Origin of the sequence: Flavimobilis rhizosphaerae (assembly GCF_014852685.1) — a bacterium.
GTDB lineage: Bacteria > Actinomycetota > Actinomycetes > Actinomycetales > Cellulomonadaceae > Flavimobilis > Flavimobilis rhizosphaerae.
The window spans coordinates 569,376-627,046 of record NZ_JACZDF010000002.1 but is presented as its reverse complement, the minus strand read 5'-3'; the positions used below and the strand labels follow the sequence as shown (position 1 = coordinate 627,046).

The following is a 57,671-nucleotide window of genomic DNA, read 5'->3' as shown; positions in this document are numbered from 1 at the left end:
GGCCCGTCCGGACGTCGAGGTCGAAGCGTGCGCGGAGGCTCTCGGGGGTCTGGAGGAGGAGCGCAGAGCGCTCCTCGATGACGCCACCGATGTGGTAGGGCAGACCGCAGTTCGCGAACGAGACGTGCTCGCCCTTCTCGAGGACGACGATCTCGCGCTGCTCGTCGAGACGACGCAGACGCGTCGCTGCGGACATACCCCCGGCGACGCCGCCGACGATGACGGTGCGGGGACGGCGGTTCTCAGTCACTGCGGTCGCCTCGCCTCAGCGTCCGAAGAGGCGCGAGAAGAAGTTGCCCCCACCCTCGGCAGGTGCGGCGTTGCGGTCGCACGTGCACCACTGGCCGGCGGGGACCGAGGCCTTGACGCTGTCGACGTGCTGGCCGCAGCCGGCCCACGTGGTCTTTCCGCAGGACGTGCAGGCGACGGGACGGCACATGTGAGTTCTCCTCAGAGGTCAGGGTGGATACCCCCACGGGCATCCGATGGCTTCACGATACACACCCCGGGGGGTATCTGCAAAACACCCCTGGGGGTATACTCGCCACATGCAGCTTCCCGAGGAGACCACCCAGTCCGCCGTCCGCCGCCTCAAGCGCGCCCAGGGGCAGCTCGGCGGGATCATCCGCATGCTCGAGGAGGGACGCGACTGCGAGGACATCATGGTGCAGGTCGCAGCGGTCGCCAAGGCCGTCGACCGCGCAGGCTTCTCGATCATCGCCGGCGGCATGCGCGAGTGCCTCGTCGCCGACGACGGCACCGAAAGCACTGCGCGGCTCGAGAAGCTCTTCCTCTCCCTCGCCTGAGCCCGAGAGCCCCGGCCCCACGCGGCCCACGACGCCCGGAGCGCACGACGGCACGCTCCGGGCGTTCGCCCACCAGGGGGACCCTCAGCCGCACCCCTGCCCGATAATGTGATATCACTTTGATAGCGATTCACCTCGAGAGAAGGGCACGACCATGAACGACACCGACGAGTCCGTCGGCGGCACCCCGAGCACCGTCCCCGTGGGCCACGACGGCGTCCGCGTCGACGTCGACGAGCGCACCGTCGCCATGACGAACGGGTGGGCAGCACTCGGCGGCGCGACGCTCCTCCTCGTCCTTGCCGTCGCGTCGTTCGTCGCGATCGAGCTCGTCGACGCCACTGGGCTCAAGGCCCTCTTCGCTGTGCTCGGCGCACTCCTCACCCTCCTCTCGATCCTCGTCTACAGCGCGCTCGCGATCGTCAACCCCGGCCAGACGAAGGTCGTGCAGTTCTTCGGTCGCTACATCGGCACCGTCCGCCGCACAGGCCTCGTCTTCACGCCGCTCCTCTCGACCCGCAAGACCGTCTCGGTGCGCGTGCGCAACTTCGAGACGAGCGAGCTCAAGGTCAACGACGCCGACGGCAACCCCGTGAACATCGGCGCGATCGTCGTCTGGCAGGTCGCTGACACCGCCCGCGCGACGTTCGCCGTCGAGGACTTCGTCGACTTCGTCGAGGTGCAGGCCGAGGCCGCGCTCCGTCACGTCGCGACGACGCACCCCTACGACAACGCCGATGCGGGCGAGGCCACGCTCCGCGGCTCGACCGACCAGGTGTCGGCCGAGCTCGCGCACGAGGTTGCCGAGCGCGTCGCCCTCGCCGGCGTCGAGATCGTCGAGGCCCGCATCTCCCACCTCGCCTACGCGCCCGAGATCGCCCAGGCCATGCTGCAACGCCAGCAGGCCGGCGCGATCATCGCGGCCCGCGAGAAGATCGTCGAGGGTGCGGTGAGCATGGTCGAGACGGCCCTCGAGCGCCTCGAGCGCGACGCGATCGTCACGCTCGACGACGAGCGCCGTGCCGCGATGGTCTCCAACCTCCTCGTCGTCCTGTGCGGCGACTCCCGCGCGACACCCATCGTCAACACCGGCACGCTCCACTGACGACGCCCATGCCGAACAGCCCGACGTCGCCGCAGGACCCGGACGCCACGAGCGCTCCGGGCCCTGCGGCGACGGCGAGCCCGGGAACGTCGGGCGCAGGAACGTCGCCCCCGGATGCATCGGGGGCAAGAACGTCGTCCCCGGATGCATCGGGGGCAAGAGCGTCGGGCCCGGGCGCGTCGGGCGCCGAAGCGCCGGGGACGCGCTCGAGAGACGCGGACACCGCCGCCGCGCCCGGCGCCCCGGCACGCAAGCCGCGCGCGGTCCGCAAGCAGGTGCTCCTGCGGCTCGATCCTGCGGTGCACGACGCCGTCGCACGCTGGGCCGACGACGAGCTGCGATCGGTCAACGCGCAGATCGAGGTCATCCTCCGCGAGGCGCTCAAGCGCGCGGGCCGCGCGCCCCGCGACGCGGCGCCGCTCCCCCGCCGAGGCCGCCCCCCGGCCATGTGACCCGCCAGCTCGAGAGCCTGACGACGGTGACCGACGCCCACCCGTGCCAACGTCCACGTGTTCCGACGCCCACGTGTTCCGATAGCCGATCGGTGCGCCACCGCTGTCAGGATCGACTATCGAGGCGCACCGTCTCGCTGCTGCCTTCGTCCGATAGCCCATCCGCACACGTCCCGCGTCCGGATCGGCTATCGAGCGCCGGCGTCGTCTCGCGCGCTCGGGGCCGATAGCCGATAGCCGATAGCCGATAGCCGATCCTTGCGCTTCCTGCGCACCGATCGGCTATCGAGCCACAACGCCGACGGCCCTGGAGCACGACGAAGGGCCTCCCGCCGGCGGCGGGAGGCCCTTCGTCAACAGGGGTGGAGGTGCGGGGAATCGAACCCCGGTCCGGTGACGCGTATCCAGATCTTCTCCGGGCGCAGTCTGCTAGTGGATTTTCTCGGCCCCAGCCCTCGAGCAGACGCTCAGCTGACAGGCCCAGTCGCCTAAGAGTCCCCGCGTCGTCGGCGACGAACGACGCGAGCAGTGGCTTCCTGGATGACGCCAGGACCCGGGACGGAAGCTAGCCCGGACTGACGGACTTCGAGGCTCGCTCAGGCGGCGAGGGCGAAGTCGGTGCGCTTGGAATCGGCACCTATTGGTTTGCAGACATCGTTAACGAGATAAGTCTGCATCCTCGGCCCGCTTCTTCTCGAAGCACGACCACCGTCGAAACCGATCACCCCCTGTGCAGTTGTCAAGCAACGCCCGTGAGCGCCACCCCGAGGGGTGTGCCTGACGAACGTCTCCACTCTAGTCGATGAACGCTCCGCCGCCCCACCGTATTTCCGGCCGCACTCACCAGCCGCCGGCGTCGCACTCACCAGCCACCGGCGCTGCCCCCGCCCGTCCCCGAGCCCGACGACGATGAGCCGCTCCTGCCTGAGCCGCCCGACGACCCGTGAGTCCTGCTGCTTCCGGATCTGCTCGACGACGACGTGCTCCGCCGTCCTGGGTTCTCGAGGTCCCGACGCAGGCGCACCAGGTGCCGCGGCAGCTGGTCGTAGAACTGCTCCGGCTGCTCCCACCCGGCGGCCCAGCCGGGCGCGACGACGTCGCCGCCCTCCGCTGCCAGCGCGTGCGCGGCGCGGACGGCCACCTTTTCGTCGCCGAGCGCGACGAGGACCGCCACGTGCGCCGCGAGGTCCGCACCACCCGACCGCGGGTCGACGCGCATCGCTCGCACCTCGCGCCGGTAGCGCGCGATCTCGCGGCGAGCGGCGGCGCCCTGCGCGGTCACGCCGACCGTGAACCGCGACACGAGCCTGACGATCCCCCCGAGGATCCACAGGCCCACGCACCACCACACGGCACCCACGAGCACGTCCGTGCCGCGGAGCACCTGGATGACGACGACGAGCGCACCGCCCCACCACGCGACACGTTGCATCCGCCGGCCCGCCGCCCACCACCGGGCGCGGCGGCGTCCCGGAGGCTGGGTGAACCAGCCGCGCGCCGTGACGTCGGCGTCGAGCTGTGCCCGCAGCCGGTTCGACCGCGCCGCGAGCTCGTCGACCGTCCACGCCATCTCGAGCGACTGCCCGACGGCCGGGCACGCCTCGACGAGGACCGCGCGGGCGAAGTCCGACAGCGCCCCGTCAGGTCCCCGCAGGGTCCGCACCATGAGCGGCGTGCCGCGCGACTCCCCCGTCGTCTCGATGCGGACGTACCCGAGCCGCGCGAGGTCGAGGACGGCCGCGAGCAGGTCACGAGGGTCGGCTCGCCCGTCGACGAGCACGCCGATCTCGGCGGCAGGCCACGGGAGCGGGCCGACGCTGCCGTCGGTGCCGCGCCGCGCGTCGGGCCCCGCCCCAGCGACGCCCGCGCGCGCGGCACCCGACGCACCCCGGTCCTGGCCCCTGCGCACGAGCAGCAGCACGACGACGAGCGCCGTGCCGCCGAGCGCCGTCGTCGTGACCCGGCTGACGAGGGCGTCCGTCTCGAACGCCGAGAGTGCGCGGGCCCCGAACGACAGCTCCTCGCCGGGCTCGAGCCCGAAAAGGGGCCGCAGCGCCGCGCCGGACGCGGTCGTGGGCTCGAGCCGCGGTGCCGGGTCACCGAGCGTTCCCGCCCTCGTCACGGCGACGACGGTCATCGCGCCGCCGACGGGAAGCCGGTCGGCCGTGAACGTCGCCACCTTGCCCTTCGCACTCTCAGACGAGCACCCACCACGTCGCCCCGCCGTGCCGGCGTGGCACACGACGTCGGTGACGGGCCCGGGCGCCCGCACCGTGACGGCAAGGTTCTCGGTCGGGACGGTGACGTCGGTGAGGACGTTCCAGTAGAGCTGGTCCCCGTCCTTCGTCGAGCTCGCTCCGTTGACGAGCCCGCGGGCGGTGTACGTGAGGGTGTAGTCGTGCGTGCCGCGGACGATGACGTCCGGGTCGCCGATCCGCAGCTCGAGCGAGTGCGACGTCGTGCGCACGTCGAGGTCGTCGGGTGCCGTCGGGCTCGACACCTCGATGTCGTCGTACGTGTACGTGCGGTCGTGCTCGGCGTCCCAGCCGTGCCTCGTGACGAGCGTGAGCAGCGGCCCGTGGCCGCCGCCCGCGAGGTCAAACGTGAGGTCGACGGTGACACGGGCCGTGCCCGCGTCGTCGAGCACGACGTCGACGCCGTACCGGGTGATGCGCCACGACGAGCTCGCCTGAGCCGGGAGCGCACCCGCGACGACGATCCCGAAGGCGATGACGAGCGCGCCGAGAAGGCGCGCAGAACGATTGAACTGTCCCCTGAGTCCCTGCACGGTCGACACCGTAGCGTGCAGAGCCACCCGCCGCACACGGGCGAGCCGGTGGCGTCAGGTGAGTTCGCGGCGCCGCATCGCGCGGTGCGCCTCGAGGTTGTCCTGCCGCTCACGGAGCGTCTGACGCTTGTCGTACTCCTTCTTGCCGCGCGCGAGCGCGATCTCGACCTTGGCGCGGCCGTCGAGGAAGTAGATCTGCAATGGGACGATCGTCGTGCCCTTGGCGTCGGCGTCGTTCGCGAGCCGCACGATCTCCTTCTTGTGGAGCAGCAGCTTGCGCTTGCGGCGCGGCGCGTGGTTAGTCCACGTGCCCTGGGCGTACTCGGAGATGTGCGCGCGCTCGAGCCACGCCTCGCCCCGGTCGATGAGCACGAACGCGTCGACGAGCGAAGCGCGTCCCGCGCGCAGTGCCTTGACCTCGGTGCCCGTGAGGACGATGCCGGCCTCGTAGACGTCCTCGATCGTGTAGTCGTGCCGCGCCTTCTTGTTGCTCGCGACGAGCTGCCGCGTCGGCACGCGGCCCGCGGCGGGACGCTTCTGCTTGGAGCCGTCGGGGATCTGGAACACCTTGCCCTTGGCCATCACCCCTCCTCTCCGTCTGCGCGCGCCCGCGGCGCGCGGCTGCCCCTCGGGTGGTGGGGACCCCCTCACGATACCGGTGGGCAGCGCCCCGGGACGACCGCTTTACCGGGCGTCCACCCTGACTCCTCCGGGGTGGCTGCAGCGGTGCGGCTCAGAGCATCGACATGGGGTCGACGGTCTGCCCGTCGACGTACACCTCGAAGTGGAGGTGGCAGGCCGTGCTCGTGCCGGTGTTCCCCGAGTAGCCGACGATCTGTCCCTTGGAGACTCGCTCGCCGCTCGACACCGCGAAGCGTGAGAAGTGGTTGTAGCTCGACATGAGGTTCCTGCCGCCGACCTCGCCGTGGTTGATGAGCACCTGGTTGCCGAAGCCGCCGCGGTACTGCGCCCACACGACCTTGCCCGCGGCCGCGGCGTAGATCGGCGTGCCGCAGTAAGCACGGAAGTCGGTGCCGGCATGGAGGCGCACGTAGCCGAGGACGGGGTGGAGCCGGTAGCCGTAGCTCGACGTGATGTGCGGGACCTTCGTCGGGTACGCGAAGAAGCCCTTGCCCGCAGGAGGCTTCGGGTCCGACGTCGGCGGTGAGGGCGTGCTCGGCTTGCCGTCGGCCTTGTCCTTCTCGGCCTTCTTCCTCGCCTCCTCCTCGGCCTTCTTCCGCGCGGCCGCCTTCTCCTTGCGGATCCGGTCCTTCTCCTTCTTCGTGAGGCCGATGATGTCCTGGATGTCGTTCGCGAGGGCGCTGGACGCCTGCTCGGCCTTGTCCTTCGCGTCGAGCTGCGCCTGCTTGCGCTTCTCGATGACCGCGAGGTCAGCCTTCTCCTTCGAGAGAAGGTCCGCGACGGCGGCGCGCTTGCTCGACGCGGTTGCGCGCGCCTTCTCGGCGACGACGACAGCCGCGTCTGCTTCCGTCTTGAGGTCGGCAACCGTCTCCCGCACGGCCTCGAGCCGCACCTGGGAGTTGCGTGCCGTCGCCTCGGACTCCTGAAGGTCGGTGAGGGTGTTCGTCTGGACGCGGAGCGCCGTCTGCGACAGCGAGAACCTGTTGACGAAGTCGGTCGCCGACTCGGCGCCGACGACGAGGCTCATCGAGTCGGGAGCGCCCTCGCCGCGGTAGGCGCGACGAGCCAGCTCGGCGATCGACGACTTCGTCGACCTGTTGAGCTCGACCTGCTCCTCGATCTTCGTGACGAGCGCGGCCTCCTCGCTCTGCGCGTCGGCGAGCCGGTCCGCGAGCTTCTTGGCGGCGGTCTCCGCGGACGTCAGCTCGGCCTCGGCGACGTCGAGCGCTGCCTGGGCGACGTCGAGGTCGGCCCGCACCTTCGTGAGCCGCACGTACGCGTCGGCCATCTCCTGATCGGTGTCCTCGAGGTCGTGCTCGAGCGACTCGATCGTGTCGTCCGCCGCGGCCTTGCGCTTCTCCGCGGCAGCCTGCCGCTTCGCGAGGTCGTCGAGCGTGTCGGCGCCCGCGGGCGGAGCGACGAGCCCGACGAGCACGACGGACAGGAGGACGGCGAGGAGACGGCGCAGCATGGTCATACCTTCATGTACCGGCGAAGGGTGACGACGGACGCGACGAGCGCGAGGACGACCGCGATCGCGAGCAGGAGCGGGGCGATGAGGAGGACGTCGGACTGCCCGACGAGCGGCACCCAGTCGACCTGCCCGGCGAGCCAGTCGGTGACAAGGTACTTGACGCCGAGCCACAAACCACCGCCCGCGAGGAGCGCGCCGATGCCTGCCGCGATCGCCCCCTCGAGCATGAACGGCAGCTGGATGAAGAGGTTCGACGCACCGACGAGCCGCATGATGCCGGTCTCGCGCGAGCGGGACAGCGCCGAGAGCCGGATCGTCACGGTGATGAGGAGCGTCGCGGCGACGAGCATGAGCGCCGCAAGCCCCACCGTCATGACCGACGCCCGGTTGAGGACGAGGAAGAGGGAGTCGAAGATCTTCCGCTGGTCCTCGACCGACTCGACGCCCGGACGACCGGAGAGGACGTCGGCGACGATCTCGTAGCGCTCCGGGTCCTTGAGCTTGATCCGGAACGACGCCTGCATGTCATCGACCGTGATGGCCTGCGCCCAGTCCTGTCCCTCGAAGTACTCCTGGAAGGAGCGGAACGCCTCTTCCTTCGTCTCGAAGTAGGGCTTCTGGATCTCAGGCGCAAGCTCGGGCGAGTCAAGGAGCGCCCAGATCGCGTCGATCTGCTCGGGCGTCGCCTCGCCGTCGGCGCACTGGACGTTCGGGGATCCGGCCGGGCACAGGAAGACTGAGACCTCGACCTTGCCGTACCAGTCGTCCTTGAGCTTGCCGACCTGGATCTGCAAGAGACCCGCGGCGCCGACGAAGGTGAGCGAGATGAACGTCACGAGGATGACGGCGACCGTCATGGACAGGTTGCGGCGCAGGCCGATGCCGATCTCGGACAGGATGAACTGAAGTCTCATGTCAGCCCCCTCAGCGCTGCGAGCCGTAGACGCCACGGCGCTGGTCGCGCACGAGCTCGCCGGTGGCGAGCTCGAGGACGCGCTTGCGCATCTGGTCGACGATCTCGTCGTCGTGCGTCGCCATGACGACGGTCGTGCCGGTGCGGTTGATGCGGTCGAGCAGTCGCATGATCCCCAGGGAGGTCGTCGGGTCGAGGTTGCCCGTGGGCTCGTCGCACAGGAGGATCGGCGGCCGGTTGACGAACGCGCGCGCGATCGCGACGCGCTGCTGCTCACCACCCGAGAGCTCGTGCGGGCGCCGCTTCTCCTTGCCCTCGAGGCCGACCATCTCGAGGACGTCGGGCACGACGGTCATGATGTGGTGCTTGGGCTTGCCGATGACCTGGAGCGCGAACGCGACGTTCTCGAAGACCGTCTTGTTGGGCAGGAGCCGGAAGTCCTGGAAGACAGCACCGATCTGGCGGCGCAGCGCGGGCACCTTCCAGCTCGAGAGGGTCGAAAGGTCCTTGCCGGCGACGGTGACGGTTCCGGACGTCGGGCGCTCCTCACGCAGGACGAGCCGAAGGAACGTCGACTTGCCGGAGCCGGAGGCGCCGACGACGAACACGAACTCGCCACGCTCGATCTCGAGGGACACGGAGTCGAGCGCGGGCCGCGCGCCGCGCGCGTAGACCTTGCTGACGTTGTCGAGGCTGATCACGGGTGCTGCACGTTCCGTTCGGTCGGGTCGGGCGGTCGGCCGCGAGCGGGCACGACGGGATCGTGCGGCAGCGAGGCCTTCTCGAGACTAGGCACGCGCCGGCGTCGATCCGCGCGGGACACGCCGCGCGTGGCGTCCAGGGACCTCACAGGCTCACGGAACGCGGACGGCCGCGGCCCAGCGGGGCGCGGCCGTCACGGCAGGCGGTGCGGGCTGCGTCAGCCCTGCTCGGCCTCGAGCTGGAGGTTGCGGCGCCAGCGGATGCCGGCCGCCATGAAGTCGTCGATGTCGCCGTCGAAGACAGCGGCGGTGTTGCCGACCTCGTGGTTGGTGCGGAGGTCCTTGACCATCTGGTACGGCTGGAGGACGTAGGAGCGCATCTGGTCGCCCCAGGACGCCTTGATGTCTCCCGCGAGCTCCTTCTTCTTCGCCTTCTCCTCGGCCTGACGCTCGAGGAGCAGACGGGACTGCAGGACGCGGAGGGCCGCGGCGCGGTTCTGGATCTGCGACTTCTCGTTCTGCATCGACACGACGATGCCGGTCGGGATGTGCGTCATGCGGACGGCGGAGTCCGTCGTGTTGACGGACTGGCCGCCGGGGCCCGAGGAGCGGAAGACGTCGACCTTGATCTCGGACTCGGGGATCTCGATGGAGTCGGTCTGCTCGATGAGCGGGACGACCTCGACGGCCGCGAACGACGTCTGGCGGCGGCCCTGGTTGTCGAAGGGCGAGATGCGCACGAGGCGGTGCGTGCCGGCCTCGACCGAGAGGTGGCCGAACGCGTAGGGCGCCTTGACCTCGAAGGTCGCGGACTTGAGGCCCGCCTCCTCGGCGTAGGACGTGTCGAGGACCGCGGTCGCGTAGCCGTGGCGCTCGGCCCAGCGCAGGTACATGCGCATGAGCATCTCGGCGAAGTCCGCGGCGTCGACGCCACCGGCGCCCGCACGGATCGTGATGACGGCCTCACGCTCGTCGTACTCGCCCGCGAGGAGCGTCCGGATCTCGAGCTGGTCGATGTCCTTGCGGATCGCCGCGAGCTCGGCCTCGGCCTCCTCGAGCGTCTCCGCGTCGTCGCCCTCGACAGCCATCTCGACGAGGACCTCGAGGTCGTCGATGCGCGAGCCCATGCCGGCGACGCGGTCGAGCTCGGACTGCGCCTGCGAGAGCGCCTGCGTGACCTTCTGCGCGGCCTCCGGGTCGTCCCAGAGGTCCGGCGCGGCCGCCTGCTCCGTGAGGCTCGCGATCTTCGCGCGCAGCGCGGTCGGGTCGCTCACGGCCGCGATGGTCGCGAGAGTCGTCCTCAGCGCGGTGATCTCTGCAGGGAAGTCGATGATGGCCACGATCCCCAAGAGTACGCGACCCGCGCGCGGCCGCCGCGCAGATCCGCGGTCGCCCGCCCACCGGTCGTCGTCGTCCGCTGCAGCGCCCAGGGCGACGACGTGGCGACGGAGGCTGCCACCGGGACGGCAGGGACGTGCCCGGCGTCACCACCCGGTGGTGCCGGGAATGCCCACGACGGGACGAGCATTGGGAGAGGAGGACGCGGCGCAGTGCCGTGACGACGACGGAGGGACGCGACGTGCACTACGGACACCGGCTCGAGACCGGGGTGTTCGTCACCCCGGTGGCGCGCCCGGCCCAGAACCCCGTCACGATCGCGAAGCTCGCCGAGGAGCTCGGCTACGACCTCGCGACCTTCCAGGACCACCCGTACCAGCCTGCGTTCCTCGACACGTGGACCCTCCTGTCGTGGGTCGCCGCGCAGACGGACCGCATCCGCGTCATGGGCAACGTCCTCAACGTCCCGCTGCGCCAGCCCGCGGTCCTCGCACGCTCGGTCGCGAGCCTCGACCTGCTCTCGGGCGGCCGCGTCGACCTCGGTCTCGGCGCGGGCGCGTTCTGGGACGCGATGGTCGCGATGGGCGCCGAGCGCCTCACTCCTGGCCAGGGCGTCACGGCGCTCGGCGAGGCCATCGAGATCATCCGGGGCGTCTGGGACGAGCACGAGAAGAGCCCCCTGCGCGTGGCCGGCGAGTTCCACCACGTCGACGGCGCCAAGCGCGGTCCGTCGCCGTCGCGCGAGATCCCCATCATCGTCGGCGCCCTCAAGCCGCGCATGCTGCGGCTCGTCGGCACGCAGGCCGACGGCTGGCTGCCGTCGCTGGCGTACCTCGCGCAGATGGACGGGGGCACGGGGGTGCGCGCGTTCGTCGAGGGCAACGCGACGATCGACGCGGCCGCCGAGGCCGCGGGCCGCGACCCGCGCGAGGTGCGCCGCATGCTCAACATCAACGGCCGTTTCTCCCCCGTCCGCACCGGATTCCTCCAGGGTCCGGCCGAGACCTGGGTCGAGGACCTGCTACCTCTTGTCGTCGAGCACGGCCTCGGCACGGTGATCCTCGGCACGGACGAGCCGGCCGTCATGACGCAGTTCGCGCAGGAAGTCGTGCCCGCGCTCCGCGAGCGCGTCGACGCCGCGGTCGAGGGCGGTTCGCGCGGCGTGCGCGTGCGTTCCCGTAAGGCGCTCGAGCTCCGTGCGCCCGAGGTCGACTACGACGGTGTTCCCGCGTCGCTCGCCGAGACGGCCGTCGAGCCGGGCGACCGCGACTACCACCGTGCGCGCGGCGGCTACATGCGCGGGGGCTCGCCGGGCATCGTCCTGCGCCCGGGCTCGACGTCCGAGGTCGTCGAGGCCCTCGCGTTCGCGCGCCGTCAGCCGCACCTGCCGCTCGGCGTCCGCTCGGGCGGCCACGGGATCTCTGGCCGTTCGACGAACGCGGGTGGCATCGTCCTCGACCTCGGCAAGATGCGGAAGGTCGAGGTCGTCGACGACGCTGCCCGTCTCGTGCGGGTGCAGCCGGGCGCCCGCTGGATGGACGTCGCACGCGAGATCGGGCCGCGCGGCTGGGCGATCAGCTCGGGCGACTTCGGCGGCGTGGGTGTCGGCGGTCTCGCGACCGCGGGCGGCATCGGCTTCCTCGGCCGTGAGCACGGCCTGACGATCGATCACGTGCGCGAGGTCGAAATGGTGCTCGCCGACGGCTCCGTCGTCGTCGCGAACGACGAGCAGAACACCGAGCTCTTCTGGGGCGTGCGCGGCGCGGGCGCGAACCTCGGTGTCGTCACGTCGTTCGTTCTCGAGGCGCGCGAGGTCGGCGAGCTCGGCTGGGGCACACTCACGCAGGACGCGGAAGACACCGCGGACTTCCTCGCCCGTTGGGGCGCGTACGTCCAGGACGCGCCGCGCGACACGACGAGTTTCCTCCTCATGGGGCGGCCCCGCGCGGGCCAGCCGAAGGTCGTACAGACGATGACGGTGGTCGACTCGTCCGACCCGGACACAATCGTCGAGCGGCTCCAGCCGATCGCGGCGATCTCGCCGCTCTACGGCCAGGACGTGCGCCTTACGACGTACACGCAGGTCATCGCGAACGCTCCCGAGGAGGGCCACGTCTCCGACGGCGAGCCGCACTCGCGCTCGGGCCTCCTCGAGCGGATGACGCCCGCGTTCGCGGCGGCGGCCGCCGAGATGCTCGCATCCGGCGAGGTCTACTTCTTCCAGATCCGCGCGACCGGCGGCGCGGCCGCCGACGTCGCGCCGGACGCGACCGCGTACGCGCACCGCTCCGCGTCGTTCGCCGTGAGCGCGATGGGCGTCGACGGCACGCGCCTCGAGCGCGTGTGGGCGCCGTTGCGCAAGCACTTCGTGGGCCTGTACTCGAGCTTTGAGACCGACGAGTCGCCCGCCCGCGTGCGCGAGGCATTCCCGCCCACGACCCTTGCGCGCCTCAAGGCGCTCAAGGCCGAGGTCGACCCCGACGACGTGTTCAACGCGAACTTCGACGTGACGAAGGCATGACCGCCCATCCAGATCTCTCCGAGGAGTAAATTGTGAGCACGTTCACGACGACGACGACCCTCGCCAACGGCGTGGAGATCCCCACGCTCGGCCTCGGCACATGGCAGGTCCCGGACGGCCCAGAGACGTACGACGCGGTCGCCGAGGCGCTGCGCGTCGGCTACCGGCACATCGACACGGCGCGCGCCTACGGCAACGAGGCGTCGGTCGCCCGCGCGATCGCCGACTCCGGCATCCCGAGCGAGGAGATCTTCGTGACGACGAAGATCCCGGCGCAGCTCAAGACGTACGACGAAGCCGTCGAGTCGATCCGCCTCTCGCTCGACAAGCTCGGCCGCATCGACCTCATGCTCATCCACGCACCCTGGCCGTGGGACGCGATCGGCTCCAACCACACGGAGGGCAACGCCGAGGTGTGGCGGGCCATGGAGGAGGCGTACGCGCACGGCGAGGTCCGTGCGATCGGCGTGTCGAACTTCGAGGTCGAGCACCTCACGGCCCTCCTCGGCACCGCGAAGGTCACTCCGCACGCCAACCAGATCCGGTTCTTCCCGGGGCACGCACAGGCGGGCGTCTCGTCATTCTGCGCCGACCGCGGGATCGTCATCGAGGCGTACTCGCCGCTCGCTACCGGCGCGCTGCTCGACAGCCGGGAGCTCGCGGCCGTCGCCGAGCGCTACGGCCGCACGGTCGCGCAGCTCTCGATCCGGTACGTCCTGCAGAAGGGCGCGGTCGCGCTCCCCAAGACGACGACGCCCTCGCGCATGGTCGAGAATGCCGACGTCGACTTCGAGATCTCCGCGACGGACATGGCGTACCTCGACGGGCTCGCGGACCCGACGGTCTGAGACTCCGGCACACCCGAGCGGCCCGTCACGCCCATGCGTGGCGGGCCACTCGTGCGTGGGCCGTCGGCGTGACGATCGTCTCGTGCACCTCGCTCGATCGCGGTCAGGTCGGCCCGGCAGGGGCGTCTAGGCTCGGGGTGTGGCGACTTTCTCTTCCGTGACGCAGCAGCACATCCTCCAAGCGATCGCCGAGTACGACGATCGCGGGGCTGAGAACTTCCTCGGTGTCTACGGGTTCATGCCTTCCCGGGGCTACACGCTCGTCCATGACGGTCGGACGTACGACTCGAAGGCGATCCTCGGCGTGGCGCACCGCTACGCGACGGGACGCGCCGCGACGTCCGACGAGTTCCACGGCGGGGCATCTGGCGCCGCTGCGATCCTCCGCAAGCGCGGGTTCGAGGTGACCGAGCCGGAGGGTGCTCAGCGCTCGGCGGTCGCTTCCCGGAAGGCTGCAGCACCCCGCAAGGCGGCGGCGCCGCGCAAGCCTGTCGTTCCCGAGCGCGAGGCGCCTGTCTGTCCGACGTGCTTCATGACGCTTCCGGCGACCGGAGTGTGCGACAGCTGCGCGTAGCAGGCCCTCGCCGATCCGACCTACGCCTCGACGGCGTTCGTCGACCCGGCCGGAACCGTCAGCGTCCCACTACCCTCCGACGATTCCGCGCGGATGGCTGCTGGGAGCAGCCATCCGCGCGGATTCTTGTCCGTATGGGTCCCGGCATCGACTGGTCGCCGCGGCGCGTCAACGTCGCGCGCCGATCGTCAGCACGGCCTCGTCGCCGTCGCGCCGGACGGTGACGTCCCTGAGGTCGTGGGCGCGCGGCAGGCCCGCGGTCGTCGCAGATGAGTGCTCGCCGACGACGAGCACGCGCGCACCCGCGGTGAGTCCCGCGACAATGCCGGCGTCGGCGTCCTCGAGGACGAGGCACTGCTCGATCGGCACGCCGAGCAGCTCGGCACCGCGCAGGTACGGCTCGGGGTGCGGCTTGCCGTGCGTGACGTCGTCCGACGTCACGGTGACGACAGGGACCTCGACGCCGCTCACGCCCATGCGCGCGTGCGCGAGGTCGCGCGGCGCGCTCGTCACGAGAGCGACCGGGACGCCGAGCTCGGCGAGGCGCGCCATGAACGCCGCGGCGCCGGGAACCTCGACGACGCCGTCGTGGCGGTCCGCCTCGCCCGCGAGGAGCTCGTCTGCGAGCCGGTCACGTTCCGCGGCCGGCAGGTGCGGCAGGAAGTGGTCGACGGTCGCGTGCGTGAGCCGGCCGTGGCAGTACGCGAGCACGTCGTCGATGTCGAGGTCGTGCTCGTCGCTGAACTCCGTCCATGCCCGGACGACAGCTGCGGTCGAGTCGATGAGGGTGCCGTCCATGTCGCACAGGACGGCGGTGGCGCGCAGAACTGTCTCGGTCATGGCCCGAGCCTACGGGCGCTCGCACGTGATGCCGTCGCCGTCACCGTCGCGGTAGTAGTAGTACTCGGGGTCGCGGTCCGCGTAGTAGGGGCCGGCGCCGTGGCGGATCGCTTCCTTGCATGTGCCGTAGTCGGGGTCGAGGTCGTCCTCGCCCGTGGGCTTCTTCGTGGGCTCCGGGGCGTCGTCGGGCCTGTCCCCGAGGACGACGACGCGGACGACAGAGTCGTCCGTCGGCAGCGGCTCGTCCGGGCACGCGCCGAGGATGCGCTCCATCGTCGTCTTCTCAGCGGCCGTCACCCACAGCCCGTATGCGTGCTTGACGGCGATCTGGCGTGCGACGTACTGGCAGCGGAACGGCTTGTTGGGCGGGAGCCACGTCGCCGCGTCACCGTCACTCTTCTGCTGGTTGAGGGGCCCGTCGACGGCGAGGAGGTTGAGCGGGTCGTTGCCGAAGCTCGCGAGCGTGTCCGCGCTCCAGCGCTGTGCGCCCTTCTGCCACGCGTCGGACAGCGCGACGACGTGGTCGATCTGCACGTCGTTCGACGTGGCCGAACCGCGCGTGAAGTCGATGCGCAGCGCGGAGTACGGGTCGGCGAGCACGCCGGACTCGACGACGCAGCCGTGCGTGCCGGCCTTGAGCACGACGTCGCTGAGGTCGCGTCGCAGGATGTCGTTGCGCACGTCGCAGCCGTTGCGGTCGAGGTCGACGGCACGGTACCTGAAGGCGTCACGGTCGTAGCCCGTCCTTGGGGCGCGGCCCTTAACCTTGAGCTCGGCCAGCGCGGCGAGCGCGGTGGCCTCGCCGGTGCTCGTCGTCGCGGCGTCGGGGTCGCCCGGCTGGCCATTGTCGTCGTCCGTCGCCCCGCCCGGGGTGCCTGAGCCGCCCGGGACGTCCGTGCTGTCGGTGGGGTCGTCGCTCGCGGTTCCGGTCGGCGTCGGCGCCTCCGGCTCGTGGTTCTCGCCGCCCGTCCTGACGCCGCTCGTGCTCGTCGGTGCGTCCGCGTCGGTCGGCACGCTCCCCTGCGACGTGGCCGCGGCGCCCGGCGCCGTGGTTACTGGCGCGGTGGTTGCCGGTGCCGTGGTGCCGTCGTCCGGTTGGTCGACGGAGGCGCACCCTGCGAGCAGCACGAAGACCGCAGACACTGCCACGGCCCACGCTGCGCGCGCTCGACGTCGTCCCTGTTCCCCGCTCCCCATGCTCGGAGACTACCCGCGCGGGCGGGTGCCCCCGAGGATCGGAGGTCCTGCACGTCGTCGCGGCGTCTCCCCGGCGAGCTCAGCCGCCGGTCGTCTGCCGCGCCCGACCCGTGCCGACGACGACGATGCCGTCGTCACCGAGCACGTCCGCGAACGTCCTGACGAGCCAGGGCCGGACGGTGCGACGCAGCGTCACCGTGACGCTCGTCCCGTCGGTCGTCACCGCGACGATCTCGACCGGGTCGTCGGTGAAGCCCGACCCTGCAAGGTGCGCAGCGACCGAGGCCCGCACACCGCGCTCGGTGAGCGCGTGCGCTCCCGAGTTCTCCGGGTCCGTCGCCCTGTAGACGTCGTCGGCGCTGAGGTCCGCCGCCGCGAACGCTGCGGCGTTGTCCGCCGTCGACACGAGGCGCTTGCGCTCAAGCAGGAGCCCCGACACGGCGGCGAGCGTCACCGCGATCGCGATCGCGACGACGGCGACACCGATGACGAGCACGAGCACCTGCCCGTCGTCCCCGCGCACACGCTCACGGACCGATGTCATGGCACCTCCCGCAACGTCTCGACAGCGCCACGGTGCGCGGCTGACACGGTCACCGAGACTCCGGGAAGGCCGAGAACATCGGTCCCCGGCAGGACGACATCGGCGACGACGAGGACGCCGACCTCGGTTCCCGGGGTGAGACAGGGTTTCACCGAGCACGAGACCTCGACCGACGCATCACCGGGTGAGATCCCATGGTCGCCGAGCGCGAGGGCGGCGACGGCGTCCGCGCGGCGCACCGCCTCCGCGTCGTCCTCCGCGATGACATACGCCCGCACGACGTCACGAGCCGCACCCTCGGTCGCGAACGCCGCGGCCTGGACCTGCGAGATCGCCACGACGAGATAGATGACCGGCACGAGCAGCAGGACGACCGCGGCGACGAGCTCGACCGCCGCGCCACCGGTGTCGTCCCGCAGCTGAGCGACGAACGGCGTCTCCGCGCGCTTCGTCACGACGGCTCCACAAGCGCGTGCCCCGTGACGCTCAGCCGGCTCGGCGGGCCGAACAGCGCGATGACGGGCAGCGGTGCGTCGACCCGCACCTCGACGAGCGTCGCGCCGTCGCGGACGACGGTGCGTGCCGCGACGTCCCGCGCATACGCCGTCGAGAGGCTCTCGGCGAGCAGGTCGCGCGCACGCTCACGCGCGTCGTCGAGCGTCATGCCCGAGCGCGCGCCGAGCCGCGCCCCCTCCGAGGCTGCGTCGATCGCCACGGTGCGCACGTGCAGGGCGAGCGCCAGCTGGACGACGGAGAGCAGGAGGAGGACGACGAACGCTCCGGCGATGACGAACTCTGCGACCGCGGAGCCCTCGTCGGACGACGCCTCCCGGACGAGTCGCGGACGCATGCGGTCAGGGGCGCCGGACACTCGTCACGGCCTCGCGGAACACCTGCGGCAGCACGAGCTCCGCGGCGGCCCACACGGCGAGGACGACACCAGCGCTCATGACGGTGACGAGGACCCAACCGGGGACGTCACCTCGGTCGGAGCCGCTCTCCGTCGCGGCGAGCAGCCGCGCGTGCACGCGGGTCGCCACGGAGACGCGTCGGGGGCGTCGGCGCGCCGAGGCCAGCGACTGGCTCGGGGCGGTGCTCGCGGCTGCGGACGGGGTGACGTTGCGGGGATCGAACGTGGCGGTCATGCGGGTTCCTCCGGGGACGGTGGTCGGGACGTGCGTCGAGGGGTGAGTCGGGCAGGGATGACGGGGTCGGGTGGTGGGTGCTCAGAGGCCGCTCACGAGCACGACGGCGGTCGGGTAGAGGGCGAAGAAGATCGTGATCGGCAGGACGAGGAAGACGACGGGCACGAGCATCGCGACCTCCTTGCGTCCGCCGATCTCCATGAGCCGACGGTGCCCGTCCTCCCGGACGTCCTGCGCCTGGGCGCGGAGGACCTCGGCGACGGGTGTGCCTCGCTCGACGGCGACGGCGATGCCCTCCGCGAAGCGGCCGAGCGCCGGGACCCCGGTGCGGTCGGCGAGCCGGTCGAGGGCGTCGGAGAGGTTGGCGCCCGCGTGGATGTCGGCGAGAGCGTGCCGCATCTCGCCGACGAGCTCGCCGTCGGCGATCCGGGCGACGCGCTGGAGCGCGGCGTGCGGACTCTCCCCCGCGGCGACGGCGAGGGCGAGGACCTCGGCGATCGTCGGAAACTCGAGGAGCATCGCCTCCTCACGCTGCTTGATCGCGGTGCCGAGCCGGACGTCGGGCAGGATCGCGCCGCTCAGGCCGAGGAGGAGGACGAGCACGATCGCGACCGGCACGGGAAACGCTCCCGCCGCTCCCGCCGGCACGGCGACGACGAGCCCGAGAGCGAGCCCCACGCACAGCCCGACCACCTGGCTCGCACGGACCTGCTCGACGCTCCGGGCGTCCCCCGCGCGCCGCAACCGACGAGCGAGCTCGTCGCTCCCACCGAGGATGCGGACCGTGGCGTGCGTCGCGCGGCGCAGCGGCGCGCCGAGCATCCCGCCGAGGAAGCCCCTGAACTGGGGCAGCGCGCCCTCGTCGGTACCCGTGCCGAGGTCAGGACGTGGGACGTACGGCGAGAGCCGCTGCTCGAAGGTGACGCGCCGCGCACGCACGTGGGCGTGGAGCAGTACGAGGCCAAGACCGAGGGCGAGCCCGGCCCACACGCCGAGGGAGTCGGCGCCCGTCATCGGAGCACCCTCCTGTCGGCGGGGAGCCGCCCGACCCTCACCATCACCCGGTACGCGACGAGACACATGAGGCCCCCGACCGCGAGGACGAGGGCACCTGCGGGGGTGCCGTACGCCGCAGCGGTCCCAGGGCGGGTCGCGAGAAGTGCGAGCGTCACCCAGGGTGCAGCAACCGCGAGCCGTGCGCCGGCGACGGTCCAGCTCTGCCGGGCCTCGAGCTCGCCGCGCGTCCGGTTGTCCTCACGGAGGAAACTCGCGAGGGTTCGCAGGAGCCGCCCGAGGTCGGTCCCGCCGACCTGCCGGGTGATCCGGAGAGACTCGACGAGCCGGTCGGCGACCGGGTCCGCGAGCCGTGCCTTGAGATCGTCGAGACTCTCGTCGAACCGTCCGGACGCACGATGGTCGGCCGCGAAGCGCGCGAACTGGCCCCTGAGCTCGGCGGGCCCACGGTGTGCGAGCTGCGCGAGCGCCTCCGGCAGCGAAAGGCCGGCACGCACTCCCGAGACGAGGTGGTCGACGACCTCGGGCCAGACCTCACGCATCGCCTTGGCTCGCGAGGCGGCCCGGGCCCGCACGACGGTCGTCGGCGCGCCCGCGGCGATGAGGCCGAAGCACACGCCGAGCGGCACGGCACCGGTTGCGGCGCTCGCCCCGACGAGGACGAGCACGCCGAGGACACCGGACAGTACGACGAGCCCCGCCGGGCTCGTCCCTGGAAGACCCGCGCCTGCGAGATCGTCCGCGAGCCGGCCGAGCGCACGCGGGCGCTTCCGCAGGCCGGCCGACTCCCAGCTCGCGGTCCAGACGAGCAGGAGCCCGCAGCCCAGGAGGAGCCCGACGACGACGTCCACGTCAGTCACCCGCCCGGAGGAGTGCCGCGACGTCGATGCCGACGCGCGCGAACGGCTCGGTGCTCACGGGGTGCCCCGCGCCGCGGACGAGCGCGTCGCGCTCCGTGCGGTAGATCTCGGCGAGCTCGACGACGCCGTTCTCGACGCGCCCGGTGACGAGGGCGATCTCGCGGACGCGCCGTGCCCCGCGCGCGTCCCGCGCGAGGTGGACGACGACGTCGAGCGACGTCGCGACGGACGGCACGACGAAGTTTGACGTGACGTTTTCTCCGGCGAGCAGCGGGAGCGTGCACATCTTCGCGACCGCCTCGCGCGCCGAGCCGGCGTGGAGGGTGCACATGCCGGGGATGCCGGACGAGAGGGCGACGAGCAGGTCGAACGCCTCGGCCTCGCGCACCTCGCCGACGACGATCCGGTCGGGTCGCATGCGCAGCGCTTCCTTGACGAGCCGTCGCAGCGGGATCTCCCCCGTCCCCTCGAGGCTCGGCTGGCGGCACTGCATGCCGACGACGTCGCGGCCGGGAAGCCGCAGCTCGAAGACCTCCTCGCAGACGATGACGCGCTCGTCGGCGGGGATCGATCCGCCGAGGGCGTTGACGAGCGTCGTCTTGCCGGCGTGGGTCGCTCCCGCGACGAGGACGTTGAGGCCCGCGCGGACGCACGCGTCGAGGAAGCGTGCGGCGGGGGCGGTGAGCGTGCCGAGCGCGACGAGATCGTCGAGGCTGCGGGCGCGGGCGACGAACTTGCGGATGTTGAGGGACCACTCGCGTGTGACGTCGGGGATGACGACGTGGAGCCGCTCGCCGCCGGGGAGCGAAGCATCGACGAAGGGGCTCGAGACGTCGATCCTCCGACCGGTGGGCTCGAGCATGCGCTCGACGAGGTCGGCGACCTGGCCGGAGGTGAGGATCGTCGGCGTAAGCTCGGCCGTCCCGCCGCGCGCGACGAACACGCGAGAGGGCGAGTTCACCCAGATCTCTTCGATCTCGGGGTCATCGAGGTAGCGCTGGAGGGGGCCGAGGCCGGCGACCGCGTCCCGGACGGCTCGCTCGGCACGTGCGAGGTCGAGGAGCGGCGGGACGTCGCCGCGACCGGCCCGACGCTCGTAGTTCTCGCGCGCCGTGTCGAGGAGGCCGTCGAAAGCCGCACGGTCGCGGACAGGGTCGATTCCGTGGGTGCGCACAAGCTCGCGCACCTCGGACTCGAGGATCGCCACCGCGTCCACGTGCACCTCCTTGCCGGGCGGTCAGAACCTCGCCGACACTAGGTGAACGATTCGGACTCCGCTCGCCGAATGTGGATAACGCTCAGCGCACCCAACTGTGGACAGGGAGGACTGAACACGGCGAGCATCGCGCCGACCTGCGAAAATAGTGCGCACATCACCCGTGAGACTGTGTCTTGCCTTGTGGACAACAGGGTGTTCTCACCCCATCGCCCGGGCGGACTCACCCCTCGGCGTCACGGCCGGGCAACGGACGCGTGACGTACGCGTCATCGTGCGACAGCAGCGCGCGCGCCACCGCGGGCAGGTCCCCCGCAACCACGTCCGCCAGCGTCGTCGCCTCGAGCACCGAGCGCATCGCGACCCGCAGCGCGACCCACGCGTCCCTCAGGTGCACCGACGCACCCCGGTAGTCGACGTCCTCCGGCTGCACGCCCGCGATGCTCGCGAGCGGCCCGTCGATCGCCCGGATGACGTCCGCGAGAGCGACGTCCGACGGGTCGAGCGCGAGCCGGTACCCTCCGTCCGCCCCGCGGCGCGACTCGACGATCCCCGCGGCCCGCAGGTCACCGAGGATCGAGAGCATGAACGCGCCCGGGATCTGCTGGGCAGCCGCGATCTGATCGGCCTTGAGCATGCCGTCGGCCCGGTGCGCGGCGAGCTCGAGGCACCCACGCACGGCATAGTCGGTCTTGGCGGTCACGCGCATGCTGCCCAGCATGCCAGCCGCCACGACCCGTCGTCAGGCGCGTTCAGGAGCGGCGTCAGCGCCGCTCGGGCCCGACGCCGTCGGCGACGGCGACGCTCAGGGCGCGCCCCACGCTCCCCCGCGCCGGTACGCGGGCGTCGCGACCGCGAGCACCGTGAACCCGACGAGGACAGACCCCGTCATCACGGCGACCATCGACACCCCGGTACCGCCCGTGAAGCCGACGATCGGCGCGACGAGGCCGCCAAGCGCAGCCTGCATCGCGCCGAGGAACGCGGCGGCCGTCCCCGCCATGTGGCCGTAGTCGTTGAGCGCGAGCACGCTCGCGTTGCCCGGCACGAGCCCCTGCATCGACAGCATCAACCAGAGGACGACGCACATGAGCGCGAGCCCGCCGAGCCCGCTCGCCGTCACCGCGACGAGCGTGAGCCCGAGGACCGCCTGGACGACGATCGCAACCCGGAGCACCCGCAGCGGCGCGAGCCGCTTGACGAGGTGCGCGTTGACCTGCGCGCCCCCGACGAGCGCGACGCCGTTGATCGCGAAGAGCAGCGCGAACTGGTTGGCGTCGAGCCCGTGCTCACGCTGGAACACGTACGTCGAGCCGACGACGTAGCTCATGATGACGGCCTGCGCCATGCCCGGGATGAGCGCGAGCGCCATGAAGCGCCGGTCGCGCAGCAGCTCGAGATAGCCGCGTGCGACGCCCCGCGGGCCGGCGATCCGCCGGCGGTCAGCCGGCAGCGTCTCCGGCATGAACCGCCACACGAGCACCGCGAGCGCTACGCCGAGCCCCGCGAGGACGCCGAAGACCCCGCGCCACGTCCACGCGTGCGCGATCGCGCCGCCCACCGCGGGTGCAAAGAGCGGCGCGACACCGATGACGAGCATGAGCCGCGAGAGGAGACGCGCGGCGTCGGACCCGACAAAGCGGTCGCGGATCACCGCGATCGCGACGACGGACGCAGCCGCGTTGAAGAAGCCCTGGAGGACGCGCAGCGCGATGAGCGCCGTGATGTTCGGCGCGATCATGCACAGCACCGACGTGAGCACGTGACCGAGGAGCCCGACGAGCACGGGCAGGCGTCGCCCGAAGCGGTCCGAGAGCGGACCGATAACGAGCTGTCCGACGGCACCGCCGACGAGCATGCCGGAGATCGTCAGCTGGGCGGCGGCCGCGGTCGCGCCGAGCTCGGCGCCGACGGTCGGCAGGGACGGGAGGTAGATGTCGGTCGTGATCGCGGGGACGGCAGCGAGCGAACCGAGGAGAAGGACGTACTTGGGGCCGGGGCGGTACTGCGGAGGGGCCGGGGTCGTCACCACGAGATCATATCGTTTCGAGACACCGGTTTCCGCGGTCGGTGTCCGTGCCACGTGCCACAGTGGACGCATGTGCGGACGCTTCGCCTCGGCCCGGGCGACCCAGGACCTCCTCGACGCCTTCATGATCGACCCGACGCTGCCCCTCGACGACGAGCTCCGCGAGTGGCGCGCATCGTGGAACGTCGCCCCCACCCACGACGTCCGCATGATCGTCGAACGCGCCCCGCGCGAGACCCCCGACGCACCTCCCGTCCGCCAGCTGCGCACCGCCCGCTGGGGCCTCGTCCCGTCGTGGGCGCGCGACCCGAGCGGCGGCGCCCGACTCCTCAACGCACGCTCCGAGACGGTCCTCGAGAAGCCGTCCTTCAAGCGCGCCGTAGCCTCCCGCCGCGCCGTCGTGCCCGCCGACGGCTACTACGAATGGCGCAAGCTCGACGACGGCCCGAGGCCCGCCAAGCAGCCGTTCTACATCCACCCCGCCGACGGCTCCGTCGCCGCCCTCGCGGGGCTCTACGAGTTCTGGCGCGACAAGGACCTCCCCGACGACGACCCGGCCCGGTGGCTCGTCACATGCACCATCCTCACGCGCGCCGCCACCGGCGAGCTCGCCGACATCCACGACCGCACGCCCGTCATGCTCACGGACACGACGCTCGACGGCTGGCTCGACCCCTCGACCGACGGCCGCGAAGCGCTCGACCTGGCACTCTCCGACGCACCCGAGCTCGTGTGGCACCCCGTCTCCTCGCGCGTCGGCCGGGTGAGCGAGAACGACGCGAGGCTCCTCGACACCGAGGGGTAGTCACGCTCAGTCGCGCGCGAAGTCCAGCCGCACCGGAGTGAGCGTCCCGAGCCCCGGCACCTCACGCGGCTCGAGCGTCGTGAGCGCGAAGTGCGGGTTCGACGCGAGCCGGTGCGCCGTCACCTCGTCGAGCAGGACCGTCGACGGCTCCGCCTGGTCCGTGAGCCGCGATGCGAGGTTGACCGACGGGCCGAAGACGTCACCGAACCGCGCCAGCACTCGACCCCACACGAGGCTCACCCGCACCGGACGCCCCGCGATGCCCGGCACCCCGAGCTCGTCCTCGGTCGCCTTCGCGAGGCCGAGCGCGACGCGCGCCCCCGTGACGACGTCGTCCGCGATGAACAGCAGCGCGTCACCGATCGTCTTGACGACCCGGCCGCCGTTCGCCGTGACGATGTCCCGCGCACGCGTCTCGAACGCCTGGATGAAGTTCGCGAGGTCGTCGGGCGCCATCGTCGCGGTCATGCGCGTGAACGCAACGATGTCGGCGAAGCCCACCGCCCGCGGCAGCGGCAGGTCACGGCCCGAACGGAGCGACGCCGTGTCCTGCGCCGCGTCGCCGAACTCCTCCGCCATGCGCGTGACGAGCGCCGTCGTCTGCCGGCGCCACGCGTGCACGAGCTGACGCTCAAGCACCGGCGCAAGCCGGTCCATCGCCCGGATGACCGCTCGACGCGCGTCCGGGTCGAGCAGACCCTGCTGTCGGACGACGTGGTCGACGAGCGCCTCGAAGTGCCACCACGACAACCGCTCGGTCGAGTGGCCGACCGACCTCACGAGCGACGCGATCGTGCGTGCGTCGAGGTTCTCCCGCACCTCGAGCTCGTGCAGGTCCGCGAGCGCCTGCGCATCCTCGCGCGTGTACTCGGTGGCGTCAGGACTCGACGGGGGCAGCCCCATGAGCTGCCAGTAGCGCTCGACCCATGACTCGTCGAGCCCCGCCTCATCGGCGAGGTCGTGCAGCGTCGACGAACGCTCGCCGCCGAGCAGACCAGCGACGACGCGCTCGACCTCCTCGGACCACTCGTGCGACACGTCGGCCATCCTAGGACGTCACGCTCACTCGGCGCCGATGACGCGCAGGTGCTGCACGTCGCCGCTGACAATCCGCTCGACCTCGCCCGCCGTCGTCCTGACGAGGAGCGCCCCGTCGTCGTCGAGCCCCACCGCGGTGCCCCGCAGCTCGCGGCCACCCGCTGCGGTGACGCGGACGTCCGTGCCGACGGTGACGCACACCGCCGTCACCTCCTCGGCGAGGCCCGCCGCGACCGCGTCGCCCGCGTGCTCGCGCCAGAGCTCGAGGACCTCGACGAACGACGTCTCCATACCGGCGACGAGCATCTCGCGCCGCTGCGACGCACCGTGCGCGGCGAGCGAGGACGCCGACGCGACGGGGAGCTCGTCGGCCACCTGGTCGACGTTGACGCCGAGCCCGACGACCACGCGTTCGTCGTCGACGACCTCCGCGAGGATGCCGCCGACCTTGCGCCACGGCCCCCAGCCGAGCAGGTCGGAACCGTCGGGCGCAGGGACGAGCAGGTCGTTGGGCCACTTCGTCCGGACGTCGAGCGCCGTCATGCTGCGCAGCGTCCGCGCCGCGGCGAGCCCCGCGAGCAGCGGGAGCCAACCCCACGTCTGCCGGGGCGTGCCCGGCGCGACGAGGAGCGACGCGGTGAGCGCGGTGTGCGGCGGGGTCTGCCACGCGCGGTCGAGGCGACCGCGGCCCGCGGTCTGATGGTCCGCGACGAGCAGGGACGGGGGCGGCCACGCGTGCGGCGCCTCGCGCGCCTCCGCGACGAGGACCGTGTTCGTCGACGTCACCTCGGCACGGACGTCGACGCGGTGGAGGACGCCGACGGGCGCACGGAGCAGGTCGCGCAGCAGCTGCGCGTCGAGCGGCTCACGGGGCGCGTCGGAGGTCATGGGTCCATCCTTGCGCACGTTCGTGCGGCGCGTCGCATGCGTTCGCAGGACGCGGCGCGGGCGTGCGCGGAGCACGGCGCTGGCCTGCGCGGAGCGCAGCGCCCACATGCGCAGAGCGCGGCGCGGGCGTGCTGAGGTTGGGGCGACGAGCCCGACGAACCCGGTGACGACGCGCACGCCGCGCCGTGCCGCCAGCTGCGACGCGAGCGTGGATCCCGGCGGCTCCAGGGGTGAGGCGCGGGTGAGAGGCGTGCTCACCGCGCGCGAGTCGAACGAGTGTTCGATAGATTGAGGAGGTCCTTCCAGCCGGGCGGAAACCTCCCGGCTGTGACGGCGGTGCTGTGGCACCGGCGACGAGACTTCTGGCAGGACCTGGACGCGAGCAGATCGCGGCGAACGTGACGTGGTGGAACAGACGAGGCGGTGAGCGCATGAACGACGGCACGGCCGACGCGCTCGGGCTCCTCACGTCGATCGAGACGCTCGTCGAGCGGCTGTGCTCCCTCGACCCCGCGGCCGCGCCCGGCAGCCTCGCAGCCGAGGCCTCGGCACGCACCGTCGCGATCCTCGACCGGCTCGGTGCCCAACGGCTGGGGTGGCTCGGTCGGGTCGAGTCCGAGGGTGCCTGGATGGCGGAGACCATGCGGTCGTTCGCGCACTGGGTCGCCTGGAAGGAAGGGCGCGGGCTGCCCGTCGCACGTCGCGAGGTGCTCGCTGCCGCGCGCTTGCGCGACGACCTGCCCGCGACGCTGCGCGCAGCGCGCGCGGGCCGGCTCAGGGGCCCGCAGGTCGACGTCCTCGTCCGCACGCTCCCGACCTCGGACGCACGACGGGAAGCCCTTGCGGCGCTGCACCCTCAGGACGACGCTCACCTCGGCACGCAGTTCCAGCTGTCGGTCGCTACGCAGGACATCACCACGCAGGACGACACCGCGCAGAACGACACCGCGCAGAACGACAGCACCGCCCTGTCGCTCCTGCCCTCCTCGCTCGAGGACCATCTCCACGCACGCGGCTGCACCGCGGACGGCGGCCGCTGCACCTGCCCGCGGCAGGTCGTCTCCGGCGAGCAGGTGATGCTCGGTCTCGCGGAACGCTTCGACCTGCGGGACCTCGGCTCGGCTGCACGGCGTTTCGCCCACGTCGTCGACCCGGACGCCGACGAGCGCGGATACCGCCGCGCGCAGGACAGGGAGCACCTCGACCTGTCCCGCACGCTCGGCGGCTACCACGTCGCCGGATTTCTCACCGAGGAGCACGGGCAGGAGCTCTCGACCGCACTGTCCGCCCTCATCGGCGTACCGCCCGCCGACGACGGGCTCCGGCCCACCCAGCGGCGCGCCCTCGCTCTCGCAGGGCTCGCCCGCCACGCGCTCGACAGCGGCGACCTCGGCCGCGGCTCGGCAATCCGGCCCCACCTCACGGTTCTCGTGCCGTGGCAGGACTTCGAGGCCCTCGGCGCCCGGGCGGGCACCGCGCACCCAGGCACCGCACACCCAGGCACCGCGCACCCAGGCGCGCTCGCCCGTGGCCGCACGAGCGCGGAGTCCCTCCGAACCGAGCTGTGCAGCCCCGGACCGAGGTGGCTCGACGGCACCGGTCCGGTCCCCCGTGAGGTGCTCGGGCGCATCGCTGCCGACTGCAGCGTCACGCGCGTCGTCTTCGGCCCCGACTCCGAGGTTCTCGACGTCGGACGCGCGCAGCGCACCTTCACCGCGGCCCGCCGCAAGGCGGTCATCGCACGCGACCGCACGTGCGTGTGGCCCGGCTGCGACGCACCGCCCCAGATCTCCGAGGTGCACCACGCCAAGGTCCACTGGGCCGACGGTGGCCCGACATCGACAGACAACGCCGCGCTCCTGTGCTGGTTCCACCACCGGCACGTGGACCAGAGCCGCATCGCCATGACATGGCGCGGAGGGTGGCACTTCGGCGAGCCCGGGTCCTACGACGCACCTCCCGTCCCGGAACCGGTCCCCCGGGCACGGACCGGGTGAGCGCCGAGGACCGCCGTCAGCGGACCCGCGCCTCCCGACCTCCCGGGCACGAACAGCGCAACCTCCCCGCACCACTTCCCTCGCACCGACCTCCCCGACCTCTTGTGCGACGTCGACATCGACCACCCGAGGAGAACCCCGCATGCCCAGCACCTCCGCACGCGCTTTGTCGACATCCGACAACTCCCGCACCGCAACTCGCATGAGACGCACGGCCCCGCCGGCCGCTGTTCGCCCTACGCTCGGAAGAGTGACCGAGACCTCCCGCACCGCGACATCCCGCACGGCCGCCAAGCTCGACGACCTCCGCGCCCGCCGGGCCGCCGCGATCGACGACCACGAGGCCCTCGCCCGCGAGAAGCAGCACCCGCGCGGCAAGAAGACCGCCCGCGAGCGCATCGAAGCGCTCCTCGACGAGGGCAGCTTCGTCGAGCTCGACGCGTTCGCGACCCACCGGTCGACAAACTTCGGTCTCGACAAGCGCAAGATCGCGGGCGACGGTGTCGTCGTCGGGCACGGCACGATCGACGGCCGCCAGGTCTGCATCTACTCCCAGGACTTCACGACGTTCGGCGGCTCGCTCGGCGAGGTCCACGGCCAGAAGATCACCAAGGTCCAGGACCTCGCCCTGCGCATCGGCGCACCGATCATCGGCATCTCCGACGGCGGCGGTGCACGCATCCAGGAGGGCGTCGCAGCGCTCACGCAGTTCGCCGAGATCTTCCGGCGCAACGTCGCAGCCTCGGGCGTCGTCCCGCAGATCTCGCTCATCCTCGGCCCGTCGGCCGGCGGCGCCGTCTACTCCCCCGCGCTCACCGACTTCATCGTCATGGCCGACGGCACCTCGAACATGTTCATCACCGGCCCCGACGTCATCCGGGCGGTCACCGGCGAGGACGTCGGCTTCGAAGAGCTCGGCGGCGCACGCACCCACAACGAGCGCTCGGGCGTCGCCCACTTCATGGGGACGGACGAGGACGACGCGATCGACTACGTCCGCCACCTCGTCGGGTTCCTCCCGCAGAACAACCTCGCGGACGCGCCGTCCTTCCCCGAGGAGGCAGACCTCACGACGACGGACGCCGACCTCGAGCTCGATACCCTCGTGCCCGACTCCGACAACCAGCCGTACGACATGCGGACCGTCATCGAGCACGTCCTCGACGACGGTGACCTCCTCGAGGTCCAGCCGATGTTCGCGCCCAACGTCCTCGTCGGCTTCGGTCGCGTCGAAGGACGCTCCGTCGGGATCGTCGCCAACCAGCCGCTGCAGATGGCCGGCACCCTCGACATCGCGGCCGCCGAGAAGGCCGCACGCTTCGTGCGGACGTGCGACGCCTTCAACATCCCCGTCCTCACGTTCGTCGACGTCCCCGGCTTCCTGCCCGGAACCGACCAGGAGTGGGACGGCATCATCCGCCGCGGCGCCAAGCTCATCTTCGCGTACGCCGAGGCCACCGTCCCGCTCGTCACCGTCATCACCCGCAAGGCGTACGGCGGCGCGTACATCGTCATGGGCTCCAAGCAGCTCGGAGCCGACGTCAACCTCGCCTGGCCGACCGCCCAGATCGCCGTCATGGGCTCGGGCGGCGCCGTGAACATCCTTCAGCGCAGCGCGCTCAAGAAGGTCGCCGACGCGGGCGGCGACGTCGAGGCCGAGCGCCAGCGCCTCACCGACGAGTACGAGGACGCGATCGTCAACCCGTGGGACGCCGCCGCGCGCGGCTACGTCGACGACGTCATCGAACCGTCGACGACTCGCGTCCAGATCGTGCGTGCTCTGCGGGCACTGCGCACCAAGCGGGCCTCCCTCCCCGCCAAGAAGCATGGGAACATCCCACTGTGAGCACCGACCCCACAGCGATCCCCAGCCCCGACGAGCCCCACGCCGACGGAGGACCCAGCGGCGCGCACGACGACGACAACCTCGACGACGACAGCTCCCTCGACAACACCGACCTCGACGAGGACAGCGACCTCGACGACGTCGACCCGAAGCACCTCGCGCCGCTCGTCATCGACTCGACCGCTCTCCACACGCGCGTCGACGAGCTCACGGCGGCACTCCACCGCTACGTCGACCTCGCAGTCGGCGCCCGAGCAGAGTTCGACGCGGCCACCGTCGAGGACGACCCGCGCATCGAGGCGGCCGAGGACGAGATCGGGCGGCTCAACGCCGCGGTCTCCGAGGCGTTCGAGTCCGAGCTCGGGCTCGTGTCGGGTCACACCACCGAATCGTGGGAGTCGGACGACCTCGACGACCTCGACGACCTCGACGACGACGACCTCGGCACGCTCGTCGAGCTGACGTTCACCGTGAGCCCCGGACCGTTGACCACGGGCGACGACCCGCTCGAGCGCGCCCTCGAGATCGTCGAGGACGCCGCCGACCAGGTGACGACCGCGCTCGAGGACGCCGGCTACACGGTCGACGGATGGTCCGTGAGCCGCGACATCAACCTCGATCTCGACGACGACGACTGAGGGACGGCAGAGGAGAGCACATGAGCATCGTCAACCACGACCTCCCGGGCGTCCGCGTCGTCCGCGGTGCACCCGACGACCTCGAGCTCGTCGCACTCGTCGCAGGCCTCGCCTCGACCACCACGGACGACGCCCCCGAGGACGCGCCCGCCTCAACCCCCGTCTGGGGACGGGACCGCGGCATCCGCGGCGCCCGGCCCTATGGCCTCGACAGCGACGCGTGGCGGTGGAGCGCCCGCCGCTGAACGCTGCGGACGCCCACGCGACAGTGGCGCGGTCGAGTGCGCCAGCACCGTCGGCAGTGCCGGCGCGGGAGCAGGTGCAGATGAGCCCGCGGGAGCGCGGACGGCCGCGGAAGCACGCACCGGCGCAGGCGCAGGATCAGGCGCGGGCGCAGGCGCAGGCGCAGGCGCAGGCGCAGGCGCAGGCGCAGGAGCAGGAGCAGGAGCAGGATCAGGTGCGGACGCAGGACCACGCACAGACGCAGGATCTGGCGCACCGACAGCCACGGACGACCCCGGCGGCGGCGCGAGCCACCATGTTCCGCGGGGCTGCACGAGCGGCCGGAGCACGGCCCGCACAGGCGGGCTCGCGAGCGCCAGGGTGAGCCCGACCCCGACCACGACGAGCGCGACGAGGTCCGCCGGCTCGCGCACCGCGTCGAACACCCCGACGCTCTTCGCATGCTGCACGAGCACCGGGTGCACGACGTACACGGTCATCGACCCCGCACCGAGCGTCGTCCACCACGGCACCCGGGTGACCGGCACAAGCGCGAGCGCGCCGAGCGCCCCGACCGTCCCGAGGACGAGCACGAGGCCGCGAAGACCTGCCTCGCCGAGCTGCTGCTCCCACCCGCCCCCGTACGGACCCGCGAACCTCAGCACACCCCGTCCGAACCGCTGCGAGAGCACGAGCATCCCGCCGCCCGCGACCGCGAGCCCGACGGCCCCGACGACTCGGGCCCGCACCGTCCCCAGCGCCCCACGCGCACCGCGCTGCCGCAGTCGCCATCCGAGCCAGAACAACGGCAGGTACACGAACGTCCGCGAGCCGGCGAACGCCTGACCGAGCTGCGGGACAAAGCCCGCGCCGAGCGCGAGCACCCACACGAGCGCACCCGCACCACGGACGCGCACGAGCAGAGGAAGCATGAGACGCCACCACAGGAGCGCGAGGAGGAACCACAGCCCAAACGAGGGATAGGCAGGTTCGTAGCGCCACAGGTCGTCGACGATCCCCCGCCGCAGGAACGCGACGATGTCCCACACGAGGTAGACGCCGAGGACGTTGCGGAGGAGGACGACGATCCTGCGGTCGTCCAGCGGCCGCGCATCAGAGAAGTACCCGGCGACGAGGACGAACACCGGAACGCGGAGCGGCCACGTCGCCCAGTAGAGACTCGTCGCGGTGCTCGAGCGTGCAAGCACGGGCTCGAGCAGGTGCATGACAACGATGAGGGTTGCCGCGACGAGACGCGCGTTGTCGGCCCACGGGTCGCGAGCACCGCGCGCGACGGCACGGGACGCAGCGCCCGGGGCACCTGGAAGACGAGGTCTCACGGTGGCACGCTAGGGTCCCCGCTCGCCCAGGAGTCGCTCCGCCCTGCACGTCCGGCCAAGGTTCCCGCCCTGTTCAACGCTGCGTCGCCGGCGGTCAACGTGGCGTCGCGACGCCGTGTGCCCGCCGTCGCGCGGTCACCTCCGCCTCACCGTCCCGACACCCGACGCTCCTAGCGTCGGCGACGTGACAGTCAACTCATCTGGTCGTGTCGGGCACGGTCCCGACCGGTTCCCGGACGACGTGCCGCTCGCCGTCGTCGTCATCCCCGCCCGCGGCGGGTCGCGCGGCATCCCGCGCAAGAACCTCGAACGTGTCGCGGGCAGGAGCCTCGTCGCCCGCGCGGTGCGCTCCGCGCTCAGCGCGGGCGTCGGCCCCGTCGTCGTGTCGACGGACGACGAGGAGATCGCGGTCGAGGCTGCCCGTCATGGCGCACGTGTCGTCCGCCGGCCCTCCGGGCTCGCGACGGACACGGCCGGCTCAGAGGGCGTGGTGCTCCACGTGCTCGACCAGCTCGACGCGCACGGCGAGGCTCTGCCGCCCGTGACGGTGCTCGTCCAGGCGACGAGCCCGTTCCTCGATCCGCTCGACCTTGCCGTCGCGGTGCACCGTGTCGCCGACGACGCGGCGGACGTCGTGCTCGCCGCGACCGAGGACCACAGCTTCCGGTGGACGCACGACGCTGACGGCGTCGCGTCGCCCGTCGGGCACGACGCCTCGCACCGGCCGCGCCGTCAGGACCTGCCGCCGCAGCTGCGAGAGACCGGCGCGTTCTACGCGATGCGCACGACAGGTCTGCGCGAGCACCGCAACCGCTTCTTCGGCCACATCGCGCTCCATGAGGTCCGCGGGCTCACGTCGATGGAGATCGACACGCCCGCGGACCTCGCCCACGCTCGCGCCGTCGCCGCGCATCTCCTCGACCCGTCGTCCGCGCCGCACCTCGACGTCGACGCGATCGTCACCGACTTCGACGGCGTTCACACCGACGATCGTGCGTCCGTCGCGGCCGACGGCACCGAGCACGTCCGCGTCCATCGGGGCGACGGGCTCGGCGTCGCCCGGGTGCGGCGCGCAGGCGTCCCGTTCCTCGTCCTGTCGACCGAGCGCGACGGCGTCGTCGCTGCGCGCGCCCGCAAGCTCGGCGTCGACGTCGTCCACGGGAGCGACGACAAGGCCGGCGACCTGCTCGCATGGCTCGCCGCGCACGACCTCGACCCTGCACGCGTCGTCTACGTCGGCAACGACGTCAACGACCTCGCGCCGATGTCGCTCGTCGGCTGGCCCGTCGCCGTCGCCGACGCGCACCCCGAGGTGCGAGCGGCCGCACGCCACGTGCTCACGCGGGCGGGCGGCGAGGGGGCGGTCCGCGAGGTCTGCGACCTCGTGCTCGCAGCCCGCGACGAGCACACCCCCGTCTCGCACGGCACCACGTCGCACGTCCCCAGCTCTCCCGTTCCAGCCTCATCCACCCACGCGGCGACCGCCGCCACGCTCAGGAGCTACTCATGACCTCGTCCCCGCTCACCGCACCCGCCGCCGCCCCCGTCGCGATCGGCGACCAGCTCGTCGGCGCCGGCCAGCCCGTCTACGTCATCGGCGAGATCGGCATCAACCACAACGGAGACGTCGAGATCGCCAAGCAGCTCATCGACGTCGCAGCCGACGCCGGCGCCAACGCCGTGAAGTTCCAGAAGCGCACTCCGGAGATCTGCACGCCGGCCGCGCAGCGCGACCAGATCCGCTCGACCCCGTGGGGCGAGATGACGTACCTCGACTACCGCTACCGCGTCGAGCTCGACCGCGGTGCGTACGAGAAGATCGCGCAGCACGCCGCGGACCGCGGCCTGCACTGGTTCGCGTCCCCGTGGGACGTGCCGTCGGTCGACTTCCTCGAGGACCTCGGCGTCGTCACCCACAAGGTCGCGTCCGCGTCCGTCACCGACCTCGAGCTGCTCCGCGCGCTCGAGGCGACGGGCAAGCCGATCATCCTCTCGACGGGCATGTCGACGCTCGAGCAGATCGACACTGCCGTCGAGACGCTCGGCACGTCACGCCTCGTCCTCATGCACGCGACGTCGACGTACCCGCTGCCGCCCGAGGAGGCGAACCTCCGGACCATCGCGACGCTCGCCGAGCGCTACGGCGTGCCCGTCGGCTACTCGGGCCACGAGCGCGGCCTGCAGATCTCGGTCGCGGCGGTCGCGCTCGGCGCCGTCACCGTCGAACGCCACATCACGCTCGACCGCACGATGTGGGGCTCCGACCAGGCCTCGTCGCTCGAGCCGACCGGCCTCTCCCACCTCGTGCGTGACATCCGCATCATCGAGAAGGCCATGGGCGACGGCGTCAAGCGCATCTTCCCGGGCGAGCTCGCACCGCTCTCGCGACTGCGTCGCGTCGACGCCTGAGTATGACGCACCCGCTGCCCGCGTCGGGACGACCGCGCGTGAGCGTCGTCGTCCCGGCGCGGGACCAGGCCGAGCACGTCGAGGCTGCGCTCACGAGCCTGACCCGTCAGCTCGACGACCCGCGCGAGCTCGAGGTCATCGTCGTCGACGACGGGTCGGTCGACGGCACCGGGGACATCGTCGAGGAGATGTCGGGACGATTCGCCCGGCTCGAGCTCGTCCGTAACGACACCCCGACGGGCGTCGCGAACGCCCGCAACACGGGGCTCGCGCTCGCGCGCGGACGCCACGTCGCGTTCCTCGACCCCGACGACTGGTTCGCACGCGGACACCTGCAGCATCTCAGCGACGCCCTCGAGCACCTCGGCGTCGACTTCCTCCGGTGCGACCATGTGCGTGACGACCACGGCGCCCGGTCGGTGCACGCGGTGCCCGAGCACAGGCGCGACCTCGTCCTCGACCCCCGCGACGGCATCGGCCCTGCCCACCTCACGACGCCCGTCGACTACCCGTTCGTACCGTTCGGCCTCTACGACGGCCGTCTGCACGACGAGGGGCTCCTCGGCTTCGTCGCAGGTCTGCACACCGCGGAGGACCGCGCATGGATCTGGCGCATGCACCTGCACGCGCGGACCTGGGCGGTCGTCGGCGGCCTCGGGGCCTTCTACCGGCGGGGCACCCCGACGTCGCTCACCCGTGTCTTCGACCGACGGCAGCTCGACGTCATCCACGCGTATCGCGAGATCTTCCTCCTCGTCCGGCGTGAACCCGCCCACGAGCGGCACTGGGCGAAGGCTGTCCGGCAGCTGCTCGCGATGGCATGCCACCACCTCGCGCGGCTCGCGGACGTCAACCCCGCACTCGCCGCCGAGCTGCGCGACGGCGTCGACGTGACGCTGGCGATCGCGCCTCCCGAGGTCGTCAGCGCGACGCTCCGCGACCTCGCGCCCCGCCGACGAGCACTGCTTCTCGGCGACCCGACCGCCACGGACGCGTCGCGCCCACCCGCACGGGCCGACGGCCCGGCACCCTCCCGGAGCTCACGTTGACGCAGCTGCTCGTCGTCACCTCTCCCCGTCAGATGCTGCTGCTCGCCGCAGCGATCGACCACGGCGCTCTCCCTCCCGCCCCCGACGGGCGCGTCGTCGTCCTCGCCGACATCGTCCCCGTCCCCGAGACGGGGCCCGAGCTCGCGGCGAACGCGGCGCTCGGAGCCTTGGCGCGCCGCACCGACCGCATCGTCAGCTGGACGGCGACGATCGCACCGCTGCGGCCCGCGACGTTCGTCCCACGACGGGACGAACAACCAGTCTGGGAGCGTCTCCTCCGCGAGCACTGGCAGCTCGGTGACGGCCCCGTCACGCTCGTGCTCGCCGACCCGGCGCAGGGGCCGGGCCGGGCGCTCACGCGCGTCCTGCCTCACGCGCGCCTCACGCTCGTCGCCGACCGTCTCGAACGATGGGCACCGCCACGGACGGCGCTGCGGGACGGGTTGCCCGCACGGGTCGACGCACTCGTCGCGCCCGAGCTCCTCCCCGGGCTGCTGCCGCACGCGTACGACGAGCACGGCACCCGGACGGTCCTCGTGCCCGCGCGACGTCTCGTCGACGTCGTCGTGGAGACCGCACGCGACGTCGCGCCGAACCACTCGGCACCTGACCGGACCGCACGCAGCTCGGGCACCAACGGGGACGGCACGAGCACGGCCCTGCTCATCGTCGACGCGCCCGAGGACCTCGGCCACGACGGTGACGATCCCGCGTCCACGGGCGCGGGAGGCCTTGGTGAGCTCGGCGCGCTCGCCGAGAGGCTCGCAGAGCTCGCGGCCATCGAGATCGGGGCCGCCGGGCTCGATGACGTCACGCTCGTCGTCCACCCACGCGCGACGCCGACCCAGGTGCGTCGCACCGTCCGGACGTTGCGGGCCGCTCACCTCGACGTCACGATGTCGAGCGCAGACGTACCCGCAGAGGTCGTCGTCGTCCGCGACGCGCCGAGGCTCGTCGTCGGGACCGCGTCGACCGCCCTCGTCACGGCGCTCGCGCTCGGGGCGCGCGACGTGCGTGCGGTCGGCACCGCCGAGGTGCTCGACGCGCTCACCCCGTACCACCACCCCGCACGCACGGCCCTCACCGTGACGGACCGCCTGCTCGCCACGGGTCCCGAACCGTCGACAGCCGACGTGGTCCGGCTCGTCGAGGCCGTCACGTACGTCATGCACCCGGACCGCGTCCCTCACCTGCGGCCGGCCGCCGTCGCCGTGCTCACGTCCATGCAGGGCACGGACGACGAGGGGCGTCCGCCGTGGCGCCGATGGATACGTCGGCGACGCGTCGAACGGCTGAGGCTCGTCGCTGCCCGCGACGGTGCCGTGACCGACGTGCCGCCCCCGACGCCAGGCCCCGCGGCCATGCCGGCGCCGGTGCCCGTGCCCGTGCCCGTGCCGACCGCACCGGACCGCTCCGCGGCAGTCCCGCGGCGCGGCCGAGGCCTCCGGACCGCTCTCCGCCTCATGCGTGCGGGCGACGCGCCGCGGCGGGAGCCATGACGGGGCTCGCGCTCGTCGAGTCACCGCTGCAGGTCCTGGGGCTCGTCGACGCACTCCTCGCGGGATCGCTCGACCCAGTGACCGCCGTCGTGCGGACCGACCCTGCCCGGGCGACGTTCCGGGCGCTCGCCACCCACCTGTCTCCTACGCTGCTCGTGTCCGCGCCGACAGGCCCCGGGGCGGCCCGACGCGCCATGATCGAGCCTGCCGACATCCTCGTGCTGGGCGACCCGCTCTCCGGCGTCGCGCAAGCGCGGCTGCTCCTTCCCGGACGCCCCTCCGAGATTGTGCTCGTCGACGACGGCACCGCGACCCGTCTCGTCGTCGATGCCCTTCTCGGACGGGCCCCGCTCGTGCGCGCGCACGTTCCGGTTGCCCTTCGGAGGCGGGTGCTGGGCGCCGTGGCGTCCGCGACTCTTGCGCGGCAGGCGGGCGCCCGGCGTCTGACGCTCCGCACGTGCGTCGGGGTGCCCGACGACGACCGTGTCGCGCTCGCCCGTGAGGGAGTCGTCGTCGCGCAGCACACGCTCGGACACGTACGAGCCCTCGACGTGGGAGCACCCGTCACCGAGGACGTCGTCGTGCTGGGCTCAGCACTCGCCGACGACGGTCTCATCGCAGCGGACGCCTACGACGACTGGCTCACCCGCACGGTCGACGACGCGCTGTCTGCAGGAGGCACCGTCCGGTACCTCGCGCACCGTCGTGAACCCGCGTCGCGGCTCGCAGCACTCGCGCGGCGAGGAGTGCGGACCGACACCGTGCCCCTGCCGGCCGAGCTGCGGCTCCGGCCCGGGAACGGCGTCCGACGAGTCGTGTCGCTGCCCACGTCGGTCCTCCTGACGATCGGTGCCGCGCTCGTCGAGGACGGCGTCGACGTCGACGCACAGGCCGTCCCCGACGCGTGGTGGACCGCGAAGGTCCCACCCGCGCTACGGGCCCACCTCGATCAGCCGCGTGCCCGCCTCGCCGACGGCCCCGGGACGGCGCGGCCACGGCAGCGCCGCTCACCGGGGGACGCCACCGCGGCACCCGAGAACCCGACGATGCCCTCGGAGGCGCGACCCGCATGACCCTCAGCACCGGAGTCCAGCTCGCTCCCGCCACCACGACGTCCGTCCGTGTGCTCGCGGTCGCCGACTCGGATTCGTACCTCAAGTGGGGGGCGTCGACGCTCGCGACGCTCTCCGACGACGCGACGCTCGACCTCGTGCTCCTGAGGTCGCCGATCCTGCCGTCGGCCGACCAGCGAGCCGCGGCGGTCACGGGCACGCCCTTCGCGGACGCCGACGTCCCGGTCCTCACGCCCCGGGCGCTGTGCGCGCACCTGCGAGCGACGGATCCCGACGTCGTGCTGCTCTCCGCGACAGGCCCCGTCGCGGAGCTCGTCGTCCGGCTCGTCGAGCGCGTCGGCGGCAGCCGTCGGCCCGCTCTCGCCGGTGGTCTGCCCGGCATGTCGTACCCGGCGACGCTCCGGGCGTTGCGCTTCCGGGCGGGGCAGGATGCGTTCGTCGTGCACTCCCTGCGGGAGCGACGCGAGTTCGCCGCGGTCGCGGCCCAGCTGGGGCTCGACCTGCCCGTCCTGCTCGCGCCGCTGCCGTTCCTCGCGCCGTCGCCGCCGGGCGCGCCGGTGTCATCGGGCACGTCGGTGTCGTCAGGCGCGTCGGGCGCGACAGGCCCGTCACGGTCGACGGACGACGGCCGCACCTCCCCCGCGCTCTCCCGCGTCGTCTTCGCACCCCAGGCGAAGATGCCCGTGACGCGAGCGCACCGCGAGCAGATCCTCCACGCCCTCGCCCGTCTCGCGGACGACCGCCCCGACGTCGACGTCGTCGTCAAGGTGCGCGGGCTCGCAGGCGAGGCGCAGACGCACCACGAGGCGTTCCCGTTCGACGTCCTCCTCGCGGACCTCGTCGCGGCCGGTGGCGTCCCCTCCGGGGCGGTCCGGGTCGCGACCGGGCCGCTCGCCGACCAGTTCGGTCCGGGATCGGCGCTCGTCACGGTGTCGTCGACAGCGGCCCTGGAGTCGCTCGCCGCTGGCATCCCCACACTCGTCCTCGAGGACTTCGGCGTCAACGAACGCATGCTCAACGCGGTGTTCCTCGGCTCGGGCTGCCTCGGCACGCTCGACGACCTGGCCGCCGGACGCTTCGGGGTGCCCGACCCACGGTGGCTCGAGGACAACTACCTCCACGACACCCCGAGCGAGCTGCCCGACGCGATCGTCCAGCTCGCGGCGGCCCGCCGCAGGGGCGGGCTCACTCCGCCGCGCACGCGCCGCACGCGCGGCGTCGTCCTCGGCAGGGTCCGGCGCCGGCTCATGCGGACGTTCGTCCGATCGCAGGCACCGCAGTGGCTCCTCGCGGTGCTCGACCTTCCGGGGCGCGTCCGGAGGTCGCTGGCAGCGGCCCGCCCGTAGGCCCTGCCCCGGGTTCCGGCTGCGGTCCGGGCTGCGCCCAGGGGCGCCGGCCGCGAACCGGTCACAGACGGCCTCTCCCTCGCGGACGACGCGCCGCTCAGGCCAGCGAGACAACCTACCTCGGCGTGTCGATCCCCCGGAGGAAGCCCGCGCCCCACGTGAGGTGCATCGTCGCGAGCACCGCAGGGAGCCTCACGACGACGCGCCACGGGTGCCCGCGGCCCGCGACGAGCGCACCGCCGACGACGACGAGGCCGTATCCGAGCCACGGCAGCGCCCCGAGTGTGAGCAGCCACGGCGCCCAGGCGGCGCCGACGGCAGCCGCGTACACGCCCGCAGCCGCGACCACGAGGCCCGCGAGGAGCGCGAGGACGGTGAGCGGCGGCGCGAGGTACCGCATCGACGCAGTGCCGCGGTGACGACGCACGACCTCGCGGCGCCATCGTCCGGTCGACCAGAACTGCCGCGCGAGCGCCCTGTAGGACGCGCGCGGACGGTACTCGACGACGAGTGCGGGATCGAACCACACGAGGCCCCCGCCCCGCCTGATCCGGAGGTTGAGCTCCCAGTCCTCAGCGCGTTCGAAGAGCTCGTCGTAACCCCCGGCACGCTCGACGGCCTCGCGGCGGAACGCACCGAGGTAGGCGGTCTCGCTCGGTCCCGCGACCCCGCCGACGTGGAACGGGGCGGGACCGATCCCGACGGGGTGCGACATACCGATCGCAACCGCGCGCTGCGTCGCCCCGTCACCGCGCGGCACCATGAGGCCCCCGACGTTGTCGGCGCGCGTGTCGAGAAGGATGCGGACAGCGTCACGCACGTAGCCGGCGGGGAGCGCGGTGTGCCCGTCGAAGCGGACGAGGATCTCGGAGCGCGGGTCGCACGCGCGCATCGCGACGTTGAGGCCGTCGGGGATGAGACCCGTACGGTTCTCGACGATGCGCACGCGGCTGTCAGCCCGCACCGCCTCAGCCGCGATCCCGTACGTGTCGTCGCGCGACGGCCCGACGGCGACGACGACCTCGAGGTCGCCCGGGTAGTCCTGGGTGAGCACGGACGTGAATGCGCGGCGCAGGTGCTGCTCCTCGTTGCGCACGGTCGCGAACACGGAGACCGCGGGCCACGCGCTGCCTTCCGCAGGGGCACGCGAGGGCGACGTCCGCGGCGCGCGGGGGCCACCGGCACGGGGCCGGGGCGCCGTCGTCGTGACGACCCGCGCCGTGGGTGCGCTCGGCAGCCCGTTCGGGGTACACGGCCCGTCCGCAGGTGCGTGGTCCGGCGCGAGGTCGTTCTCGACCTCGGGTGCGGTGGCGGGCGTGCTGCAGGCCTCGGGAGCGTTCGTGCGCCGCTCCTCGGCGTCGGTCCGGGTCACGCCCCGACGCTACGACCGGTGCGGGTCCTCCGGTCGAGGTGCGTGTGACGCGGGAGCGTCGTCGAGGTGAACGGCTGACACGGCGTGACCGGCGACGGCGACGTTGTCGAGGTTCTCCGTCGGCACGTTCGTGGGCGACGAGGTCGACCCGGAGACCGACGTGTCGTGCGCGCTCGGCCGCGCCGACTCCGTCACTGGTGGGTCCTGGCGGGGCGCCGAGGGCTCAGGGAGGAAGAGCCACGTGTAGGTCGGCTGGATGATAGGTCGCAGGAGGCGGCGGACGGGCGGGGTTGCGAGGAGCGCGCCAACGACGGCGGTGCCTGCGAGCATGAGCACGACGTCGGTGCGCGAGTCGAGGCGCTCGAGAAGCCCTGCGTCGACCGCCTGGCGCACGAGGAACGGGTGAAGGAGGTAGATATACATCGACCCGGTGCCGAGGTACGAGATCCAGGGCAGTCGCGAGCGCGGCGCCAGGGCGAGGACCGCGAGCGCCGCGAGCATCCCCCCGCCGACGAGCACGAGGGTGCGAGCCTCGAGGTCACCGATGAGGTTCGACTGTGCGTACGGCTTCACCATGCTGAACCATCGGCGCTTGAGGTCGCCGTCCGCGAGGATCGCGACGATCGCAGCGCTCCACACGAGCAGGACGCCCGCAGCTGCCCAGCGCACCCAGGTGCGGTCGAGGACCTCGCGGAGACCGTGCTGCCGGAGCTTCCAGCCGAGCAGGAACACGGGCAGGAACGCGACGGTCCGGCTGATCGACCCGGCCGGGCCGATCGACGGCGCGAACCCGGCCACGAGCGCGACGACGACGCTCAGCGGGACGATCCAGCGGATCGTCGCGAGCAGCGGCAGGATCGCGCGCCAGACGAAGAGCGAGAGGAGGAACCACAGTGCAAGCGACGGAGTCCCTGGGTCGAACGCGAAACGTCCCCCGAGCAGCCATTTGTGGATGGTCGCGAACATCTCGAAGCACAGGTAGACGAGAAGCACGTTGCGGACGAGCCCGACGGCCCTGCGCCGCGTGAACGGCGACGCGTCGGAGAAGTACCCGGCGAGCAGCGCGTAGAGCGGGACGCGCGCGGGCCAGGTGAGGAAGAAGACGTGCTCGAGGAGGTCGCTCTTGCCCGGCACCTGGTCACCGAAGTGCATCATGACGATGAGGAGCGCCGCGATGAACCGCGCGTTGTCGGGCCACGGGTCACGCGGTTTCCGAGTCGTCGTCGTGCGCGCTCGCGCGGTCTGCGCACGTGAGCTCATGTCGCGGTTCTCCCTGTCAGCTTCCGGCCCGCGAGCCGGACCGTACGGCTCACGCAAGGATCAGTGTGCCGTACTTCGCGACGATGAGGGTTGTGATGATGACGACGATCCCAGCGGCGAGGTAGGCGTCGGCCCCCGACCTCACGAAGGTCAGTGCGCGCCGCTGGGCGGCAGGCGGCAGGTAGAGGTTGTCCTCGAGGATGTTGTGGTGGAGCAGCGTCATGAAGACGAGCGTCGTGCCGACCGTGATGACGAGGCACCAGGGGCACAGCGCCCCGATGACCCACATCGACTGCGAGAACAGCCAGAGCGCGAAGGTGAGGCCGAAGAGGTAGACGACCTGCGCGGAGAACATGAACCAGCGGGGGAAGCGGACGCCGCCGAGGCTCGCGACCGCGATGGTGATGACGACCGGTTCGCAGATCATCCCGAGGAACGCGTTGGGGAACCCGAAGACCGACGCCTGCCACGAGAGGCCGACGCTGCTACACGAGAGGACGGAGTTGATGTCGCAGCCGAACGTCGCGTCGGGGTTGCCCGCAAGCACGATCGCGTCGCGGGACAGCACGAACGACGCGGTGAGCGAGAGCAGCGCGGAGAGCAGCATCGTGCCGAAGATCCAGCCGCGCGAGTGGCGGAAGCCTCGCGGGCGCTCGTCGACGGGGTGCTCGTCGACGAGGTGTTCGTCGACGACGTTGGTGCGCTCATCGGTGTCGGTCATGTGCCCTCCAGGGTGTTCGGTCCATCGTCCGTGACGTTCGGCCCGTCCAGCCTCGGACGAAGGTCCCGTGCGACGTCGACGTTCCGCGGCTGCGACGCGGGACGCCGCCGGTGCGCCGACGATCGCGGACGTCCTAGTGTGGCTCCATGGCCACCTCGCACGACGACCCGTCCATCCCCGCCATCGCGCCCGCGCCAGCACGTACGTCGACCGCGATCGACGCCCTCGCGGACGCGCACGTCGCGACCGTGTGCAGGCTCGACCCGTTCATTGCGACGGTCGCGGGCGTGCCCGGGCACGACCACGAGGTACCGGACTGGTCGCCCGCGGGCACCGCTGCGCGTGCCGCTGCCGTGCGGGAGACGCTCGCGGCGCTCGACGGCCTCGACCCGGTCGACGACGTCGACCGGGTGACGGCTGCGGCCATGCGCGAGCGGCTCGGTCTCGAGCTCGAGCTCTTCGAGGCGGGCGAGCTGCTCGCGCCGCTCAACAACATCTCGTCGCCCGCGCAGGACCTGCGGGACGTCTTCGACCTCATGCCGACCGCGACTCCCGAGGACTGGGAGACGATCGCGCTCCGCCTTCTCGCGGCACCGGCCGCGCTCGACGGCTACGTCGAGTCGTTGCGCGAGGCCGTGCGCACGGGTCCGGTGCCCGCCCGGCACCAGGTGGAGCTCGTCGCCGCCCAGGCACGCGAGCAGGCGGACGCGTCGTCGTCGTTCTTCACCGCGTTCGTCGAGGGCGAGGCGGTCGACGCCGCGCTCGAGGGTTCCGCCGTGTGCTCGGCCATCCGCCGCGACCTCCTCGAGGGGGCGGCCGGCGTGCGCGCCGCCTACGGTCGCCTCGCCGACGTGCTCACGCACGAGGTGGCACCGCACGCGTCGGACGTCGACGGCGTCGGCGAGGAGCGGTACGCGCTCTGGTCGCGCCACTTCCTCGGCGCGCGCGTCGACCTGCGCGAGACGTACGCGTGGGGCCTCGAGGAGCTCGCCCGGATCGTCGCGGAGCAGGAGGCCGTCGCGGCCGAGATTGGCGGCCCCGGGACGACGGTCGAGCAGGCGATCGAGCTGCTCAACGCGGACCCTGCGTACACGCTCGAAGGCACCGACGCGCTGCGCCGCTGGATGCAGGAGACGTCGGACGCCGCGATCGACGCGCTCGACGGCACGCACTTCGACATCCCAGCGCCCCTCCACACGCTCGAGTGCCGCATTGCACCGACGCAGACGGGCGGCATCTACTACACGGGCCCGTCGGCCGACCTCGAGCGACCGGGCGCCATGTGGTGGTCGGTGCCCGCGTCGGTGACGACGTTCTCGACGTGGCGCGAGCTCACGACCGTCTACCACGAGGGCGTCCCCGGCCACCACCTCCAGGTCGGCAGCGCCGTCATGCTTCCGCTCAACGACTGGCGTCGGCTGCTGTGCTGGACGTCGGGCTTCGGCGAGGGCTGGGCGCTCTACGCGGAGCGCCTCATGACGGACCTCGGGTTCGTCGCGACGCCGGGCGACCGTCTCGGCATGCTCGACGCGCAGCGCATGCGTGCGGCCCGCGTCGTCCTCGACATCGGCGTCCACCTCGGCCTGCCGTGCCCCGCGGAGTGGGGCGGCGGCACGTGGGACGCCGACAAGGCGTGGGACTTCCTCCGCACGAACGTCAGCCTCGACGAGGACTCGCTGCGCTTCGAGCTCGACCGTTACCTCGGCTGGCCGGGGCAGGCGCCGTCGTACAAGGTCGGGCAGCGGCTGCTCGAGGAGATGCGGGACGCGGCGCGCGACGCGGCCGCGGAGCGCGGCGAGACGTTCGACCTCCGTGAGTTCCACGCGCGGGTGCTCGCGGTGGGGGCCGTCGGGCTCGACACGTTGCGGGACGCGGTCCTCGCTGCGGGCTGACGGGGGTTCGGGGGCACCGCCGCGGTGCTCGCCGTCCACGAGCGGCGTGCACGCCGCAGGCTGACGGGGGCGTTCGGTGAGCCGGGCGAGCAAGCGCGGTGCCCCGCCCCCGGGTGTTGGAGGGCACACGTGGCGGGGCACCGCGGTCGAAGCGTGGGCACGGGGTTCCGGAGGGGTACGTGACCCCGCACCCACGCTTGCTCGCGAGGCGACGTCGCTGTCGCCGGGGACCTGTCGGCGTCCGAGGTGCTCACGAGCGCCCCGGGGGTTCCCGGCGCATGTCCCTTCCCTTCATCCTCGCCGCGCGGCCGTGCGCTCCCGCGGGACGAACGTCCCCGGTCGCGCGGATACGCTGGGTCCATGACCAGGCTCGTCCTCGCCTCCGCCTCCCCCGCCCGCACCGCGACGCTCGCCGCCGCTGGCATCGACGCGCCCGTGCGCGTTTCGGGCGTCGACGAGGACGCCGTCCTCGCCGACGCTGCCGACCGCTTCGGCACGCTCGACCCGGCCGACGCGGTGCTCGTGCTCGCGCAGGCGAAGGCGCTCGCGGTCGCGGAGGACCTCGAGTCGGACGACGTGCCCGACGCGCTCGGCACGGACGACGTCATCGTGCTCGGCTGCGACTCGATGCTCGAGATCGACGGTGAGGTCGTCGGCAAGCCGGGTGACGCGGAGACGGCGCGCGAGCGCTGGCGACGCATGCGTGGACGGTCGGCGACCCTGCACACGGGGCACTGGCTCGTCGACCTGCGCGGCACGGACGCGGGTGGCTCGGGTGGCACGCTCGGCGCGACGAGCTCGACGGTCGTGCGCTTCGCGGACCTCGCGGACGACGAGATCGACGCGTACGTCGCGACGGGCGAGCCGCTCGTCGTCGCGGGAGCGTTCACGATCGACGGTCTCGGCGGGCCGTTCGTCTCTGCGGTCGAGGGCGATCCGCACGGGGTGGTCGGCCTGAGCCTGCCGCTCCTGCGGGAGCTGCTCGCGGAGGTCGGCGTGCGCGTCCACGACCTGTGGCGGACGCGGGTCTGAGGCGCGTCGCGCCGGTGTCCGACGGCCGCAGGGTGCATGCGCCGTGAGGTGTCGGCGCACCTCGTCGCTTGTCGTTGCGGCACAACCGCGCACTGGGCGTCTCCCTGGCTGACCCCGCAGGGTTGTGGGTCCTCCACAAACGACCGTGCACGGGCTTGGACCCCCGTCCAATGTTGTCCCGACACCCGGATGCGCGCCCACGGGCGGGTGCGCGCAGGCGTTACGGTGAGCCGTGCCCGCTCTCACGAAGGTCCTCATCGCCAACCGCGGCGAGATCGCCGTCCGTGTCGCCCGCGCGTGCGCCGACGCCGGCATCGCGTCGGTCGCCGTCTATGCCGACCCCGACCGCGACGCCCTCCACGTCCGGCTCGCCGACGAGGCGTTCGCGCTCGGCGGCGCCCGCGCCGCCGACACCTACCTCGACGTCGCCAAGCTGCTCGACGTCGCACGCCGCTCGGGCGCCGACTCCGTCCACCCCGGCTACGGCTTCCTCGCCGAGAACGCCGCGTTCGCGCAGGCCGTCATCGATGCGGGCCTCACGTGGATCGGTCCGCCGCCCTCAGCGATCGAGTCGCTCGGCGACAAGGTGAGCGCGCGTCACATCGCGCAGCGCGCCGGTGCCCCGCTCGTCCCGGGAACGCCCGACCCCGTGACCTCCGCCGCCGAGGTCGAGGAGTTTGCCCGCACGCACGGCCTGCCCGTCGCGATCAAGGCGGCGTTCGGCGGCGGCGGCCGCGGTCTCAAGGTCGCACGCACGCACGAGGAGATCCCCGAGCTCTACGAGTCCGCGGTCCGCGAGGCCGTCGCGGCGTTCGGTCGCGGCGAGTGCTTCGTCGAGCGGTTCCTCGACCGGCCGCGCCACGTCGAGACGCAGTGCCTCGCCGACGAGCACGGCACCGTCGTCGTCGTCTCGACACGCGACTGCTCGTTGCAGCGACGCCACCAGAAGCTCGTCGAGGAAGCCCCCGCGCCGTTCCTCACCGAGGCGCAGGAGGCCGAGCTCTACGCGGCGTCAAAGGCGATCCTCCGCGAGGCGGGCTACGTCGGCGCAGGCACGTGCGAGTTCCTTGTCGGCGTCGACGGCACCCTGTCGTTCCTCGAGGTCAACACGCGGCTCCAGGTCGAGCACCCCGTGACCGAGGAGGTCACGGGCATCGACCTCGTCCGCGAGCAGCTGCGCATCGCGGCGGGCGAGCCGCTCGGCTACGACTCCGTCGAGGTCCGAGGCCACTCGTTCGAGTTCCGCCTCAACGGCGAGGACCCGGCCGCGAACTTCCTCCCGCAGCCCGGCACGATCACGGCTCTGAGCTTCCCGTCCGGACCGGGCGTGCGCGTCGACTCGGGCGTCGTCGTGGGCGACACCGTCTCGGGGCTCTTCGACTCGATGATCGCCAAGCTCATCGTCACGGGCGCGACGCGCGCGGAGGCCGCGCAGCGCGCACGCCGCGCGCTGCGCGAGCTGCAGATCGAGGGCATCCCGACGGTCGTGCCGTTCCACCGCGCGGTGATGTCCGACGAGCGTTTCGTGCCCGCCGACCCGGCCACGCCGTTCGAGGTCCACACACGCTGGATCGAGACCGAGTTCGTCGACACGCTCGCGACGCTCGCCCCCGCGACGACCGTCCCCGCCGAGGCCGACGCGGCGCCCACGACCGAGCGCGTCGTCGTCGAGGTCGCCGGCAAGCGGCTCGAGGTCGTCATCCCCGCAGGTCTGGCGGGCGCGCGTCGTCCGTCGGGCCCGGGCGCCCGACCGCAGCGCACGCGCCGCACGTCGCGTGCCACGTCGGGCGCGTCGGGCACGTCCCTGTGCTCGCCCATGCAGGGCACGATCGTCAAGGTCGCGGTCACCGAGGGCCAGGAGGTCGCCGAGGGCGAGCTCGTCGTCGTCCTCGAGGCCATGAAGATGGAGCAGCCCCTCGTCGCGCACCGCGCGGGCACCGTCACGGGGCTGCAGGCAGCAGCGGGCGCGGGCGTGAGTTCGGGCACCGTTATCTGCGACATCGTCTGATCCGGTCCCGCGCATTCTTGCGCCTGACGCTCCTCTCGCGCTAGACGCTTTTCTCACGCCAGACACACTGACGGGGTGCAGCTCTCCTCCTTCCAAGGAGAGCTGCAGCCCGTCATTATCGGGTCAACGTGCGGTGGTGACGTCCGTCCCCGTCGCCTGCGCGAGCTTCGCGTTGCCCGAGTAGGTGGCGGTGATCGTGCGCTGACCAACGCGCGAAGTCCGCACCCGCACCGTGAACGTCGCCTTCGACGACGTTCCCGAGAGGTTGACGGTCGCGATCGGGCGTCCGTCGAAGCGAATGACGACCTTCCCGCTCGGCCGCTGACCGCCCGTGCCACGGACGGAGACCTTGACGTAGGCGTCCTGACCGACCTTCATGGCAGGGGCGTTGACACCGACGCGGGTGCGCGCCTTCGCCACCGCAAGACGCGCCTTCGTCGTCTTCGGCGCGACCTGTGCCGAGCCGCGGTACTTCACGGTGAGCGCAACCTTGCCCGGCTTCGTCGTCACGCTCTTGGCGAGCTTGACGCGTGCCACGCCCTTGGTGACCTTCGCCGTGCCGACCTTCTTCTTACCGGCGTAGACGTCCACACGGCCCGTCGGGGCAACGGTCGAGGTGACCTTCACCTTGATGACGGGACGCGCACCCACGGTCGTCTTGAGCGAGGTCACCTTGACCTTCGCCGTGGCGCGCACGACGCGAAGCGTGCCCTTCGCGCTCCCAGCCGCAGCAGTCTTCGTGCCTGCGAAGGAAGCAACGACGTTCCGGTTGCCGACGCGCGCAACGGCAGCGGCGCTGAGCTTGACCTTCGCCGTACCGCGCACGACCTTGGCCGTACCGAGCTTCGTTGTGCCCGCACGGAGGGTGACCGTGCCACCATCAACCGCACCGGCGGACTTCACCGTGACGGTCCACGTGGGACGCACACCAGCACGGGTCGTGAGCATCGCCGGTGAGAGCTTCACCGTGCTGGCTGCTGCCGACGGCTTGCTCGTCTCCGTCGGCTCCGGCTTGCTCGTCTCCGTCGGAGTCGGCGTCGGCTTGCTCGTCTCCGTCGGCGTCGGCGTCGGCTGACCAGTCTCGGTCGGCGTCGGCGTCGGCCCGGTCTCAATCGGACCCTCGTCGCCCGCGGGCGCACCGACCCGGAGGTCGTCGATGAGGATCGTGCCCGTCGGTGCGGCGTCGTCGAGGCGGTCAACCCGCAGGACGAACTCCATGATCGACGCGAGCTGCTTCTTCGTCAGCCGCTCGGAGTCGGCGACACCCGCCGGGTAGGTGACCCGTGCGTCATCGAACGACAGGAAGACCTTCTGGGGTCCCGTGCCGTCCGTCGTCACCGGGAGGTCCCAGAACCAGTCGTCGCCACCGTCGCCCGCAGGCGTACGCACCTGGACGACGAGGCGCTGGGTTGAGCCCTGCGGGTCAACAAAGAGCCCGATGCCCTCAAGGCCCGCGAACGATGCGCCGCCGAGCCACTGTGCCTCGGAGTTGTCGCTGCGGTCGGTGAGGTCGTAGCGGAACGCACCGGCCTTCGAGCCGTTGCTGCCGCCCGTGGGTGCCAGGCCGAGCTGAATGCCATCAGCCCAGTCCTGCGCGCCGCGGTTGTTCCACGTCGTGGCAACCGCGGCGTCGTCGGCGTAGGACTCGAAGTCGTCGAGCACTCGCGCCGCGGCGTCCTCGATCTCAGGCTCAGGCACCGTCGTGGCGCCATCGGCCCGCAGGTCGTCGAGGTAGATCGTGCCAGTCTTGGCGCCCTCACCGTCGGTGAGCGTCACGCCGAGCATGACCTCGTTGATCCGTGCGAGCTGCGTTGCCGTCGGGCGTGCGTCAGGGTCGACACCTTCCGGCCAGGAGACGACGGCGTCGTCGAACGCAAGCGAGAAGTCCTGCCAGCCCTCGCCAGGGTTGACAACAACCGGCAGGTTCCAGAACCAGTCCTCTCCGCCGCCCGGGTTCGAGGGCGTGCGGAACTGCACGAGGAGACCCTGCGTGGCGCCGTCGACATCGATGCGGCCGGAGAAGTGCGTGCGTCCGGCCCAGTCGGTTCCGCCGTACCAGCGACTGTCGCGCTGCAGGCCGGTGTCGGTGAGGTCGAAGACGAAGGCGGCGGCGTTCGAGCCGTCGGTTCCGCGCTCCGGCGCGAGCTCCATCTGGAGCCCGTCGCCCCACTCCTGGATGCCGTTGTTCCCCCACGCCGCCTGAAGTGCCGCGGTGTCCTCGTAGGAGTCGAAGTTGTCGACGAGTGCGGGCTCAACCGCACCCGTGCCCGGGTCAACGAACTCACCCTCGCCGTACGCGACAATGTCATCGATGACGAGGTCACCGGTACGCGGCAGGCTCTCCCCACCGTCGTTGAGGTAGGTGAAGTACTCCGTGACCCGTGCGAGACGCGTCTGCGTGAGCTGTGCACCGGCATTCGCCGTGTCCCACGGCGCAGGCGCGAACTCGGTCCACGGGATCTGCACGTCGGTCGTGCCTGCCGTCGCAAGCGACGGATAGGCCTCAAACGAGATGCCGCCAGCCTTGATCTGGACGACGAGCTTGTGACCCGAGCCGTCGGAGCCAACCGTCAGCCCCAGGCCCTCGAAGCCGGAGAAGTTCTGCGCGGGCGCGTAGGCCCGTCCGAAGCCCTGGTAGGAACGCGACGTGAAGTCGTAGGAGTACGTGACGCCCTGGCCATCGCTGCCGCGGTCGGCGAGCGCGATGATCTCGGAGCCTGCGTTGTTCGTCGTCCACGCCGCGCGGAGCGCGTCGTCGTCGCCGTAGCCCTCGAAGTCATCGATGGTGCCGCGCGGGAACGTCGGCAGGTCACCGAGAACGACGAGCGTGTCGTCTGAGAACTCCTCGCCGCCGACGGTGCCCGTAAGGGTCACCGAGCGCGTGGCGTTGCTGAGGTCGGCCGGGTCAATCTCCCACGTGCCCGTGAGGAAGCCCGTCGCGGCGTCGAGCGTCAGCGGGACGTTGGTGCCCAGCGCGGTGAACGTTGCGGTTGCCGTGTCGGCGCCAGGACCCGTGGCCTTGGCGCGGACGGTCACGGTCGTGTCCGTGATGCGCACCCCGGCGGCCGGCGAGACAAGGCGCAGCGCTGAGGCGTGCGGGGCTGCGGTGACCGTGCGCCCATGAACGTCAGCGAGGTCGAGGTCGGAGGCGAAGAGCGTGGCGTCGTCAGCCGCAAACTCAGCAAAGTCCGCCCACATGTCGTGGGCGTCAACCTCGCCGTAGGCGGGCGGCGGCACGTAGTACTGACCGGGGAAGTTCGCCCACGTCTGCATGTAGGCGATCTTGCTGGCCACGGAGTCAGAGTGGATCGCGTCGAAGAGCGTCGTGAAGAACTCGATCTCAGCGTTGCCGCTCGCGGTGATCGCGCGGTCGCCGTTGCGGCCGAACTCGGTGAAGGCCGCAACCTTGCCGCGAGCCTCGGCCTGCGTCACGATCATGCGCAGGTCGTTGACGATGGTCGCCGACCATGCGGCGGTTCCGCCGCCCTCGGAGCCCTCGTAGGCGTCGTAGCCGAGGATGTCGACGAAGTCGTCGCCCGGGTAGGTCGCGAGGTAGCGGCTTGCGTCGCCCGCGAAGGTGCCGTTGGGCGACCAGGAGTAGAGGAAGTTGTTGACTCCCTTGACGTCACGCAGGTACTCGACGGTGTAGCGGAAGATCTCCTGGATCTCACCGGACGACGTGTGCGCGGCGCCCCACCAGAACCACGAGCCGTTCGACTCGTGGAACGGACGGAAGATGATCGGCACGAGCGTGCCGTCGGTCCGCTCCGAGCTCTTCGCGGTGGCCGCAATGAGGTCCAGGTAGGCGTTGTAGTCCGCATTCTTCTCACCGCCGGGCAGGATCTGGCTGACGACCCGCCCCTCGGTGTCGTTGTAGCGGCCGCCCGTGACGAAGTTCGGCATGTGGGCCGAGAGCGTCGGGATCGCGCCGAGTGCGTCCGCGCGCACGAAGGCCGCCGCGAGGTTCGCAACGTTCTCCTCGCTCGACGCGCCCTCAACACCCGGCTTCTCTTCGCCGCGCAGCGCAAGCGTGTCGAAGCCAAAGACCGCGGGGAGGTCGCTCAGTCCGGCGTAGACGTCGGAGCGCAGGGATTCGCCGTCGGGGCCAGTCGTGGCGGGGCTGTAGGACTCGGTGACGGCGTGCTGCTGGCCGAAGAGGATCCCGCCGCGGCCTGAGTCGGCGAGGTAGTCGAAGAGCGAGAGGGTCTGAGCGCTAGCCCCCGGGTCGGCGACTCGAAGTCCCGCTCCGGGGGTGTCGTCGGGCGCTGCGACGGCGACCCCTGCCCCCGTGAGGGCGAGAGCCGCGGCCGCGATCACGGCAACGCCGTGTCGCGTCGCGCGCTGAAATGCGGTCTGCATACGTTCTCCTTTGAAACGCTTAAGCATCGCCACCCGGCGCGGCAGTGCGACGGGATTAGCGAAAGAGTAGCGACTTCTGGGGCGATTGTGAACCGAGTGCCCACCCAGCGCGCGTCACAACTTGCCATCGGAACTGAAGCGCTACATCACGGTTCAGTGACGGTAGCCGTCGGCCACTGTTCGAGAAGTCCCAGCAACACCCCGCAGCCGGGTCGTACCGTGGAACCGACAAGTTTCGACTGAAACGAGGAGTCTCGTGTCCACCTCCCCCATCGACGCCACGACGACGGCCGCTTGGCGCGCCCTCTCAGAGCACCGCGACGCCTTCCGTGGCGACCTGCGCGGCTGGTTCGCTGCCGACCCGCAGCGCGCCGAGCGCCTCACCCGCACCGCGGGCGACCTTCATGTCGACCTCTCGAAGAACCTCCTCACCGACGAGACGCTCGAGCTCCTCGTGCGACTCGCGGACGAGGTCGGCCTCCGCGGTCGCGTCGACGCGATGTTCGCGGGCGAGCACATCAACACGACCGAGGACCGTGCCGTCCTCCACACCGCGCTCCGACGCCCGGCCGGCGCCGAGCCTGCGCTCGTCGTCGACGGCCAGGACGTCGACGCTGACGTGCAGGAGGTCCTCGCGCAGGTCGCCGAGTTCGCCGAGAAGGTCCGCACGGGTGAGTGGCGCGGCGTCACCGGCGCCCCGGTGAAGACGGTCGTCAACATCGGCATCGGCGGCTCCGACCTCGGCCCCGTCATGGCGTACGAGGCCCTTAAGCCGTACGTCGGCGACATCGAGGTGCGCTTCGTCTCGAACATCGACCCGACGGACGTCGCCGAGACGACCGCGGGCCTCGACCCGACGACGACCCTCTTCATCGTCGCGTCGAAGACCTTCACGACGCTCGAGACCCTGACGAACGCGCGCCTCGCGCGCGAGTGGCTCTGGGAGACGCTCACGGCTGCGGGTGCGATCGACGGCTCCGAGGCGTCGCGCGCCGACGCCGTCGCGCACCACTTCGTCGCCGTCTCGACTGCGCTCGACAAGGTCGAGGCCTTCGGCATCGACCCGGCCAACGCGTTCGGGTTCTGGGACTGGGTCGGCGGCCGCTACTCGGTCGACTCGGCGATCGGCCTCGCGCTCGCCATCGCGATCGGGCCCGACGCGTTCGGTGAGCTCCTCGAGGGCTTCCACACGATGGACGAGCACTTCCGGACCACGCCGTTCGAGCAGAACGTGCCCGCGCTCATGGGCCTGCTCAACGTCTGGTACGTGAACTTCCTCGACGCGCACTCGCACGCGGTCCTCCCCTACGCGCAGCACCTGCACCGCTTCGCGGCGTACCTCCAGCAGCTCACCATGGAGTCGAACGGCAAGTCGGTCCGGTGGGACGGCTCGCCAGTGACCTCGCAGACCGGCGAGATCTTCTGGGGCGAGCCCGGAACGAACGGGCAGCACGCCTTCTACCAGCTCATCCACCAGGGCACGCGCCTCGTCCCCGCGGACTTCATCGCGGTTGCGACGCCCGCGCACCCGCTGCGCGACGGCGAGGCCGACGTCCACGAGCTGTTCCTCTCGAACTTCTTCGCGCAGACGAAGGCGCTCGCGTTCGGCAAGACGGCCGACGAGGTGCGCACGGAGGGCACGCCCGAGGCGATCGTCCCGGCGCGCGTCTTCTCGGGCAACCGTCCGACGACGTCGATCATGGCGCCCGCGCTCACGCCGGCCGTCCTCGGCCAGCTCGTCGCCCTGTACGAGCACATCACGTTCGTCCAGGGGATCGTCTGGGGCATCAACTCGTTCGACCAGTGGGGCGTCGAGCTCGGCAAGAAGCTCGCGATGGAGATCGCCCCGGCGATCTCGGGCGACGACGAGGCGCTCGCGGCGCAGGACGCGTCGACGAAGGGCCTCATCGAGTACTACCGGGCCCACCGCACCCGCTGACGAGGAGGCCGCGTCCGCGGCCCCTCCCTCTCCCACCACCCTCGACGCGTCGTCGCCCCGGACGACTAGCCCCCTCCAGTGCGACCCGTAGGGCTCCAGCACCGTTCGAGCGTGCTGGAGCCCTACGAGTCCTCCCCTCTCCCGGCTCGTGAGTCTGGAGCACCGTTCGACGGTGTTCGAGACCTACGAGTCGGGAATGTCGAGGGCCATCGCTAGGCTCCTGGCATGGTCGACGCACCGACGCGCCCGCTCGCGCGCACCGCACTGCTCATGCTCGTCACGGCGCTCACGGTCGAGCTCGTGCGCGCGACGGGCCCGATGCTCGACCGCGCGTTCTCCGCCGGCGTGATCGTCGTCGCGCTCACGGCGCTCGGCACGTACGTCGCGCCGGGCCTCGTGACGCTCGCGGTCGCGCGGCTGCGGCCCGTCACGGGCCGGACGGTCCTCGCGGGCGTCGTGCTGCTCGCGCTCGCACGTATCGCCGTCCAGACGACTGGCGGCGTCCCCCGGTACTGGCTGACGCTCGCAGCGGCGTCGGTCGCGGTGAGCGTCCTCGCGCTCACGGTGAGCCTCGTCGCGGGTGACGGCGACGGTGATCGGGCCGGATCACGCCGCGCGGCTCTCGCGACCGCGACCGGTGTCGGCGTCGCTGCCGTCGTGAGCGTCGCGCTCGGGACGTGGGACGCTCCGTGGCGCCCTGGGCTGGACGGCTGGCTGCCGACGCTGCTCGTCGCGGGCGCCGCGCTCGGCTGCGCGTGGCGGCTCCGCGACGCCGGTCCGTCCGCGACGCCGCGGCGGACGTGGATGCTCGGGCCCTACCTCGCCGTGATGATCATGGTCCTGGGCAACCCGGCCTATCTCTCGTCCCAGCTCGGCATCCCCTTCGATGCGGCGGGGATCGGCGTCGCGCTCGGGCTCCTCGTCGCGGGCGGGTGGTTCCTGCTTCCCGGGATCGGTGCGGTCGACGCTCGCAGCAGGGGACGCTCGGTCGCGTCCGTCGTCATGGCGGTCGCCCTCGTGGTCGCCGCCGTGCTCGTGCTCTTCCCGACGCAGCCCGTCGGCGACCAGGTCTCGGACGTCACCCGCTGGATCGCGACCCTCGCGATACCGGTGCTGTGGTCCGCCACGACGTACGGCCTCGCCGTCGCCTGGTCGGCGCCGCTCGCGCAGCGCGCACCCGTGCGGGCGGGCCTCCTCCGTGCCGGCAGCGCGACCGCGGTCGGGCTCGGCCTCATCCTGCCGCTCCTCGTCTACCAGCTCGACTACGACGTGCCGCTCGGCTTCCCCAACCAGCTCGTCATCCTCGCGGCCTTCTGCGCCCTGGCCGCGGCCGGCGTGCGCCGGCCGGCCTCGGGCCCAGTCCCGGCCTCGGCCCCGGCCCCGGCCCCGGCGGACCTTCCCGAGGCAGCCGCCCGGACCGCACCCCGCGTCGTGCCGGAGCAGATGCTCTCCGGCGTCGTCGCGCTCGTGCTCGTCGGTGTCGTCTCCTTCTACGCCCGCGTCCCTGCCGTCGCTCCGGCGATCGACAAGCTGCCAGGCACCGTCCGGGTCCTCGACTGGAACCTCCACTACGGCGTCACGCAGGACCCTGGCCTCGGTCTCGGACGCATGGCCGACGCGATCCGTGGCAGCGGCGCGCAGGTCGTCGCGCTCCAGGAGGTGTCGCGCGGCTGGGTCATGGGCGGTGGCGCCGACATGCTCACGTACCTCGAGCACGTGACCGGGTTCCGTGCAGTCGCGGCGCCCGCAGCGGACCGGCAGTTCGTCAACGCCCTTCTCGTCGACCCCGCGCTGCTCGGCGATGACGGCGAGTTCGGCGCCGAGGAGAAGGTCATCCGCACGCGCCTGCCGTACGGCGACGGACCGCAGTGGCGCTCGGCCGTCACCGCCACGCTCCACGTCGCAGGTCCCAGCGGCGACGACGTGCCCGTCGTCGTGACGAGCGCGCACCTCCAGCACCGCGAGGAGAACACCCCGACGCGCCTCGCTCAGCTCGACGTCCTCATGGCCGCCGACATCGCCTCGAGCCCCGCCGCGATCATCGCGGGCGACCTCAACTCCGAGCCGGGCTGGGCGGAGATCGACCACGTGACCAGCCGCGGCTTCGTCTCGGGGCAGGACGCCGCTGGTGACCCGTCCCACCTCACGTTCCCGGCCTGGGACCCTGAGGTCCGCATCGACTGGATCTTCGGCCGCGGCGTGACGTTCTCCGAGGTGCAGGTCATGCCAGACGACGGTTCCGACCACCGCGGCATCCTCGCGGACCTCGAGATTGCCGCCGTCGAGGCGACCGCGAGCGAGTGAGGGGAACCCGGCCATGGACATCGCGCTGACGATCCCCGAGCTGCTGCGGCTCGCCGCCCCAGCGGGTCTCCCACCCGGCATCGGCACGCCCACACTCGTCGGCGACACGCTCACCGTCGAGGTCGACCCGCGCGAGCTGCCCGACCTGCCGACCGCCGCCCGCCTCGCGGCGCGTGCCGCCGGGAACGTCACTGTGACGGTGCGCGTCCTGCGCCTCTCGTCGGGCGTGGCTGTCCTCGACGTCACGGCGTCGGCGCGCTCGCTGCCCGCGCACCGGCTCGTCGGCCTGCTCCTCGGCACCGTCGAGAACGCGCTGAGGAACGCGCTCGTCGTGCGGGGCGTGCGCGGCGACGCCGTGCGCGTCCGTCCTGACGGACCACGCCTCGAGGTCCTCGTGGACACTGCCGCGCTGCTCGCGGCCGCTCCCCTGCCACCGCACCTGCGCGGGCTCGGCGTCGCCGGGCTCCGGCTGGGCGACGGGCGCATCCACGTCGAGGTCACGCTTCCCTGAGACGACCCGGCCGGACGTGACCGTCGTCCTCGGCGCCCCGGGAGACACTGGTCGCGTGACCTTCTCCGACCGTTCCCTCGTCTTGCTCGACCTCGACGGCACGCTCATGGACTCCGCGCCGGGGATCATCTCCTCGGTCGTCCACGCGTTCAAGACCCACGGCCTGCCCGTCCCGACGGCCGACGACCTGCGTCGTTTCGTCGGCCCGCCCATCGGCGAGTCGTTCGCTCGCAACGGCTTCGCCCCCGCCGACGTCCCCGAGGCGATCCGCACGTACCGCGCCCACTTCGTGCCGCACGGCATGTGGACGAACTCGGTGTTCGCCGGCATCCCTGAGGTGCTCGGTGTGCTGCAGGCGTCGGGCCGTCGTCTCGCGGTCGCGACGTCGAAGCCGCAGGTCTACGCGCGGCAGCTCACGGAGCGGTTCGGGCTCGACCCGTTCCTCGAGGGTGTCTTCGGCGCGACGCTCGAGGAAGCGGTCGCCGGCGCGCCCGCGGACGGTCCGGTGCGGGCGTCGAAGGCGGACGTCATCGGGTACGCGCTTGCTGAGCTGGGCGTCGACCCGGCGACGGCGGGTGCGACGACGGTCATGGTCGGCGACCGTTCGCACGACGTCGTGGGCGCGGCCGAGCACGGCATCGACACGATCGGCGTGACGTGGGGCTACGCGGACGAGGGCGAGCTGGAGCGCGCAGGGGCGTCGGCCGTGTCCTCATCCCCGGAAGAGCTTCTCAGTCTCCTCGCCCCCACTCTCGTCCCGTCTCCGCCCCCGTCCCCCCGCCCATAACGGAGACCGCGAGATAGCGCTCTCGCGGCGAGATAGCGCGCGTCGCGCGCTATCTCGCCCGGGGAGCGCTATCTCGCGGACCGGAAGCGGGTCAGTCGAGCGTGCGGCGGTGGCCCATGCGGGCCACCTCCGCGATCGACCCCGAGAGCGACGGATAGACGGTGAACGCCTCCGCGACGTCGTCGACCGTGAGCCGGTGCTGCACCGCGAGCGTGATGGGGAAGATCAGCTCGCTCGCGCGGGGCGCGACGACAACGCCACCGAGGACGACGCCCGCGTCAGGATGGTGAATGAGCTTGACGAAGCCGTGGCGCATGCCGAGCATCTTG

General features: G+C 72.0%; 51 protein-coding genes and 1 other RNA gene (2 of these 52 cut by a window edge). 24 read left to right on the top strand and 28 right to left on the bottom strand.

The genetic code is table 11. The features are described from left to right. Together IGS67_RS06125 and IGS67_RS06120 are read right to left on the bottom strand one after the other, a co-directional pair. Positions 1–250 carry the beginning of an FAD-dependent oxidoreductase gene (locus tag IGS67_RS06125; RefSeq protein WP_192278823.1) on the bottom strand. Its footprint begins 1,406 nt before the window's first position, so the window shows 250 of its 1,656 coding nt (coding positions 1–250); the start codon lies at positions 248–250; its stop codon lies off the left edge, out of view. Between the two features lie 15 nt (positions 251–265). Continuing rightward, the gene (locus IGS67_RS06120; protein ID WP_192278821.1) at positions 266–439 is read right to left on the bottom strand and encodes a hypothetical protein; all 174 of its coding nucleotides are present in this window, start codon (positions 437–439) and stop codon (positions 266–268) included. 109 nt (positions 440–548) lie between these two features. On the opposite strand from IGS67_RS06120, the gene IGS67_RS06115 reads away from it, so the two are divergent. The 3 genes from IGS67_RS06115 to IGS67_RS06105 all read left to right on the top strand — a co-directional run bounded on the left by IGS67_RS06115 (position 549) and on the right by IGS67_RS06105 (position 2,363). Beyond that, on the top strand, positions 549–806 hold the full coding sequence (locus IGS67_RS06115; RefSeq protein WP_192278819.1) for a metal-sensitive transcriptional regulator: 258 nt from the start codon (positions 549–551) through the stop codon (positions 804–806). Positions 807–960: 154 nt separating this feature from the next. After that, complete coding sequence (locus tag IGS67_RS06110) at positions 961–1,911, top strand: SPFH domain-containing protein (protein ID WP_192278817.1); 951 nt, start codon at positions 961–963, stop codon at positions 1,909–1,911. Positions 1,912–2,210: 299 nt separating this feature from the next. Continuing rightward, positions 2,211–2,363, top strand: a complete 153-nt coding sequence (locus tag IGS67_RS06105) for a hypothetical protein (protein WP_192278946.1) — start codon at positions 2,211–2,213, stop codon at positions 2,361–2,363. Positions 2,364–2,723: 360 nt separating this feature from the next. On the opposite strand, the gene ssrA is transcribed toward IGS67_RS06105, so the two are convergent. The 7 genes from ssrA to prfB all read right to left on the bottom strand — a co-directional run bounded on the left by ssrA (position 2,724) and on the right by prfB (position 10,221). After that, positions 2,724–3,092: a transfer-messenger RNA gene (ssrA, locus tag IGS67_RS06100) on the bottom strand. Positions 3,093–3,225: 133 nt separating this feature from the next. Beyond that, positions 3,226–5,151, bottom strand: coding sequence for a DUF2207 domain-containing protein (locus IGS67_RS06095; protein ID WP_192278815.1), 1,926 nt, complete (start codon positions 5,149–5,151; stop codon positions 3,226–3,228). Between the two features lie 54 nt (positions 5,152–5,205). Next, positions 5,206–5,733 (bottom strand): SsrA-binding protein SmpB, encoded by a 528-nt coding sequence (gene smpB / locus IGS67_RS06090; protein ID WP_210767073.1) that lies wholly within the window; start codon positions 5,731–5,733, stop codon positions 5,206–5,208. Positions 5,734–5,884: 151 nt separating this feature from the next. Then, positions 5,885–7,264, bottom strand: a complete 1,380-nt coding sequence (locus IGS67_RS06085; RefSeq protein WP_192278813.1) for a M23 family metallopeptidase — start codon at positions 7,262–7,264, stop codon at positions 5,885–5,887. Between the two features lie 2 nt (positions 7,265–7,266). Beyond that, positions 7,267–8,181: a permease-like cell division protein FtsX gene (gene ftsX, locus IGS67_RS06080; protein WP_192278811.1), complete on the bottom strand. Its 915-nt coding sequence runs from the start codon at positions 8,179–8,181 to the stop codon at positions 7,267–7,269. Positions 8,182–8,191: 10 nt separating this feature from the next. Continuing rightward, positions 8,192–8,881, bottom strand: a complete 690-nt coding sequence (ftsE, locus tag IGS67_RS06075; protein WP_192278809.1) for a cell division ATP-binding protein FtsE — start codon at positions 8,879–8,881, stop codon at positions 8,192–8,194. Between the two features lie 218 nt (positions 8,882–9,099). Continuing rightward, positions 9,100–10,221: a peptide chain release factor 2 gene (gene prfB, locus IGS67_RS06070; RefSeq protein ID WP_192278807.1), complete on the bottom strand. Its 1,122-nt coding sequence runs from the start codon at positions 10,219–10,221 to the stop codon at positions 9,100–9,102. Positions 10,222–10,436: 215 nt separating this feature from the next. On the opposite strand from prfB, the gene IGS67_RS06065 reads away from it, so the two are divergent. The 3 genes from IGS67_RS06065 (at position 10,437) to IGS67_RS06055 (ending at position 14,162) form a co-directional block, all read left to right on the top strand. Further along, a complete protein-coding gene (locus IGS67_RS06065) occupies positions 10,437–12,740 on the top strand; it encodes an LLM class flavin-dependent oxidoreductase (RefSeq protein WP_328741782.1) in 2,304 nt (767 codons plus the stop codon). A 32-nt stretch (positions 12,741–12,772) separates the two neighbouring features. Next, positions 12,773–13,588, top strand: coding sequence for an aldo/keto reductase (locus IGS67_RS06060; RefSeq protein ID WP_192278805.1), 816 nt, complete (start codon positions 12,773–12,775; stop codon positions 13,586–13,588). A 139-nt stretch (positions 13,589–13,727) separates the two neighbouring features. Next, positions 13,728–14,162, top strand: coding sequence for a hypothetical protein (locus tag IGS67_RS06055; RefSeq protein WP_192278803.1), 435 nt, complete (start codon positions 13,728–13,730; stop codon positions 14,160–14,162). A 168-nt stretch (positions 14,163–14,330) separates the two neighbouring features. Here IGS67_RS06055 and IGS67_RS06050 read toward each other — a convergent pair whose 3' ends face one another. From IGS67_RS06050 to IGS67_RS06000, 11 genes are all read right to left on the bottom strand, one after another. Further along, positions 14,331–15,002 carry an HAD-IA family hydrolase gene (locus IGS67_RS06050; RefSeq protein ID WP_192278801.1) on the bottom strand — a complete coding sequence of 224 codons (672 nt, stop codon included), beginning with the start codon at positions 15,000–15,002 and terminating at the stop codon, positions 14,331–14,333. Between the two features lie 9 nt (positions 15,003–15,011). Further along, entirely contained in the window at positions 15,012–16,016 is a 1,005-nt protein-coding gene (locus IGS67_RS06045; RefSeq protein WP_328741776.1) for a GmrSD restriction endonuclease domain-containing protein, read from the bottom strand. A gap of 262 nt (positions 16,017–16,278) precedes the next feature. Next, positions 16,279–16,743 carry a hypothetical protein gene (locus tag IGS67_RS06040; protein ID WP_192278799.1) on the bottom strand — a complete coding sequence of 155 codons (465 nt, stop codon included), beginning with the start codon at positions 16,741–16,743 and terminating at the stop codon, positions 16,279–16,281. Then, the gene (locus IGS67_RS06035; protein WP_192278798.1) at positions 16,740–17,198 is read right to left on the bottom strand and encodes a pilus assembly protein; all 459 of its coding nucleotides are present in this window, start codon (positions 17,196–17,198) and stop codon (positions 16,740–16,742) included. Before IGS67_RS06035 ends, IGS67_RS06040 begins: the two co-directional genes overlap by 4 nt. Further along, on the bottom strand, positions 17,195–17,593 hold the full coding sequence (locus IGS67_RS06030) for a TadE/TadG family type IV pilus assembly protein (protein WP_192278797.1): 399 nt from the start codon (positions 17,591–17,593) through the stop codon (positions 17,195–17,197). The genes IGS67_RS06035 and IGS67_RS06030 overlap by 4 nt, the downstream gene beginning before the upstream one ends. A 4-nt stretch (positions 17,594–17,597) precedes the next feature. Next, entirely contained in the window at positions 17,598–17,888 is a 291-nt protein-coding gene (locus tag IGS67_RS13645; protein WP_210767130.1) for a hypothetical protein, read from the bottom strand. An 81-nt stretch (positions 17,889–17,969) separates the two neighbouring features. Continuing rightward, positions 17,970–18,902, bottom strand: a complete 933-nt coding sequence (locus IGS67_RS06020) for a type II secretion system F family protein (protein WP_192278796.1) — start codon at positions 18,900–18,902, stop codon at positions 17,970–17,972. Then, entirely contained in the window at positions 18,899–19,753 is an 855-nt protein-coding gene (locus IGS67_RS06015) for a type II secretion system F family protein (RefSeq protein WP_192278924.1), read from the bottom strand. The genes IGS67_RS06020 and IGS67_RS06015 overlap by 4 nt, the downstream gene beginning before the upstream one ends. Before the next feature lies 1 nt (position 19,754). Continuing rightward, positions 19,755–20,978, bottom strand: a complete 1,224-nt coding sequence (locus tag IGS67_RS06010; RefSeq protein ID WP_192278795.1) for a CpaF family protein — start codon at positions 20,976–20,978, stop codon at positions 19,755–19,757. Positions 20,979–21,201: 223 nt separating this feature from the next. Next, positions 21,202–21,687: an RrF2 family transcriptional regulator gene (locus IGS67_RS06005; protein WP_192278794.1), complete on the bottom strand. Its 486-nt coding sequence runs from the start codon at positions 21,685–21,687 to the stop codon at positions 21,202–21,204. A gap of 96 nt (positions 21,688–21,783) precedes the next feature. Beyond that, a complete protein-coding gene (locus tag IGS67_RS06000) occupies positions 21,784–23,007 on the bottom strand; it encodes a multidrug effflux MFS transporter (protein ID WP_328741767.1) in 1,224 nt (407 codons plus the stop codon). Between the two features lie 70 nt (positions 23,008–23,077). Between IGS67_RS06000 and IGS67_RS05995 the strand changes: the two genes are divergently transcribed. Beyond that, the gene (locus IGS67_RS05995) at positions 23,078–23,812 is read left to right on the top strand and encodes an SOS response-associated peptidase (protein ID WP_192278790.1); all 735 of its coding nucleotides are present in this window, start codon (positions 23,078–23,080) and stop codon (positions 23,810–23,812) included. A gap of 6 nt (positions 23,813–23,818) precedes the next feature. On the opposite strand, the gene IGS67_RS05990 is transcribed toward IGS67_RS05995, so the two are convergent. Both IGS67_RS05990 and IGS67_RS05985 read right to left on the bottom strand, forming a co-directional pair. Further along, positions 23,819–24,859 (bottom strand): adenylate/guanylate cyclase domain-containing protein, encoded by a 1,041-nt coding sequence (locus tag IGS67_RS05990; protein ID WP_192278787.1) that lies wholly within the window; start codon positions 24,857–24,859, stop codon positions 23,819–23,821. A gap of 15 nt (positions 24,860–24,874) precedes the next feature. After that, on the bottom strand, positions 24,875–25,996 hold the full coding sequence (locus tag IGS67_RS05985) for a biotin--[acetyl-CoA-carboxylase] ligase (protein ID WP_328741757.1): 1,122 nt from the start codon (positions 25,994–25,996) through the stop codon (positions 24,875–24,877). 173 nt (positions 25,997–26,169) lie between these two features. On the opposite strand from IGS67_RS05985, the gene IGS67_RS05980 reads away from it, so the two are divergent. The 4 genes from IGS67_RS05980 (at position 26,170) to IGS67_RS14490 (ending at position 30,464) form a co-directional block, all read left to right on the top strand. Beyond that, a complete protein-coding gene (locus IGS67_RS05980; RefSeq protein ID WP_192278785.1) occupies positions 26,170–27,735 on the top strand; it encodes an HNH endonuclease signature motif containing protein in 1,566 nt (521 codons plus the stop codon). A gap of 202 nt (positions 27,736–27,937) precedes the next feature. Continuing rightward, positions 27,938–29,581: an acyl-CoA carboxylase subunit beta gene (locus tag IGS67_RS05975; RefSeq protein WP_192278783.1), complete on the top strand. Its 1,644-nt coding sequence runs from the start codon at positions 27,938–27,940 to the stop codon at positions 29,579–29,581. Beyond that, positions 29,578–30,219 carry a hypothetical protein gene (locus IGS67_RS05970; RefSeq protein ID WP_192278781.1) on the top strand — a complete coding sequence of 214 codons (642 nt, stop codon included), beginning with the start codon at positions 29,578–29,580 and terminating at the stop codon, positions 30,217–30,219. The genes IGS67_RS05975 and IGS67_RS05970 overlap by 4 nt, the downstream gene beginning before the upstream one ends. Further along, the gene (locus IGS67_RS14490) at positions 30,171–30,464 is read left to right on the top strand and encodes an acyl-CoA carboxylase subunit epsilon (protein WP_407925806.1); all 294 of its coding nucleotides are present in this window, start codon (positions 30,171–30,173) and stop codon (positions 30,462–30,464) included. The genes IGS67_RS05970 and IGS67_RS14490 overlap by 49 nt, the downstream gene beginning before the upstream one ends. Here the strand turns inward: IGS67_RS14490 and IGS67_RS05960 are convergent. After that, positions 30,372–31,781, bottom strand: coding sequence for an acyltransferase family protein (locus IGS67_RS05960; protein WP_192278777.1), 1,410 nt, complete (start codon positions 31,779–31,781; stop codon positions 30,372–30,374). The two genes, IGS67_RS14490 and IGS67_RS05960, sit on opposite strands and share 93 nt — an antisense overlap. Before the next feature lie 241 nt (positions 31,782–32,022). Here IGS67_RS05960 and IGS67_RS05955 point away from each other — a divergent pair, with 241 nt between their 5' ends. The 6 genes from IGS67_RS05955 to IGS67_RS05930 are packed head-to-tail and all read left to right on the top strand — an operon-like array spanning position 32,023 to position 39,157. After that, entirely contained in the window at positions 32,023–33,291 is a 1,269-nt protein-coding gene (locus tag IGS67_RS05955) for a cytidylyltransferase domain-containing protein (RefSeq protein WP_192278920.1), read from the top strand. Next, entirely contained in the window at positions 33,288–34,190 is a 903-nt protein-coding gene (locus IGS67_RS05950; RefSeq protein WP_192278775.1) for an N-acetylneuraminate synthase family protein, read from the top strand. Before IGS67_RS05955 ends, IGS67_RS05950 begins: the two co-directional genes overlap by 4 nt. A 38-nt stretch (positions 34,191–34,228) precedes the next feature. Next, positions 34,229–35,239 carry a glycosyltransferase family 2 protein gene (locus IGS67_RS05945; RefSeq protein ID WP_192278773.1) on the top strand — a complete coding sequence of 337 codons (1,011 nt, stop codon included), beginning with the start codon at positions 34,229–34,231 and terminating at the stop codon, positions 35,237–35,239. Beyond that, positions 35,236–36,738 carry a polysialyltransferase family glycosyltransferase gene (locus IGS67_RS05940; protein WP_192278771.1) on the top strand — a complete coding sequence of 501 codons (1,503 nt, stop codon included), beginning with the start codon at positions 35,236–35,238 and terminating at the stop codon, positions 36,736–36,738. The genes IGS67_RS05945 and IGS67_RS05940 overlap by 4 nt, the downstream gene beginning before the upstream one ends. Further along, entirely contained in the window at positions 36,735–37,811 is a 1,077-nt protein-coding gene (locus IGS67_RS05935; protein WP_192278769.1) for a hypothetical protein, read from the top strand. Before IGS67_RS05940 ends, IGS67_RS05935 begins: the two co-directional genes overlap by 4 nt. Continuing rightward, positions 37,808–39,157: a DUF6716 putative glycosyltransferase gene (locus IGS67_RS05930; protein ID WP_192278767.1), complete on the top strand. Its 1,350-nt coding sequence runs from the start codon at positions 37,808–37,810 to the stop codon at positions 39,155–39,157. Before IGS67_RS05935 ends, IGS67_RS05930 begins: the two co-directional genes overlap by 4 nt. 115 nt (positions 39,158–39,272) lie before the next feature. Here IGS67_RS05930 and IGS67_RS05925 read toward each other — a convergent pair whose 3' ends face one another. The 3 genes from IGS67_RS05925 to IGS67_RS05915 are packed head-to-tail and all read right to left on the bottom strand — an operon-like array spanning position 39,273 to position 42,510. Next, positions 39,273–40,529 carry a glycosyltransferase gene (locus IGS67_RS05925; RefSeq protein ID WP_328741743.1) on the bottom strand — a complete coding sequence of 419 codons (1,257 nt, stop codon included), beginning with the start codon at positions 40,527–40,529 and terminating at the stop codon, positions 39,273–39,275. A 9-nt stretch (positions 40,530–40,538) separates the two neighbouring features. Next, the gene (locus IGS67_RS05920) at positions 40,539–41,789 is read right to left on the bottom strand and encodes an acyltransferase family protein (RefSeq protein ID WP_192278765.1); all 1,251 of its coding nucleotides are present in this window, start codon (positions 41,787–41,789) and stop codon (positions 40,539–40,541) included. A 49-nt stretch (positions 41,790–41,838) separates the two neighbouring features. Further along, positions 41,839–42,510 (bottom strand): vitamin K epoxide reductase family protein, encoded by a 672-nt coding sequence (locus IGS67_RS05915; RefSeq protein ID WP_192278763.1) that lies wholly within the window; start codon positions 42,508–42,510, stop codon positions 41,839–41,841. Positions 42,511–42,656: 146 nt separating this feature from the next. On the opposite strand from IGS67_RS05915, the gene IGS67_RS05910 reads away from it, so the two are divergent. The 3 genes from IGS67_RS05910 (at position 42,657) to IGS67_RS05900 (ending at position 47,442) form a co-directional block, all read left to right on the top strand. Next, positions 42,657–44,402, top strand: coding sequence for a DUF885 domain-containing protein (locus IGS67_RS05910; RefSeq protein WP_192278761.1), 1,746 nt, complete (start codon positions 42,657–42,659; stop codon positions 44,400–44,402). A 360-nt stretch (positions 44,403–44,762) separates the two neighbouring features. Continuing rightward, entirely contained in the window at positions 44,763–45,434 is a 672-nt protein-coding gene (locus IGS67_RS05905) for a nucleoside triphosphate pyrophosphatase (RefSeq protein ID WP_192278760.1), read from the top strand. Positions 45,435–45,666: 232 nt separating this feature from the next. Next, complete coding sequence (locus tag IGS67_RS05900) at positions 45,667–47,442, top strand: acetyl/propionyl/methylcrotonyl-CoA carboxylase subunit alpha (protein WP_192278759.1); 1,776 nt, start codon at positions 45,667–45,669, stop codon at positions 47,440–47,442. 123 nt (positions 47,443–47,565) lie between these two features. Here the strand turns inward: IGS67_RS05900 and IGS67_RS05895 are convergent, their stop codons facing one another. Beyond that, entirely contained in the window at positions 47,566–51,801 is a 4,236-nt protein-coding gene (locus tag IGS67_RS05895) for a glycosyl hydrolase (protein WP_192278758.1), read from the bottom strand. 256 nt (positions 51,802–52,057) lie between these two features. Here IGS67_RS05895 and pgi point away from each other — a divergent pair, with 256 nt between their 5' ends. The 4 genes from pgi to IGS67_RS05875 all read left to right on the top strand — a co-directional run bounded on the left by pgi (position 52,058) and on the right by IGS67_RS05875 (position 57,342). Further along, on the top strand, positions 52,058–53,740 hold the full coding sequence (pgi, locus tag IGS67_RS05890; RefSeq protein ID WP_192278757.1) for a glucose-6-phosphate isomerase: 1,683 nt from the start codon (positions 52,058–52,060) through the stop codon (positions 53,738–53,740). Positions 53,741–53,965: 225 nt separating this feature from the next. Next, a complete protein-coding gene (locus tag IGS67_RS05885) occupies positions 53,966–56,044 on the top strand; it encodes an endonuclease/exonuclease/phosphatase family protein (RefSeq protein ID WP_192278756.1) in 2,079 nt (692 codons plus the stop codon). 13 nt (positions 56,045–56,057) lie between these two features. Continuing rightward, complete coding sequence (locus IGS67_RS05880; RefSeq protein WP_192278755.1) at positions 56,058–56,555, top strand: hypothetical protein; 498 nt, start codon at positions 56,058–56,060, stop codon at positions 56,553–56,555. A 55-nt stretch (positions 56,556–56,610) separates the two neighbouring features. Then, the gene (locus tag IGS67_RS05875) at positions 56,611–57,342 is read left to right on the top strand and encodes an HAD hydrolase-like protein (RefSeq protein ID WP_328741727.1); all 732 of its coding nucleotides are present in this window, start codon (positions 56,611–56,613) and stop codon (positions 57,340–57,342) included. A gap of 91 nt (positions 57,343–57,433) precedes the next feature. Here IGS67_RS05875 and IGS67_RS05870 read toward each other — a convergent pair whose 3' ends face one another. Next, a protein-coding gene (locus IGS67_RS05870; RefSeq protein WP_192278754.1) for an NAD(P)H-quinone dehydrogenase crosses the window boundary here: on the bottom strand, positions 57,434–57,671 show its final stretch. Its footprint extends 1,220 nt past the window's final position; only the last 238 of its 1,458 coding nucleotides appear in the window; the start codon falls outside the window, past its right edge — the gene reads right to left on this strand; its stop codon occupies positions 57,434–57,436.

Bases quoted from the DNA above. Each gene is read 5' to 3' on its own strand.
- IGS67_RS06115 (WP_192278819.1), top strand. From the start codon at position 549: ATGCAGCTTCCCGAGGAGACCACCCAGTCCGCCGTCCGCCGCCTCAAG.
- ftsX (WP_192278811.1), bottom strand. From the start codon at position 8,181: ATGAGACTTCAGTTCATCCTGTCCGAGATCGGCATCGGCCTGCGCCGC.
- IGS67_RS06110 (WP_192278817.1), top strand. From the start codon at position 961: ATGAACGACACCGACGAGTCCGTCGGCGGCACCCCGAGCACCGTCCCC.
- IGS67_RS05910 (WP_192278761.1), top strand. From the start codon at position 42,657: ATGGCCACCTCGCACGACGACCCGTCCATCCCCGCCATCGCGCCCGCG.
- IGS67_RS05950 (WP_192278775.1), top strand. From the start codon at position 33,288: ATGACCTCGTCCCCGCTCACCGCACCCGCCGCCGCCCCCGTCGCGATC.
- IGS67_RS05975 (WP_192278783.1), top strand. From the start codon at position 27,938: ATGAGACGCACGGCCCCGCCGGCCGCTGTTCGCCCTACGCTCGGAAGA.
- IGS67_RS05930 (WP_192278767.1), top strand. From the start codon at position 37,808: ATGACCCTCAGCACCGGAGTCCAGCTCGCTCCCGCCACCACGACGTCC.
- IGS67_RS06050 (WP_192278801.1), bottom strand. From the start codon at position 15,002: ATGACCGAGACAGTTCTGCGCGCCACCGCCGTCCTGTGCGACATGGAC.
- IGS67_RS05995 (WP_192278790.1), top strand. From the start codon at position 23,078: ATGTGCGGACGCTTCGCCTCGGCCCGGGCGACCCAGGACCTCCTCGAC.
- IGS67_RS06020 (WP_192278796.1), bottom strand. From the start codon at position 18,902: ATGACGGGCGCCGACTCCCTCGGCGTGTGGGCCGGGCTCGCCCTCGGT.
- IGS67_RS05895 (WP_192278758.1), bottom strand. From the start codon at position 51,801: ATGCAGACCGCATTTCAGCGCGCGACGCGACACGGCGTTGCCGTGATC.
- IGS67_RS06120 (WP_192278821.1), bottom strand. From the start codon at position 439: ATGTGCCGTCCCGTCGCCTGCACGTCCTGCGGAAAGACCACGTGGGCC.
- IGS67_RS06030 (WP_192278797.1), bottom strand. From the start codon at position 17,593: ATGCGTCCGCGACTCGTCCGGGAGGCGTCGTCCGACGAGGGCTCCGCG.
- IGS67_RS05915 (WP_192278763.1), bottom strand. From the start codon at position 42,510: ATGACCGACACCGATGAGCGCACCAACGTCGTCGACGAACACCTCGTC.
- IGS67_RS06005 (WP_192278794.1), bottom strand. From the start codon at position 21,687: ATGCGCGTGACCGCCAAGACCGACTATGCCGTGCGTGGGTGCCTCGAG.
- IGS67_RS05920 (WP_192278765.1), bottom strand. From the start codon at position 41,789: ATGAGCTCACGTGCGCAGACCGCGCGAGCGCGCACGACGACGACTCGG.
- IGS67_RS06085 (WP_192278813.1), bottom strand. From the start codon at position 7,264: ATGCTGCGCCGTCTCCTCGCCGTCCTCCTGTCCGTCGTGCTCGTCGGG.
- IGS67_RS05935 (WP_192278769.1), top strand. From the start codon at position 36,735: ATGACGGGGCTCGCGCTCGTCGAGTCACCGCTGCAGGTCCTGGGGCTC.
- IGS67_RS05905 (WP_192278760.1), top strand. From the start codon at position 44,763: ATGACCAGGCTCGTCCTCGCCTCCGCCTCCCCCGCCCGCACCGCGACG.
- IGS67_RS05880 (WP_192278755.1), top strand. From the start codon at position 56,058: ATGGACATCGCGCTGACGATCCCCGAGCTGCTGCGGCTCGCCGCCCCA.
- IGS67_RS14490 (WP_407925806.1), top strand. From the start codon at position 30,171: ATGGTCCGTGAGCCGCGACATCAACCTCGATCTCGACGACGACGACTG.
- IGS67_RS05885 (WP_192278756.1), top strand. From the start codon at position 53,966: ATGGTCGACGCACCGACGCGCCCGCTCGCGCGCACCGCACTGCTCATG.
- IGS67_RS05980 (WP_192278785.1), top strand. From the start codon at position 26,170: ATGAACGACGGCACGGCCGACGCGCTCGGGCTCCTCACGTCGATCGAG.
- IGS67_RS05990 (WP_192278787.1), bottom strand. From the start codon at position 24,859: ATGGCCGACGTGTCGCACGAGTGGTCCGAGGAGGTCGAGCGCGTCGTC.
- smpB (WP_210767073.1), bottom strand. From the start codon at position 5,733: ATGGCCAAGGGCAAGGTGTTCCAGATCCCCGACGGCTCCAAGCAGAAG.
- IGS67_RS06040 (WP_192278799.1), bottom strand. From the start codon at position 16,743: ATGACATCGGTCCGTGAGCGTGTGCGCGGGGACGACGGGCAGGTGCTC.
- IGS67_RS13645 (WP_210767130.1), bottom strand. From the start codon at position 17,888: ATGACCGCCACGTTCGATCCCCGCAACGTCACCCCGTCCGCAGCCGCG.